The sequence below is a fragment of the Staphylococcus simulans genome (genome assembly GCF_002994445.1).
Lineage (GTDB): Bacteria > Bacillota > Bacilli > Staphylococcales > Staphylococcaceae > Staphylococcus > Staphylococcus simulans_B.
This window is the reverse complement of record NZ_MRZJ01000010.1, coordinates 1-57,671: the sequence shown is the minus strand read 5'-3', so window position 1 is coordinate 57,671 and position 57,671 is coordinate 1. Positions and strand designations below refer to the sequence as shown.

Below are 57,671 nucleotides of genomic sequence, written 5' to 3'. Positions count from 1 at the left end.
AGCACCTGGTGAACGTGTACTTAAAATTGAAGTCTTAAATAAACAAACACAGCAATTCGAACCATTAGATAACGCCCGCACTTACTATGTAACAACAAATGATTTCACAGCGGCCGGCGGCGATGGTTACGATATGTTAGGCGGACCGCGTGAAGAAGGCATCTCATTAGATAAAGTCTTTGCGGACTACCTTGAAACAGCAGATTTATCACAATACGCTACAGATACAGCCAGCCGTATTATCAACGGCCAACCTCCTGTTGCGGATACTGAAACACCTGGCGTTGAAACAGATACACCAGCAGAACAAGACAACAGCCCAGCACCAGGTCAATCTTCTGAACCTGCAGCACAAGGCAATGTACCGGTTGTACCTGAAGATCAACCAGCAGTTGCTCAAACGCAAACACCCGTTGTTAACGGACAAGGTAATCCTGTCAAAGCACCATCCAATGTGATTCCTTTCCCATCAAACAAACCATCAGGTGTGCCTGCAGACCAGCCGGCTGCAGCACAAGCAGCTCAACACACGAACACTGCACATCCTGGCACAGCAGCTGACAAAGTGATGTACCAACCAGCACATAAAGCTGTACATCATAACAATGCTGTGGCGTCAACACACAAAACTGCTCAATCTGATGCAAGTCATCATTTGCCGAACACAGGCACATCACAACTTCCATTCTTACCGATTGGATTAGTACTTTTAGGTTTAGGTACTTATTGTGTAACACGAAAAGCAGATAAAGCAGCGTAAACCCAAATAAAAGCAGCGCAACTTCCTATATTTTCAGGAGGTTGTGCTGCTTTTTCTTTATGCAATATATTATGAAAATGTCGCAATGGTCATCTTTGGTATACCAAAATATGTTTCTAAGCAATCTTGGTAGTTCTCTTTCGTTGTCGTTTGTACAGACTTGTCACCGTTTGAAAGCAGTGTTAAATGATTATGTGTTAATGTATTGCGTCCGGTTTCTGTCGCTTTTGTGATCAGTAAACCTTGAACAAATATAGAATCCGGGCTGTATTGATTGTAGGCAATCCCATCTTCAAATGCCTCTAACGTTTTCGGTTCATTCAACACACGATAGCTGATTTGCCATGCTTGTTGTGCATCAGACCATTTCTCAATGTCATAATAATCTTCATTCAAGCCATGTACTCTGTAACTGCCTGTCACATCTGACAGACCTTCACTCGGGCAATCCATAGGCAAAGCAAATTTCGGCATGTCCCCAAAACCGATATCTGCGACATACGCTTTATCATCAATCGTAACTTTTAAGGACATATGTGAGCCTTCACGCGCCCAGCCGTTCGGACTCATCACGGTTGCGGACATTGCGTCGACTTCAAAGCCTTTATATTCTAAATAATGCTTAAAGAAATAATTCATTTCATAACAAAAGCCGCCGCGCTGTTCATCTACTACTTTTTGCATCATCGCTTCATCTGTCAATGCAAGCGGCCAGCCATTCTGCACGTTGATATTTTCAAACGGCACCTTCAGCATATATTGACGGATATAGTGATTCAACGCCTCTAAATCTGCAGATTTATGGTCATCCGGATCTATTCCTAAATAACGTTCTAATCTTGTGAAGTCCACCACACTATCAGCCTTCTTTCTCAGTTTTTACAACACGCAAAGTGTCGTCTTTAACAAGATACATCACTTACTATTCTAACTTAGCCTATGCACTGATGCGATGAATGCGTTTAAGCACACTTATTATTGTGCTTGAGATTGTTTCACCCATTCTAATACCGCAAATCTTCACATTATTTGTTAGATCAACCTGATGCAAATTGAAAGATGCCCTCCACACTTAGTGAAAGGCATCTTTGTTTTAATGTTGATTATTTTAATTGGTCTAAAGCTTGTTTTAAATCTTCGATTAAATCATCTGTGTCTTCAATACCTACTGATAAACGGATTAAACCATCCGCAATACCTTCTTTTTCACGTACTTCTTTAGGGATAGACGCATGTGTCATTAATGCTGGAACAGAGATTAAACTTTCTACTGCGCCTAAGCTTTCTGCTAATGTGAAGTATTTTGTGTTTCGAATGACTGCTTTCGCGGATTCGATATCCGGCACTACAAATGATACAACACCAGTGTGGCCTGTTGCTTGACGTGCTTGAATATCATGGTTCGGATGATCTTTTAAGCTTGGGTGATAGACTTTTTCTACTTTAGGATGGTTCGCAAGCATTTCAGATACAGCAACTGCACTGCGGCTGACTTGTTCCATACGCAAACCTAATGTTTTAATACCACGAATTAATAAGTAGCTGTCTTGCGGACCTAAAACGCCGCCTGTAGAGTTTTGGATAAAGCCGATACGTTCTGCTAAATCTTCATCGTTTGTCGCAACTAAACCGCCGATGACATCACTATGACCGCCGATATATTTAGAAGCAGAGTGTAAAACAATATCTGCACCTAAAGTAAGCGGATTTTGGAAATAAGGTGACATGAATGTATTGTCTACTACTGAGATTAAGTTGTGTTTTTTCGCGATATCCGCTGATGCTTTAATATCTGTAACACGTAATAATGGGTTTGATGGTGTTTCAATGATTAACATTTTTGTTTCTGGTTTGATAGACGCTTCAATATTTTTTGCATCTGTTGTATCAACGAAATCTGCATCGATACCTAAACGGTTGAATACTTTTGTTAAGACACGGAAAGTACCGCCGTATACATCAGAGTTGACCACAATATGATCGCCTTTGTCTAATAACATCACTACTGCAGAAATTGCGGCTACACCTGAACCGAACGCATACCCGAAACGTCCATGTTCTAAATCAGCAATTGTACTTTCTAAAGCAGTACGTGTAGGGTTGCCGCTTCGTGAATACTCATAACCTTCACGCAAGTCTCCGATATCATCTTGTAAATAAGTACTTGTTTGATAAATCGGTGTTGTTACTGCACCAGTATAGTCATCAGTCGTATGTCCGCCATGGACCATTTGTGTTTTTTTATTCATGATATTAGCTCCTTTTTTAATCGTTTCTGACAACAGTAAAAGACACCTTAAGATAACGTGCTTGATTAACATTATCAGTGCCTCTCACTTGTTGTTTGAACTTCATTTACTTATTGTGTTTTCCCGAATAATTAAAGATGGATTTAGACATGTAGCGATCGCTGCCATCAGGGAAGACGGTCACAATCGTACCTTTGTCTAGGCGTTTTTTGATTTCTAATGCCCCTTGCAGTGCTGCTCCCGATGAGCTTCCTACAAGAAGACCTTCTTGCAATGCCAGCTGTTTTACATTATGAAAAGCATCTTCATCCGCAATTGTTAAGATTGTTTCCACTAATCCTTTATCCAAGAAGATCGGCCATTTTTCAGAACCGATACCTTCTGTGTCATGCAATTGCTTTTTACCGCCATTGAGCACTGACCCGACAGGCTCAACAATGACATTTTTCACATTATGTTCAGCCAGCACTTCTGCAGTACCTGTAAAAGTACCGCCAGAGCCGACGCCGGCCACAAAATAATCAATCTGCGGCACTTCTTTCAAGATTTCTTGCGCAAGTGTATCGCGATATGCGCCTGGATTATCCTCAGATTCAAATTGATTCATATAATATGCACCATGTTCTGCCGCATATGCTTTTGCTTCATTTTGCGCACCAATCATACCGCCGTTTTGCGGTGTTCGAATCACTTCAGCTCCCAATGCTTCCATAATCGAAATTTTCTCCGCCGCAAATCCTTGTGGTGCGTAAATCACACATCGCAAACCATAATGATTCGCCGCAATCGCTAATCCAATACCTGTGTTTCCAGCCGAAGCTTCAACAATCGTATCTCCGCGTTGAATTTGTCCTCGTTCTAATGCTTGTTCCACCAAATACTTTCCTAAACGGTCTTTGACACTGCCGCCAGGATTAAATTGTTCCAGTTTCGCATAGATAGTGACGTTCTCATCACTGAACGATTCCAATTTAACGAGAGGCGTATTGCCGATTAAATCATATGCAATCATTGGTTTCCTCCCCGAGATGCGTGTGACGAAAGGCTTAACGTCTTTCTTAATTACGCAACCCAATTATTCCTATCATACTAGTCTGAATTATAACGCAATACAGTAAAGAATGCAATTGAATACTAAGATTAAAAAATTCCCGCTGTCAGACAGCGGGAATGGTATAAAATCTTAAATTTAGAAAAATTGAATTACGAATACAAGCAATATCACGACAGGTAAGACAAATTTCACTAAATAATACCATGGCGCAAAGAACTTGAAGCGATCATAACCAAAAACAGATTTCAAATCCTCTTTCGTTAATAACTGACCGACAAATAAAGTTGTGGCTAATGCGCCTAAAGGCATTAAAATATTTGAAACTAAGAAATCCATATTATCGAAAATCGTACCTGCTAAGAAATGTACACCGCTCAAACTGCTGAAAGACAATGTTGCCGGAATACTGATAATAAATACAAGTATACTGCCGATCAATGCAACTCTGCCGCGTTTGCGATTATCATTCTTCGTAAAGTTCGATACATTCAATTCTAATAATGAAATTGAAGATGTCAGTGCCGCAAATAAGAATAAAATTAAGAAGATCAGATAGAATCCTGGACCAAAGCTCATCTTTTCAAAGACATGCGGCAATACTTTGAATAGCAGACCCGGACCTTCTTCTGGTTTATAACCGAATGCATTAATCGCAGGGAAAATTGCAAGACCTGCCAATAATGAAACAATAATATTCATAATAACAATTGATAGTGCTGATGTTTTAATCGTCATCTCTTTCGGTGCATAACTGGCATATGTAATCATTCCGGTTGTACCTAAAGATAACGCAAAGAATGATTGTCCCAGCGCAAACAATACACCTTCCATGGACAGCTCTTCCATACGCGGTTCTAAAATGAAACGCACACCTTCCGCTGCACCTTCAAGTGTCAGTGATTTGACTACAATTAAAATCAAGAAGACAAATAACAGCGGCATCATTACTTTAGAAGCTTTCTCTAATCCATGTTCTACCCCTAACATGACAATCAGCATTGTAATTAAAATAAATGCTCCTTGTCCGATAATCGTATAGACTGGATTGCTGATGACTTGATCAAAGTGAATACTGCCTAAACCGCCTTTGCCGAAGCCTAAAATCTGCATAGCTACTTGTGCAATATAGATAACAATCCAACCGCCGACTACGCTGTAAAATCCGAATAAAACAAATACCGCAATATTACCGCTCCAGCCTATCGCATTCGTCCATTTTTTATTGGAGAGCTTGCCGAAGATTGCAGTTGTGTACGTTCTGCCGAGTTTCCCGATTGTAAATTCCATAATCAGCAGCGGCAGACCGATAAAAATTGTAAATATCAAAAACATAATTAAAAACGCACCGCCGCCGTACACACCAGCCATATATGGAAATTTCCACATAGCCCCTAGTCCGATTGCCGAGCCTGCGCTTGCTAAAATAAACCCTGTTGACGTTTTCCATTGAGATTGTTTCGACACGTTCTTCATCCTTTTCTATCTGTTTAGAGTTGCGTTTAACTCATTTACGTTAAAGCGTTAAAGCGTTCATGTGATTAAGTATACTATAACACAATAATAGCAATCCCTCAACCTTAATTTGAAGTGTCAAAACTTGATTTAACCTTGTCATCATATACGTTTCAATGATTTTCAAAAGTTCATTTTTTAATTTCAAGTACAGCACAAAAAAGACTGCTTAGATCTCAAGTTTGAGAAAATATTAATGCTAAGCAGTCATACAAATATATTTATTTTTTAATTTTAGCAGAGATATCAGGCACAAAACAAAAAGAGATTACCCTCTTTTAGGATAACCCCTTGCAGCCCATATTTTATTCATCTATTTGTGATTCATTTAATTCTAATAGTGAATCCAGCATTGAACTTACTTCACCTTCTAATGTTTCGCGGCGGTAACTCAACTCATCGAAGTAGTTGATGAATGTTGTTCTGACGAAGCCGCTTTCGATTACACCGAACATCAATTCTTCAAACGCTGAAAACGAAATGGATACATCGTTCTTTTCATAGAACACTTTAAATAAGGCAATCACTCGCTTATGCAATGCTGCGACATTGACATATAACTGTTCTTTGAATTCATCAGGCGCTTGTGTAAATTGCAAGTACATACGCAAGTAACTAATGTTTGGTTTGAAAACCACGTCTAAAATAAATTGCTTCAAATTCTCTAATGACGTCTGAGAAGCATCTTCTTGCAAATCAAGCATTCTATTAAAATGATTAAATATACGCACAGTACATTCTTCATAGATATTTGCTTTACTTGGGAAGTAGTAGTAAAGACTCGCTTTTTTTATTGAAACGCTTTTCGCGATTTCATCAAGAGTGCAACCATAGTAACCCTTTTTCGCAAACAGCTCAATCGCATTTTTGATAATCTCATTCTTCATTGCGAAATCCCTCCAATCATTTCTCTCTTTCTCATTCTGCGGAAATTTCTTCTTGATGGCAGGCATTTGTATAAAAAGCATTTTGTAGTAACAATTTTCCTCTTACAAGAGGTGACTACCTTGGGGTGTCAACGGGGAACTTATTAGTAAAAATACTCTTGGAGCCATCATAACATATCCAAGCACTCTGATACATTAATAGTCGATTATACTTATATGATTTTACGCTACTTTTCTTAATATGTAAAACGCTTACACGTAAATGTTACGATTTATACAAAAAATTAATAATATTATCAAATATTTCTTCTAATTGTGAACTTCTTGTGATCAAATGACCGGCATGTGCATAACTATGCAGTTGTGCTGACACAGCTTGTGTCAGATTCTGAATAATCTTTTTTGCACTTTCATGATAGGATTGATCATCAGCACCGCCGTACGCAACGAATGTCGGTGATGTCACTTTATTCAATTCATTCATAGTCTGGTTCACAAATGCCTCAAAATGCGCTGCACCTTCACGATAAGCAGGAACATAAGCCATTTGTTCTGCTTGTTCTTCCTCTGTACATCCGATGTAATATTGCAGACGTGTACCATAATGGTTCAATCTGCTTAAGACACCCGATTGAGATTTACGGTAAGGGACAGACATCGCAATCGTACGTGCAACGTCAAACTGCTGTGCTAACTTCAATGCAAAAATACCGCCTAATGATACGCCTGCTACATTGATATTGGTATAACCTTTCGCATGAAGAAAACCATATGCTGCTTCTGCATCTTCCCACCAATCTCTGATATCGTATTGAACAAATTCAGATACAGGCAAGCCATGTCCTCTATAACAAGGTGCGTAACAAGTATAACCTCTTGCATGCAATGCCTCAGCAAGTGCTTTCACATCTTGTATGGTACCTGTAAAAGAGTGCAATAATAGAACCGCTTCAGATCCGCCTTCTAAAAAGAGTGCTTTTGGTGCTTTAACTTTTAACATTCAACTCACTCCATCTCAGTTGTAATCCTATTATAGAATGATTATACGGACTATTTCCACAAAAGGTTAAGCGTAATTTAATATTTAATTTTATTAATTAAAAAAACTAGAAAACATTGGTGTATTTTCTAGTCTTTGATGCAACTTATTTAAGATGTGACATTGCGCGCTCTTCTTGTTTGATACGCACAAAGAGTATATACGCATAAGGCAACAGTAAAATTGCTGCAGGATAAGCGTGTGTTAATAAGATGACCCCTGTCAACTCAGGTATAATATTTAAAAAATAGTTTGGATGCTTGATGTACTTAAATATACCCGTTTTTATTACTTTATGCTCTTTGAGAATATATATTTTCAAAGTCCAAATCGGTCCTAGTGTATGAATTACCCAAAATAATACAATATAACTCCCGATTAATAACAAAGTTCCCGCTTGAGCGATCCTATCAAAGGGAGGGTGATAAATAACTGCATAACTAAAACTCAATAAATAGATTAAAATATGTACCCATGCAAGATACTTAGAATTTCTTGCACCATGTTCTACTGCACCCTGTGCAATTAAAAGCCGCTCGTGTTTCATTGAAATAGATAAAGAATACAACCTTACTAAAAAGAAAAAACCTAATATTGCGACACTCATTGACAACCTCCATACCTCACTATCAATAATCATAAACAAAGCCTGGACTTCGAATGCTGATCAAAATCCAGGCTTCCACTACTTATTTCTTAAAAATTTTTCTGCAACTTTTTTACTTAAGCTTTCATAGACAACATCTGAACAATTCATTAAACAAAAAAGAAAAATAGAAAAATAGAAAAGAGAAAAAAGAAAAAACACAATTTAAAACACCAAAGAAATAACAAAATATTACAAAATATGTGCCATGCTTAATTTCAGACTACTTAAGCACAAGTTAATTTTAATGTCTCTCGCCCTCTATTCCAATTAACGCATCATTAACAAATTCTTAACTTTAGTTAATGCTTACAGTGCATTATTATGTTCGAAAAAGACTAAATTGCTGTATAATCCTTTTAAACCTTAACAGGAGGAAATTACATGCCTAAAAAAGTTCTAATCGTCAATACAAGTGTCGACCATTTCGAAAATTTTGATGTTGCTACTGGTTTGTGGCTAGGCGAACTCGTTCATTTTTATGACGTCATGCACCGTAATCATATCCAAATGGATATCGTCAATACTAAAGGAGGCGCAACACCTATTGATCCAGTCAGTACCTCCAAACTTATGCTGGATAAATTAACCAAGCAATACCAAAACAATCAAGCATTTATGCAATTGTTAGAAACATCACCCTCTATTAAGACAATCAATCCTAAAGATTATGATGCTGTGTATTTCACAGGAGGCCATGGTGTCATGTATGATTTCCCAGGAAATCCTGATATTCAACGTGTGATTTCAAAAATCAGAGAACAAGGCGGTATTGTCTCAGCAGTTTGTCACGGAATCTGTGCTTTCTTAGATTTCAAAGATACAAATGGCGTTTATTATGTATCTGGCAAAAAACTCACAGGCTTTTCTAATTTCGAAGAAAAGTTGGCCCACCGTAAAAAGTTAGTACCATTTATGTTAGAAGATCAATTATTCGCACAAGGTGCTGATTATACTAAAGCTGCATTGCCGTTTCGTCCATATACCGTCACAGATTATCATTTAGTCACTGGTCAGAATCCTCAATCTCCTAAACGTGTCGCAAAAAAAGTACTAGCATTATTAAACGCAAAAGACAAAATAAAATAGTTACACAGAGAAAAAGACCTGGTCGCAACCACTTTGGTTGTGCCAGGTCTCTTGTTATTTTGGGGGTTTTGATTGAATTTGTTTTGGAGGTCCTTCAATCACGTGTCTTTAATGCTATCTATTTTAGAGTGAACATGTTTTTTAGTTATTGCCGTTAACGACTTTATCTGCGTCGTTTAATGATTGTTCTGTAATGCCGTGTGATTGTGTCCAGTGTGTTGTCACATTTGCGCCTGAACGTTTGAATAAATCAATTAAGCGCTCGCTTTCAGATACAGGTACGATAGGATCATGTGTACCCATTGAAAGGTAAATGTCCATGTGACTTAAGTCTTTAACGTCATCAATTTGTGTCGGGTAAAGTCCTGCGAATAATAATGCTTTATCGAATTTAGTGTTGTCGCGCAATAACAAGTTAATCGCAATGTTTGTACCGTTTGAGAATCCGACTAAAATTGCTTTTTCTAAATCAAAGTCATATTCTTCAGCAGCTTCTTTTAAGAAGTCGTATAACTCTGTACCGCGTTCCTCTAAATCTTCCCAGTCATATTGACCTTCGCCGTGGCGTTTGAAGAAACGTGTCATACCGTTTTCATCTACGTTGCCTTTCACACCCAGCATATTATAGTTTTGATTCAAGCGTAATGCGAGCGGGAATAAATCTGATTCATCGCCGCCAGTACCGTGCAAGAGAATAAATGTCGGTTGATCTTCACCGTTACCTTTTTTGAAAATGTGTTTCATACTTAATGCCATCGTATCTGCCTCCTAAAGTTATTAATTATTGATTTTTACGGCCAGGTTGGTTGTGGCGTGTCGTATCAATATGACGCACTTCTGCTTCGATTGCTTCTCTTTTTGGTTCTAAGAATGGAGGTAATGATAGGATTTCTCCTAATGTTTCATATTCTTCATCACCCATGAATCCTGGACCGTCTGTCGCAATTTCAATTAAAATACCAGGATAGAATTTAGAATAAAGTGATTTGAAGTAGTAGCGTTCAACAAATCCAGAGTTGCCGATTTGATATTCATTCAAACGGTCAATCCATTCATCTAATCCTTCTTTGTCTGCGACACGGAATGCTGTATGGTGAATTGTACCGTAACCTTGCATTCCTGGGTTGCCGCCGAGTTTGCGTACAATCACTTGTCCGCCGTTGCCGCCTTTGCCTGTTTCGAATAAGTGGTAGTCGCCTTCTTGTGCAACTTCTTTATAACCGTATACTTCTTCGAATACAGCTTTGAATGGTTCAAAACGGCTGACGTTTAATTCAATTGGACCTAAGCCGACAATCGCATATTCTTCTGGTACAGGTGCGTTTTTCCATGCTACGCCTGGTTCTACACTGTCCGGTGCATCTTTTTCGTCAGAGATCAATGTGTAGAGTTGTCCATCGAAGTCTTCGAATTCAATGATTTTTTTACCGAATCTTTCGCTTGGCGCATCGTGTTTTACATCTAATTCGTCAAAACGTTTGTTCCAGAAATCAATTGCCGCATCTGATGGGACACGAAGTGTGATACGTGCAATTTCATCAGTACCGTGTGTACCTTTTGGAATTCCAGGGAAATCAAAGAATGTCACGTCAGTTCCGGCATTCCCTTCATCATCCGCAAAGAATAAATGGTACGTGTGGATATCATCTTGGTTTACAGTTTTTTTCACTAATCTAAGGCCTAAAACATCAGTAAAGAAGTCATAAATTTTAACAGCGTCACTTGTAATGGCAGTAACATGGTGCATTCCTTTTAAGTTTTTCATTTAACTTCAGCTCCTCTTCTTTGAATAAGTTCCCCTTTTACTATTTATATTTGTATCATAGTAAAGCGGTTCTTCTTCCGATATACTTATTATACTTCATATAATAATACTACTTTTAAAATAATGCAAGTGTTTATGCTCACAACTCTCATTACCGTAAAAAAACGACTCCAAACTTCTTTGTCTGGAGTCATTTTCTATACATTCACTGCGGATTTCTGCACAAATTGCAATTCGTAGATTGCTTCTTCATTAAATTGATTAAAGCTGTCGATTTTTCCGAATAATTCCAAGTGCTGATATGTTCGGCTTAAATTATGCTTAAAGTCGATGTTCACTTTTAAGCTTGCTTCATAGCCGTTTTGTTTAAGCGTTTCCTCTAATTCATGGAAAACACCTTCATTAATCGGCACAAGGTAGAATTCTTTACTCGGCAAAATACTGACATACTTTCTTTGCAAGACTTCTTCTTTTCCCATATGCCTAATAGTAACTACAATTCCTTTTGCGGCACCGCCGCCTAAGTTATATAGTTTTAAAAAGCGGTTGCTGTCTTCTCCTGTTGTTCAGCTACGAAAAAATCAGCCTTTTACCTTTTCGGGCCAAACTTCTTCTGCGATACTTTTAACTAAACGAATCTTTGCCCATTGCTGCGCTTCTGTTAAATTGTTGCCTTCTTCAGTAGACGCAAAACCGCATTGTGTACTTAATGCCAAACGTTCTAATGGAATATATTGTGCTGCTTCTTTTATACGGTTTAACACTTCATCTCTCTCTTCTAATTCACCGTCTTTTGAAGTGATTAATCCTAAGACCACTTGCTTGTCTCCTGAAACGTATTGCAGCGGTTCAAAGCCGCCTGAACGGTCACTATCATATTCAAGCAAGTATGCATCCACATTTTCTTGATCAAATAATGGGGTTGCGACTGTATCGTATGTCCCTGACGCAAACCAAGTCGAACGATAGTTGCCTCGGCAGATATGTGTTTGTACTCTTAAACCTTCAGGTAAAAGTGCAATTGCTCGGTTATTAACGTCTGCGAAAAGCTGTTTTAAGCGTTCTTTTTCTTTCGGATCGCCATTCTTACCGTTGATTTCTGTTTGGTCGCCTACTAAACGGCCCCAAGTTGTATCATCAAATTGAATCGTCTTTAATCCAGCGTCGTGCAGATCTTCGATAACCGTTTGGTACGCTTTCGCAATCGCATTGATCAACGCATGATCATCTTCATAAAATGCACGTGTTTGGTCTAAATTTTCTTTTCTTGTCAGCTCTGAGAATAAACGTGCTGGTGCAGGCACTGTCTGACGTGCTTCAATACCTTCTGGTGTATGTGCTAATAAGAATTTAAAATGTTCCACAAATGGATGGTTTTCACCTGAAATCGGTCCGGATAAACGTGCCGTCTCAATACGAGAAGGGCCTTCAGAGAATGCATAACCGCCTTCGTCTTTAACTTGCTCTACACCATTCAGACCCCAGAAGAAATCCAAATGCCACCAGCTTCTTCTGAACTCTCCATCTGTAATAGATTTCAAACCATTCTCTACTTGTTTCTCAATCAATGTTTTAATTTCTCTATTTTCCACTTCTGTTAATTCATTTTGATTAATGTCACCTTTTTCAAATGCGGCACGTGCCTCTTTTAATGCCTCTGGTCTTAAGAAACTTCCTACAATATCATAACGTAATAATTCAGTCATTCTGACTTCCCCCTTGTATCTGTTTAAAATAAGTCCTCAAATAATAAAAAGCCCCCATAAAGCCTAATTTAATAAGCTTTACAGGGGCGTAGAATCTGATTCTGCGCGGTACCACCCGGTTTCAAGAAGCACAAATAACATACTTCTCCTCTAAAGTACTATCATACTTGCGCAATGGTAACGTATGCGACCACGTGTTAACCTCACAATTCAGCTAACAGATTCAGAGTCCATTTTCGATATTGTCGAATTGCTTTTTCACACCAACCAAAAGCTCTCTGATAATTCTTCAATATTTACTTTACTCATCATAATCAATTAATATTATTTGAATTAATCCTAGTCTATAATTAAAAGAATATTCTGTCAACTATGAAATTCACATTTAATACAAACACGCATCAATTGCGAATAAATTACTCTCATTCCTTATTCTTCTTCAAGCCACTCTTTAATGACTTCCAATGGAACCATCTGTCTGATTGTTGCCTCAATATCATGAATCTGCGCTTTTCTTCCCATACTGCTGGCCATATTCATCGGCTTATAAGCTTCCCATTGCTCAAGTTCTGCCATTTTCCCTCTGATTTGTTCTTTAGTAGATGTTGTCATTTTATTTACCACCTTTTCTGATTTTGGATAAATAAAATAGCCCTCCTTGCAAGAAGAAGCGCTTCACGTACGTCTTCTTATCTTTCAAGTTTCCTTGTTGGATTTAGCACTTCACCTGACGGTTGTTGCTGGAGCTTCACAGGGCCAAGTCCCTCCACTCACTCTTAATAAGAACTATTTTATTCACTACTCATCATACCTTATTCAAATGTTTTTTCAACTTTTTCGATAAATATATTTAGTGTAATTAGAAAATTTTAAGATATATTGAACCTTAACACTCATTATGAAAAGGGGATAACACATAAGAAAATAACTAATGAAATGAATAAATGGAATCAACTTTATAATAAGGGTTAACTTGTACAGTTATAATTTTTTAAAACTACTTACCCTTTAAACACTATAATAATTCAGTCATTCTGACTTCCTCTTGTATCTCTTCAAATAAGTAATCAAATAATAAAAGCCCCTATAAAGCCTAATTCAATAAGCTTTACAAGGGGCATAGAATCTGATCCTGCGTGATACACTTGGTTTCAACATACGTCGCCGTAATAGTAAACAGTATGAATTTTAAACTTCAAATTTTCCTTTCCAATTAAATTCATTGGCAAGCGTTATACCTTGTTGTTTAAATAATGATGCACTTACACCCTTGCCTTGTTTAAGTTGACCTGAAAATGAACCATCATATATTTCACTCAAACCGCAAGACGGACTTTTTGATTTCAATATGACACCTGTACAGCCCTGTTCATTCAAAATTTCTAAGGCAAATTGTGCGCCTGATTTAAATGCCTCAGTCACATCTTCCCCTGTTTTCGTTATCACTTTTGCAGTACCTTGCCATACATCACGTCCATCACCGCCTACAATTTCTGCGGCTTCTCTCGGTGTCAAAAGTCCTCCTAACACCTCAGGACAAATACTAATTGCCTTGCCCTGTTCAACCAATGACTTTAACTCAGTATTAAGTTTGTTCGAACCATCATACCTTACATTATCTCCTATTAAACAAGCACTGATTGCGATCATAGAAAAACTTCCTTTAATTATTTTTGAATATTTACTTTTATTTGTCCTAGAGATTCGTTAGTACTTAGATTTCTTGCTTTAATTAACACTGGACTTTTATCATCCTCTAATTCATAGGGTTCGATTGTCTGTACTGTTGCCCCTTTTTTTATGATATCTGCATTTCTTTGAAGGATATCCTGATAATTTTTGTCCATTACTATGCCGTTATTTAATCTCTTTTGAACATCTTTGGTATCTTGATAAACTTCAAAATCTGCTGACCATTCTGTTAAAGGTCGTACTTCTCTATTAGTAGTATTAGTAACTGAATAATGAATTATAAATAAAGGTTTCTTTTGAAACTCTTCACTACCCATCGGTTTAAATTCTGTTTTCAATACTTTTACTTTGACTCCATTTATTTCTATTTCGTTATTGCTTAATTTATTTATTTTCTTTTTTGTATTTTGACTTGCATTAAGACTTATATTCTTTTCCTCTTCCTTTTTTTCTCCACAAGCTGCGAGTAAAATGACAAAAGCACTAATCAATATTGCTAGTTTTTTCATAGCTGACCTCCAAATTGATATTTCTCATAATTTAATAACAATTATACCTTATTTCCATTTATCTGTATTAATAAAATCCAATCATTCTGCACATATTAAATTCTATACTTACACCAATGCTCCTTTACTATTCATTTTTATTTTCTATGATACACTTCACTTATATGTAATAAAGGGGGAGCTTTATTTATGGGCTATATTTATACTTACAATGACAAAGTGCATCCATCTTGGATTGATCATAATCAACACTTGCATGATGCACAATATTTCTCGATTTTCAGTGATGCAGTGGTAGGTTTCTTTGCGAAGATGGGCTTTTCAATTGATTATCGTCAAAAACACGATACTACTATTTTCAATTTAGAAGCACATGTAACGTTTTTAAAGGAAATGCTTTTAGATGAACCGTTTTCAGTCGAAGTTTATGTCTATGATTATGATGAAAAGCGTGTTCATTTCTTTTTAAAAATGTTCAATGAAGATCATACACCGACTGCGACATATGAAGTAATCATGATGGCAGTAAACAATAAACTGCGCCGCAGTTCAGTGTTCCCTGATTTTGTGTTTAACAATATCCAATCTTATTACGAGGAACAAGGGGAGTTTGAAACACCAAAACAACTCGGCCATGCGATTGGTATTCCAAGAAAATAATAAAACGACAGCCCTGACACATTTAAGCGTCAGGGCCGTTTCATCTGTATAAAGAATACATAACCTATTAATTAAATACCATACCGCCATCAATGATTAAAGCTTGACCTGTCATATAATCACTGTCTGGACCTGCTAGATAAGAAACACATGCCGCAACATCAGATGGTTCTGATAAACGTTTTAACGCAATGTGTTGTACAAATTGTTCCATACCCCATTCGTATGGTTTGCCTGCTTCATCGGCAGTTTTTTGTGCGATATCTTCCATCATTGGTGTTTTAACGATACCTGGGCAATAAGCATTTACTGTAATGCCTTTTTCAGCTAAGTCGCGTGCAGCTGTTTGTGTTACACCGCGTACTGCGAATTTAGTAGAACTGTATAAAGCTAAACCTGGATTGCCGACTTGGCCGGCTTGTGAAGATGCATTAATAATTTTACCGCCATGGCCTAAAGCTTCAAATGCTTCTGTCGCAGCTTGAATACCCCAGAATACACCGCCGACGTTAACATCATAAACTTTTCGATATAAGTCATATTCTATTGTATGAATAGGTGTTTGCGGTCCTAAACCTGCGTTATTTACAATCACATTAAAGTCACCGAAGTGATTTTTAACCGTATTCACCGCATTGAATACTTGGTCACGATCAGAAACATCGACTTTAACTGCAGTGCTTCATAGCCTGCATCTCTTAAACTTTGTGCTACTTGTTCAGCAGTTGTTTCATTATAATCTGCCACTCCGATTTTAAAGCCATCTTCAGCTAATCAGCGACAAATTGCTTCACCAATCCCTTGTCCCCCACCAGTTACTAATGCGACTTGCCCTTTTACTTTTGTCATGCTGTACATCTCCTTGTTGTTCATATTTGCTTACAGTTTTATTATATTTGTTTTTCTGAATATTTAAAAAACTATATCCTGCTATGTGCTTTGAATTTTAAAATCGTCTTACGCATAAAAATATCCATCTGACAGCTGCTTTGCCAGATGGATAAGAATTTAAATAATTTGTTTGTCTTCTAAATATTGAATGATTTGTGCTACCGCATCTTCTACAGAAGTTGTTTCTGTATCAACTACAATTTCCGCATTTTCCGGTGCTTCATACGGTGCATCAATGCCTGTGAAATTCTTGATTTCTCCTGCACGTGCCTTTTTGTACAGTTGTTTCGGGTCGCGTTCTTCGCATGCCGCAACACTTGCTTTAGCGTAGACTTCAATAAATTCGCCATCGTCTAAGATTTCACGTACACGATCGCGGTCTTCACGATAAGGTGAAATGAATGCTGTTAAAGTAATTAAGCCTGCATCTGCTAATAGTTTGCTGACTTCACCGATGCGTCGGATATTTTCTTTTCGGTCTTCAGGACTGAATCCTAAATTATTGTTCAAACCGTGACGGATATTATCACCATCTAAACGATATGAACGCACACCGCGTTCAAACAGTGCTTTTTCAAGTGCAACACTGATTGTTGATTTCCCTGAACCAGAAAGTCCTGTAAACCACAGCACAACACTCTTATGATTGTTTTGTGCTTGGCGTTCTGCCTTCGTTACTTCTGAATCATGCCATGTAATATTTTGCGACTTTGTCATGCTTACGCCTCCTCGTTTTGTTCTCTATGTCTGCGTAATCCGCGAATTAAAACTTCTGCCACCTCTGGACGAGAGAATTCTTCTGGTAATGGTTCGCCGTTACGTAATTTCTCACGTACTTTTGTACCGCTTAAGTGCACATGATATTTCGCATCATGCGGGCAAGTTTTCGCTGTCGCCATATTACCGCATTTTGTGCAATAGAACGCATGCTCAAATTTTAGAATATGAATACCCAACTCATGTTGGTATTTTGAAATTAACTCTTGTGCTTCATATGTGCCGTAGTAATCGCCTACACCTGCATGGTCACGACCTACGATGAAGTGTGTACAACCGTAGTTCAAGCGCACAATCGCATGTAAGATAGCTTCTCTAGGACCTGCATAACGCATCGCTGCTGGATAGATTGCTAAGCGTGCGCGATCTTTAGGGAAGTAGTTTTTCAAGATAACTTGATAGCTTTCCATACGTACATCTGCAGGGATATCATCTGCTTTAGTTTCACCCACTAATGGATTTAATAATAATCCGTCGACTGTTTCTAAAGCTGATTTTTGGATGTATTCGTGTGCACGGTGAACAGGGTTGCGTGTTTGGAAACCTACCACTGTTTTCCATCCTAAATCATGGAACATTTGACGAACTTCGATAGGATCTAATTCGAATTCTTCGAATTCGCTGTGATCTGGTCGGTTCACAAGTTGAATCGGACCTGCTAAGTAAACATTGCCTTTTTCATAGACTTTTTTCACACCTGGATGTGCTTCTTCTGTCGTACCGTATACATTTTGGGCTTCTTTTTCTTTGTCATACGTATACTTTTCTTCTAAAGTCAAAACACCATATAACTTTTCATCTTCGCCGTATAATGCGACTTGATCACCGATTTCGTATTGTTCTGCTTCTGTTTCGCTTACTGGCAATGTAATCGGAATACTCCATAATGTTCCGTCTTCTAAATGTAAGTTATCAACGACATTCTTATAGTCCGCTTCTCCCATAAAACCTGTTAAAGGACTGAATCCGCCGATTGCGATTAATTCTAAGTCCGATAAGCTCCAAGCATTTAAAGTTAATTTTTTAAATGATGCTGCTGCTTCAATTAAAGCATCTCGTTCTGCACCTTCAAGTTGTCGGTTGATCAATTTACCGCCATGCGGTGTACTCGTATATTCTAAAATTTGTGTTGCTGTTGCCAATTGACTCATCTCCTCTTATTGTTTAACTCTTCCTACTTTATTTGGTTCTTTTTTCTGAAAAAAATTGGGTAATCTGCCTTCTTTGCGCAAAATAACAAACAATAAAACTAACCATGCGGCGATAACACCGATTCTTACCACTCCTGAAACTTCACCAGGAACATGGAATGCTTTCATTAAAGTGTTGCTGTTTGTAAAGATAATCAAACCGCCGACGAAAATACCTAACACATTAACTGGGATGACTTTTACTAACCATGCCGCAAAAGGTGCAGCTGCAACGCCGCCGACACTTAATGCCAGTACCAATCCCCAGTTAATAAGATGTAACGGTAAAAAGATTAAGAAACTGATGGATGCAGCAATCGTTACGAAGAACTCACTGATTGAAACACTACCGATGACATGTCTGACGTTAATATCACGACGTGCAAGCAACGCTGATGTATTCACAGGACCCCAGCCGCCTCCGCCGATTGCTGTTAAGAAACCTGCTGTAAACCCAAGCGGGAACATAAATTTATTACTCAACTCTGACCCCTTAGTCAGCTTCTTAACTTGTCTGCGTTTAAAAGCAAATTGCACTAAAATATAAATACCGATTGTAATCAGGAACAAAGCAACGACAGGTTTTACAATACCTGCATGCAAATGGCTGACTACTGCGGCTCCAATGAAAGCCGCCATCGATCCGGGCACCGCTAATTTTAAAATTAAACGTTTGTCTGCGTTTGAAAACGACATGTGAGAGACACCTGATGCTGCTGTTGTCGCAATTTCAGAGAAGTGGATTGTCGCTGATACAATAGCTGGTGCTAAACCGAGCGATAACAAAATCGATGAAGATGTTACGCCGAAGCCCATACCGAGGGAACCATCAACCAATTGTGCAAAAAACCCTACAAGGGCAATAATTAATAGTTTTTTCATTGTCTTTGCTCCTTTCTATCAATAATCAAATACCTTTTTAGGTTTAATCATGATAATTCAAGAGGTTTCCAAATAAAAAGTAAGCTTAACCTCTTGTTGACCTTAATCAATTTTTTACAATTTTCAAATTACTTTTATTTAAAAGCAGAGTTTCGTTATTATTCTTATGTGTTTACAAGGAATTAAAGTTAAGAAATTTCACAAAGTATAATAAGAATACCCCTGCGGATTTTATTGTTGCGCTGCTGCTTTTTCTGTCATCGTTTGGAACCAGCTGATTTTGTCATGCATCTGCACGACTTCGCCTACTACAATCATCGATGGATTTTTAAAGTCTTTTGCGACTTCTGCGATATTCTCAAGTGTTCCGACTGCAGTTTGCTGAACACCGCTCGTACCTTGATATACCAATGCTGTTGGTGTAGCTTTCGGTCTGCCGTGACGGATTAATAATCGACTGATCTCAGGCAATCTGCTGACACCCATATAAATACATAGTGTTTCAGGTCCTAATGCTAAATGCTTCCAGTAATCTTCTTTTAACGTTTTAGCTTTATTGACGCCCGTCACAAATGCAACGGATGAACTGTAATCACGATGTGTTACAGGAATACCTGCATAAGCAGGTGCTGCAATTCCAGATGTAATACCGGGGACGATTTCAAACGGAATATTTTGTTCTGCCAATACTTCCGCTTCTTCCCCGCCTCTACCGAACAAGAAAGGATCTCCGCCTTTTAATCTTGCGACAGTATGTCCTTTGTTCGCGAAACTGACAAGCAATGCATTGATTTCTTCTTGCGGTATGGATAAACCGCTTGGGTCTTTCCCGCAATAAACCAACCTTGTATTCGGCTTCGCATATGCTAATAACGCTTTATTAACGAGGCGATCATATAAAATCACAGTTGCGCTTTCTATCGCTTTAACACCCTTGACTGTGATTAAATCCGGATCACCCGGGCCTGCGCCCACTATATATACTTTCCCCATCCGATCACCTCATTTGTTTATAATGATTGCGATTGAAAGTGTGTACAACAAAACGTACAGCACTTTCTCCCGCAAGTTAAATGTCATTATCTGAAGTCGCGTCCATCTGTCACTTTATCTACAATACCTTTTCGTACGACAAAGTCTCCGAAATGTTCGCCTTCTTCACGTTCTTTGCTGAACTGTTCTAAAATCGGACGAAGACTTTCTAAAATTTCTTCTTCTCCAATATTTTCTTTGTATAATTTATTCAATCTTTCACCGATGAAGCTTCCGCCTAAGTAGAAGTTGTATTTGCCAGGTGCTTTACCGATGAAGGCAATCTCAGCTAATGCTGGACGCGCACATCCATTCGGGCAGCCTGTCATACGAATTGTGATTTCTTCTTCTCTTAAACCGAATTCATCTAAGATATCTTCGATTTTGCTGACAAGTGACGGTAAATAACGTTCAGATTCAGCCATTGCCAAGCAACATGTAGGGAATGCGACACAAGCCATTGAGTTACGGCGTAAACCACTGTAGTTTTTACCGTCTGTTAAGCCGTACTCTTCGATTAATGCATCGATTTCTGGTTTGTCTGCTTTATCGACATTCGCAAATATCAAGTTTTGGTTCGGTGTCATACGGATTTCGCCTTTATGCGCTTGAGCGATTTTTTTGATAGCTGTTTTGAGTTTGAAGTCTTCAGTATCTTTAATACGTCCGTTTTGGATAAATAACGTATAATGATATTTTCCTGAACCTTCAACCCAGCCTAAGCGGTCGCCGTTGCTGTCGAATTCGAAAGGTTTCGCTTCTTCGATTTCCCAGCCTAAACGATTATTAAGCTCTTCGCGAATCCAATCTACACCTTTACGTTCAACAGTGTATTTGAAACGTGCTTGCTGACGATCAGCACGATCGCCGAAGTCGCGTTGAATCGTTAAGATTTTTTCACAAACTTCTGCAGCTTTTTCTTTAGGAATATAACCTAATACTTTACCGACTTGAGGATGCGTTCTTAAATCGTCATGCTTGCTTCCCATTCCGCCTCCGATAGTCACTGTAAAGCCAGTTAATTCATCGTTTTCAACAATACCGATTAAACCAATATCTTGAGAGTAGACATCAATATCATTAGACGGCGGTAATGCAATACCGATTTTGAATTTACGCGGTAAATACGTTTTACCGTACATTGGTTCATGATCTTCTTTTTTAGAATCGATTACTTTCTCGCCATCTAACCAGATTTCATGGTAAGCCGTTGTTTTCGGTAAAAGGTGATTACTGATTTCTGAAGCATACTCATTAATCTCACCATACACATCAGATTGATAAGGATTTGGGTTGCACATGACGTTACGGTTAACGTCACCGCAAGCTGCGATAGAATCTAATACTGCCGCATTAATAGCTTGCATAGATTTTTTAAGATTACGTTTGAAAATACCGTGATATTGCAATGTTTGACGTGTTGTTAGACGGATTTGTTCACCCGCGAAATCATCTGCTAATTTATCTAATTTCAACCATTGTTCTGGTGTTACACGTCCCCCTGGAATACGCACTCGAATCATGAATGCGTAGAGGGGTTCTAATTTTTGTTTGCGTCGTTCTTGGCGCAAGTCACGGTCATCTTGCATATAGCTGCCGTGGAATTTTAATAATTTTGTATCATCATCCGCAATTGCACCTGTAACAGGGTCATTTAAGCCTTCGACAATTGTGCCGCGCAAATAGTTGCTTTCGCCTTTATTGCGTTCTAAATCATCTAAGCCTTTATATAAATCATTGTCATTCTTAGCCATAATTTGCCTCCTCAAAAATTAGTAAACGTCACGTTGATAGCGTTTTTCTTTTTTCAATTCTGCTAAGTACTCTTCCGATTCTTCTTCAGTTAAGCCGCCTTCTTTTTCAAGGACATGGATAATTGCTTGATGTACATCTTTAGCCATATGTTTTTCATCGCCGCAGACATAAATCGCTGCACCATTTCTTAACCACTCGTAGAATTCTGAACTTTTTTCATCAATTAAATGTTGAACATAACGTTTTTCTTCTTGATCTCGTGAAAAGGCTAAATCTACTTTTTCTAACACACCGCTCTTCAACCAATCTTGAATTTCAGTTTGGTAAAGGAAGTCTGTATTAAAGTGCTGATTACCGAAGAATAACCATGTATTGCCTGTTAAATCTAATTCTTCACGTTCTTGAAGTACACCGCGGAACGGCGCAACACCTGTACCTGGACCAATCATGATCACTGGTGTGTTTTCATCAAATGGGAATTTGAAGTTAGGGTTTTTCTTCAAGTACACTTTTAATTTGTCGCCTGGTTCAACACGTTCAGCCAACTGCACGCTGCAGACACCTGAACGGTTGCGGTTATGTGATTCATAACGCACTGCACATACTGTGATATGCACTTCATCTTCATTCGCTTTATTACTGCTGGAAATCGAATAGCTTCTCGCTGGGATTTTTCTTAGGAACTGATGTAATTGATCAGGTTGTAAAGATTCAGTCGGGAAGTCATCTAACAGGTCTAATAAGTCGCGACCATAAATATATTCTTTCACCCATTCGCTGTCCGAAGCTTTATCTAGTAAATCTTCGTTATCAAAGATTTGTGCTGCTGCTTCAATCAGCGGTTTTGTTAATTTTGTAATTTCAAAGTAAGACGTTAAAGCTTCGCCTAAAGGCAATTTGTCGCCTTGTGTATTAATAACAACATCTTTTTCAGCAACCCAATCTTGCATATCGATGAGTTCATCGACTAATTCCGGATCATTTTCCGGCAAGATATTAATAGAATCGCCTGGTGCATATTCATCTCCATAACCTTCTAATGATAATTCAAGGTGATGGATTTCTTTATTAGAACCGCTTCCAGTAAGGTTAATGTTTTCTAATACTTCTGCTTCATAAGGATTTGTTCTTGAATAGATAGGTGCTGATACATCTTGTACCGGTGTTTCTTCGGCATCTTGCACGACTTGTTTCACTTCTTGATCGCCAAGTTCGTTAATAATGTTATCAATCCATTCATTCGCAAGTCCTTCGAAATCAATGTCGCAATCGACACGAGGCAAGATACGTTCAGCGCCTAGTTCTTCTAAGCGTGCGTCGAAGTCTTTACCTGTTTGACAGAAGAATTCGTAAGATTGGTCGCCTAATGCTAAGACTGAGAAGCGTGCACCGTCTAATTTAGGGGCTTTTCGACCATATAAAAACTCATAGAATGAAAGTGCATTATCCGGCGGATCGCCTTCGCCATGTGTTGAAGTCACTATCAATAAATCTTCAACATTTTTCAATTCTTTTGTTTTATATTGGTCCATCTCACTCAATGTTGCATCAAAGTCATTTTCTTTTAATTTACTTTCAAGCAATTCCGCTACCCATTGTGCGTTACCAGATTCAGAACCGAACAGAATAGTAATTTTTCTTGGTTCTACAACTTGCGGCGCTGCAACTGCACCACTTTGCTGAACTGCGCCTGCAACTTGAGGTGCGGGTGCTTCTGCTGTTCCGCCTTGCATGTTCGCTGTTAAATAACCGCTAAGCCAAAGCTTTTGGTCATTTGATAATGTTGATAACGCTTGATTAATAAGTTGTGCCTGTTCATCGTTGAACGGACTATTTGTTGCTGATAAATTCAAGTGTCTTCCCCCCATATTATGGTTGATATCCTTAGTTTTTTAGTAGGAATTATAATCAAAAAAATATATGTTGCGGAATATGATTATTGTTTTAACAACAATAGTTTAATTCCAATGCGTTTACTAAGGATTTGGTTCAAAAAAATTTCAAGTCCTATTATGATTTACGTCCAACATGCAATCCGCATTCGGTTTTCATGTTGTTTTGCCATCTGCCTTCTCTAGAATCTCCGCCTTCAAAAACAGGTGATGTACAAGGTGCACATCCGATACTCGGATAATTTTGATCATGCAGTGTGTTATAAGGTAAATCATTGGATTTAATGTAATCCCAAACATCATCCCAAGTCCAGTGAATTAAAGGACAAACTTTGATAGATTCAAAACGATCATCTTTATTAATAAAGTTCGTATTGCGTCTTGTCGGTGATTGTTCTCTTCTGAGTCCAGATACCCAAGCCGTTTGACCTGTAAGTACTTCTTCAAGCGGTTTGACTTTGCGAATATAACAGCATTGGTTAGGATCTCTTCGCCAAAGGTTGCCGCCGTATTTTTGTGCTTGTTCATCCACTGTTAAGTCAGGTTTTTTCATTATAATGTTTAAATCAGGATATTTTGCTTTCACGCGGTCGATTAAATCATAAGTTTCTTCAAAATGGAGACCTGTATCTAAAAAGACGATACGAGCGTCTGGTTTTACTTGCGAAATTAAGTTAATCAGGACAATGCCCTCTGCCCCGAAACTGCAAGCATATACAATTTCATCTCCGTAAGTATCATATGCCCATTTCAGAACATGATACGCACCTTTTGTTTCATCAGTAACATCCAATGATTCAAAAGGATCTGAGGCGAAGTTTGTATAAGTAATTTTAGAAGCCAATAAAATACTCTCCCCTCATATTATATAGATGTTGTGCCATACAATTCAAATTGATACGATGTTCGAATTGTCAGAAAATAATTATGTATTGAATCATACCGCTTTCTTTTCTCTCTGTCAACAACATCTATAATAATTTACAAAATTAATAATACAGACGAAGAAAATCTTATTTTTATCAATTAAGCCCTCCTTTCTCTTTTCGGATAAAGTGCTTTAAAGCCTGACATGAAGAGGGCTATCGTCTTTAAGCTTCACTTTTCCAATAAAAAAAGGAGTTGGTATAAAAAACCAGCTCCTTAATCAATTGCTTGTACAAAATCACGATTCGCAGTCATATAAATACCATCTGTTGTTTTCAATCGCGGTGTGCCTTTTGAAGAAAAAACAATTTTTTCAATCGATTTTGTTGTACCTTTTTTAATTGCGTCACCCGTCTCATTTTTAAAATTGCGGTCTTCATAACCCTTGCAATTTTTAATTACTTTTACAGCTGACGGGCATGTTATGAAATATTGTTCTGAATCAGTTTCATCTGTTGTTGTTACAAAGTCCTTATTCGCAGTAATAATATTGCCGTCTTCTAAGACTAACCGCGGTGTGCCTTTATGCGAATATTGAATATCTGATACTGACACTAGTTCACCGATTTCTATAGAACGCGCTGCTTCGTTTTTAAATTCTGTATCTTGATAGACTTTGAATTTTTTAATCGCATAAACTCGTTTTGGAATTTCAGTGTAATACTTAGCAGTATCAACAGGTTTTGTTTTTGACTTATCCGCTTTTGTATCTCGAAAGACAAATTCTGTTTTAAAGCTTTGACGATGCATCGGCGGTGCTGTCGCAGCACTCGGCAATGTCATTTGAACCTTACAAGGCTTATAGCCGTCATAAATCAATTGAATATTAAAGTCATAATCTGTATCGAGTGCAGTCGATGGCACGAAAAGCTGATTGCCGTTTATTTCAAATGTTGTTTCTGTTATGACAGACTCGTCTCTTATTTTGACTAATTGCACTGCATTGATTTGTGTCTCTGGTGCTTTGTAAACACTGATCACTTCATAGAAAGTATCATCAATACAATGTGTACCCCCGTATACAGCATACATAGGTTCTGCCAACGGCTTGTATGCTTGCACGCTGTCTGGCAAGTCAAAGTATACTTGTCCGTTATAAACATAATGCGGTGCACGTGCACCTTCGACTAATGCTGAGATAAGTTCATTCACTTGTTCAGATGTTCCTTCTAATAAGCAATAACATACTTTTTCATATTTTTCTTCAGTTAAATAATCTTTAATGTCATAACCCTTTTCTTTTAATACTTCCACAAGTGTTTCGAAAGCTTGATAAAAATGCGGTTGATGCGCACTGTTTAAAAAGCGGCGATTGATGAATAAGCGCGATAAGTAATCTAATTCAACGATTCTGCTGATGACATGTTTGCGCGCAGTCTCAGGGATGTCTAAATCCAGCACTGCTTTTAACACTTTTAAGTTCAGCTCTGTTTTTTCAAAAACATCCGTTTCAGTCACCAGCGATTGATTGGCAGCATATCGATTCACATGATAGACCGTGACATCATTCATCACTGCCTGTTGTGCCAATGCAATGACTTCTGTAAAGAAGAGCTTATCTTCTCCATATTTCATGTGCTCAAACTGAATATTGTTGTCAGTTATTACACTTTTCTTAATGATTTTGCCTGGAGGGCCTACGGCACGAAATATTTTATCTATTTCATAAGGAACTAAGCCTTCTGCCTTTTGATAGGATGCAAAACGCGCAATCTTGCTGATTGAACGATCTTTATGTTTCAGAGCTTGTCCGAATGCGATATCTGCGTCATTCGTAATGACTTGATCCAATAATGTTGGTAAGCCTTTTGCATCCAGCCAATCATCTGCATCTAAAAATGTAACATAGCTGCTTTCGGCCGCATCTATACCCACATTTCTAGGTTGTGCAGGGCTGCCTGTATTTTCTTCTAATGCAATCACACGCATATAATCACGTGAAATTTCATATTGCTGCAGTTGCGACAGGGAATCATCTGTTGATGCATCGTCTATGAAAATTGCCTCTATTTCTGAATGGTTAAGTTCAAGCTCATCAATAGATTGAATACACTGTGCTAAATATAATGTTTTATTATAGACAGGAACGATTATTGATAATTTTTTTGGCAAAACTGTTCCTCCTAGGGTTGTGTCTTTGTATTTGCTATACCTTAACACATTATTGCCTAAAATTCTTTTTTCACACATTTTTATCAAATATATCAATTGATTGTTGCTTACTCTATCGTTTCCAATCTTTAGAAATTATCGCTTTGTTTGCGTTGCTATGTTAAGCTCCATAACTGTACAAGTAAAATAATACTTAATTATCTTCTAGCCTAATTCAAACAAAAAATTCACATCACTTTAAAATAAGAAAAAAGGAGTTTACCTATGCCCCCTTTGCATATACTTTCAGCATCATGTTTAGTAACCAATGACAAAAATGAAATTTTATTAATTAAAAGCCCGAGACGAGGATGGGAAATGCCCGGCGGTCAAGTAGAAAACGGCGAAACCATTACAGACGCTGCAATACGTGAAGTTAAAGAAGAAGCCGGCGTCAACGTTGAAATTACGAAATACTGCGGTGCGTTTCAAAATACCAATCATTCCATTGTGAATCATTTATTCCGCGCTGAGTATGTCAGCGGCAGCCTTACAACCAGCGAAGAAAGCTTGGAAGTCGGTTTCTTTTCGTATGAACAAGTCATGCAGCAAGTCACATGGGGCAATTTCAAAACACGTATCAATCTCTGCTTAGACGACACGCAACATCCGTTTATGGTCTCTTTTGAAGAGAAATAAAAAAACAGCACCATAGCAAACTAATTTTGCTACGATGCTGTTATATTCAACATTATTTTGTTTTTGAATTTTTAAGGATTTCAGATTCATACCCTAAAACTTCACTGTTTCTGATCGGATAATTTCTAAATAAATAAGCCATCACAAATCCGACAATCAAACAGATGACCGCTGCGATTGCAGCGTACTTCAACACTTCAAGTGCCGGGTTGAACCCAAACATAACGAGTATACCTGGTGTCGGAGCTGCCGTACCCGGCGCATTGTTGATAAGCCCTGAGTAAGCAATGACCATTCCGGCCATCCCTCCGCCGATAAAGTTTGTGACATAAATCGGAACCGGATTCGAAGAAACCAAATCCGCTTTTGATAATGGTTCAATCGCAATTGAAATCACTGATTTTAAATTACCGATTTTCAAGCGGTGCAGCAACGTTGTATTCATGAAACTTGACGCAAAAGCTGTTAATGCTGCAACAGCCATTGGTGCGCCTGTCAGACCTAACATAGCTGTCAGTGCCATTGAACTTAATGGCGACGTTCCTACCACCGTCACAATACCGCCAAGGATTAATCCCATAAGTAATGGACTTGTATTCATTGCTGCATCAATAATGCCCCCGATTTTCAGCAATGAACCGTCAACCAATGGTGTAAAGCCTACACCTAATAATCGTGCAATCGGAATACAAACAATTACTACAATAATAAAATCCATGCCATTTGTAATTTTCTTTTGAATAAAGCGAATTACAAATGACATTAAATACGCAGCAAATAGTGCAGGAATCAACCCGATTTCCGCAAAAGATACTGCTAATAATGCTGAGTTTTGCGCATTGATCTTTCTAGATAATGCAACTAAGAATGCAACAATGACCCCACTCAATGTGCCTGCTAACTTCCCAGTTTCTTTCAAGAATTCAACGTTAAGAATGTCCCCCAACACATAACCTTGAAGTGCTTCCACTAAGAAAGTCGCAATTGCCGCTGTTGCTAAAGCCCCCATGACTGCACGCCCATCCGGCGCGTAATACGTAAACAAAGTAAAAAAGACTAAAATGAGCAATAATAAGCCCGTACCGATTAATATATCTATTTTCCACAGCCCCTTTATATACTGTATTCATTCAAGCTTATCCCTTTTATCCTATAAACGCAAATGTTGTTTTCTTTATAGTATGAATTTTCAAACAGTTTTAAATAAATACTTAGTTTTAAGTAAAACCTCTGAAATATTTTAAATATTATAGAGTATATGAATACAAATCATGTATTTTTGATGATGCGATCAGCCAAACTATCACCATTTTGTTTTTGTCATCTCAATCAGAAAGCAGGACTCCCAAAAACTGCTGCTAAGGTAAGTCCTGCGCTATATTGCTTATTATTCTGCTTTAATGAATTTCACACTGTGTGTTTCCCAATCAATTTCATAAGTCGCTGTCATAGCTTCTTTAGCTGTATTCTTTTTGTTATAACCAGACCAGTAAAATGTTTTCCACTTGATTAAATAGTCATCCATATTTCTTTCGTATTTTACTTTAATTCTAGATTTATCTTTATCATCATAATCATGAGAAAAGACGGTTAAAAATTCAGGGTTGAATGAACTTGCGATCAATGACGGCAATTGGTTAGAATCCACAAAATTCTTCCCTGCATTTGCTCGGCTGGTTCTGTTTTTCAAAAACAGCTCATTACCATATGAACTTTGGATATCATTGTATTTTTCTCTGTTATAAGGTCCATATCCATTCACATTAATATTATAGGCTTCTACACCCCAAGCAATATCTTTTGGAGAAGTAGGTTGTTCTAGGAAGGTACGATAAGCATCTTGCTTATATTTTACAGATTCATTAAATGTATACTTCCCGTTCAAATTAGCGTCACCGCCGCCACCCTTCAGATTGAGACCGCCTCCGATATTCAAACCGATTGTCTCTGTCACTTCTCGCGACTCATCACTGTTGCGCGGCGCATAATCAATAATGGCTGTGGAGTCTGTTTTCGGCAACGTTACAGATACTTTATATTCGCCCGGCCAGCGCTTTGTACTCGTATATACCGCATAAGGATCTAATATATGTGCACCACTCGCAATATTACCCGCTGTTTTCAACACTACTGTTTCTTTATCATAGCTTTCATCTTTAATGAAATTAAACTGCAGACTTTGTGTAATATGTTTTTGCGTGTCGCTTGCAGTTGCTGTACGTTTATAAATCATTGAGTCTGATGCTACTTTTTGCTGGCCTTCATCTTTTATCACTGCTTGGATATGCCCATCAGCCTTGGCAGTTTGCGTCTGAGACAATATAGACGCCGTTAACAATGTACTTAATGTTAAAACTTTAAATGCTTTCTTGCCCATCCTATTCACCGTCTTTTTCTAAAGGTGCTTGCCCTATCTTTTCTGATTCTTGATTGATCATTTTCACCTTTTTCTTTTTCCAATCAATTTCATAGGTTACTTTATAAGTATTTCCTGAAATATTTTGATGATACAGGTTCATTTGCGGATACTTATCAAAGTTATCGTTATAATATGCCGCATCAATTTCATCATTCTTACGTGAATATGTCACTGTGATTTGTGTTTTTTTGTTCTCTTTATCGTTCGATAAATAAGTTAAGAAATCTGGATTAAATCCGCTTCTCACTAGCGAAGGCAACGTCGATTTCCCCGCAAAGAATGTCGATGGACGCTTTTCATCACGTTCTTCTCCATCATTATGGAATAAATTCATATCCCCGCGTGCATTCATATGACCGTTATAAAACAAACTGTTCGCAACAACATTCCAACCTACACCTTGATTGCTCGTATTTCCATTTAACAGTGTTCGGTAATTGGTTTGTTTATAGTTGATTGTTTTACTATAGTTTTGACCGCCATTGATATTTCCAGATTGATTGCTGGAAATGGAACCACCGATGTTATAACCGAATGTCTCGGTCACATTGACGCTTTCAATATTGTTCTTCGGCAGATAATCTAATATCTCTGTTTTCGGATTGTCCTTCACATCGACACGTACACCAAATTCTCCGGGATATCTCATCTGGCTGTAGAACAAGAAGCTTTTGCGATACTTCCCATATTCTAATTGGGAAGCAATATTCCCTTTGGTACGGACAACTAAAGCATCTTTGTCGTATTTTGGATCCTCAATAAAGTCAAAATGCACCAGTTGTGTGAAACCACCATCAAAATCACCGCCGACTTGCGTACGTTTAACAATTTTACCGTCTTTACCAATTTCATCTTGTTTAATATCTGCTGCGAGTGCCTCAGTGGGCATGAATGTACCTAAAATTAAAGCTGATGCTGGAATTAATGTCGCAGCTATTTGTTTCCAATTCATGATGCATCACTCCTCTTTTTCTTTTGTTGTGACTTTTCGATTTAATTATATCTAAAATTCTCAACTTAAAAATTAATAATTAATTATAATTTGTTAATTATGGTTAATATTTCTTTCACTGAAATGTCATGTTTTCTAAATCCATACGTCATACAATCTGTATATTGGAAATTAAAGAAAGCAAGTTACGTTACAGATGAGACCTAAAGAGGGGAAATTTAATATTCTTTACACATATACCGCATAAATCTTTACATTCCATCAATATAATAGAGCATAATGCGTCCAAAAATTATAAGTTGAGCCTGTAATGAATAAGGAGAATAATATGTATAATTATGTAAATATTTTTATGGTTGCCTTAAAACTCGGTGTCTTATCCTTTGGGGGTCCGACTGCACATTTAGGCTACTTTTATGATGAATATGTAAAGAAGCGCAAATGGCTGAATGAAAAAGAATACTCTGATTTAGTTGCGTTGTGCCAGTTCTTGCCTGGACCTGCAAGCAGCCAAGTCGGTATAGGTATCGGAACGATCAGAGGCGGTGTCTTAGGAGGTATATTAGCCTTTCTCGGTTTTACAATGCCTTCTGTTATTCTATTAATGCTGTTTTCAGCACTCTTTGTGAATGGCAATGCCCACTTTACATGGATGCAAGGTTTAAAGTTAGTCGCAGTAGCGATTGTTGCGCAAGCAATACTCGGTATGGGCAAAAAATTAACTAATACAAAAACAACGATTATGCTGGCGATGTTTGTATTGGCACTCACATTATTAATCAACAATATTTATATACAAGTTATTGCACTTTTGATAACAGGCATTTACGGTATTGTATTTCTTAAGCCTACTTCTGTCTCAAAACATGACTCAAAAGTCTTTTATTTACCTAAGAGGGTCAGCGTTATTTCTCTTTCTTTATTTGCGGGCTTGCTGGTTGTGCTGCCTGTCTTAAGTGCAGCTACACAAAACATATGGATAAGAATGTTCGATAGTTTCTATCGTTCTGGTTCTCTTGTATTCGGCGGCGGTCATGTAGTATTGCCTTTATTAGAAAAAGAATTTGTACCGCAAGGCCTCATTTCTTCTAATGATTTCATCACAGGTTATGCGGCTTCTCAAGCAGTCCCAGGACCTTTATTTACATTTGCATCCTATATCGGTACATCAATCGGCGGTATCGGCGGCGGACTTCTCGCAACCTTCGCAATATTTTTACCTGCCTTTTTACTTTTATTCGGTGTCTTACCGTTTTGGGATCGTCTTAAATCAAATATTTATGCAGAAGGGTTCTTAAAAGGCATCAGTGCGGGTGTCGTAGGTATCTTAATCGCCGCATTCTATCAGCCGATTTGGACATCTACTGTTAAACAACCTTTAGATTTTACATTGGCAAGTATTCTTTTCGTTCTACTCACCTATTTCAAACTCCCTTCTTGGTCGATTGTTTTAATAGGTATCGCAATTGGATTATTGTTTTATTAACTCCGAATATATGCATTCAATAGCTTTAAATGTGCCTATTTTAGCAAGGGTAACAACATGTTATTTTCATATAGGTTAAATAATCATGATTAAAAAAGCGATGGCATAACCAATACACCTAAAAAGAGCCCGATAACTACTGCGAATAGTTATCGGGCTCGATGTTTATCATCCACCTCATATTTGTCACTTAAAGCTTAACATATACTTCACTTTTGAGGGTCAGCGTTCATTGTCACAGTTAAGTGTCCAAAAAACCCTCTAACCATTGCGGTTAAAGGGTTTTCGTTTTATATATTTATAGACTGGTTACTCCCACTCTATAGTGCTTGGCGGCTTAGAAGTCACATCATAGACAACTCTGTTGACGTGATCGACTTCGTTTACGATACGACTTGAAATCTTTTGCAAGACTTCCCAGTCAATACGCGCAAAGTCGCTTGTCATACCGTCGATAGACGTTACGGCACGAATACCGATTGTGTAATCGTAAGTACGGTAGTCTCCCATTACACCTACTGAGCGCATACCTGGAAGTACTGTAAAGTATTGCCAGATTTCACGTTCTAATCCTTCTTCACGAATCACTTCTCTTAAGATAGCGTCTGATTCGCGGACAATTTCTAGTTTCTCTTCAGTAATTTCACCTAATACACGGATACCAAGTCCTGGACCTGGGAATGGTTGTCTCCAAACTAAGTGTTCAGGGATACCTAATTCGATACCTAAAGCACGTACTTCATCTTTGAATAATGTATTGATAGGTTCAATTAATTCAAATTGCATGTCTTCAGGCAATCCGCCTACGTTGTGGTGAGATTTGATTGTTTGTGCTGTTTTTGTACCTGATTCAATAACGTCAGTGTATAGCGTACCTTGTGCAAGGAAGTCTACACCTTTTAATTTAGAAGCTTCATCGTCGAAAACATAAACGAATTCATTACCGATAATTTTACGTTTTTGTTCAGGATCTGAAACGCCTTTTAATTTATCCATGAAACGGTCTTTGGCATTCACACGAATAATGTTCATGTTGAAGCCTTCGCCGAATTGTTCCATAACCATATCGCCTTCGCCTTTACGAAGCAAACCATGGTCAACAAAGATACATGTAAGCTGGTCGCCGATTGCTTTATGCAATAAGACAGCGACTACTGATGAATCTACACCGCCGCTCATTGCACATAAAACTTTGCGATCGCCTACTTTTTCACGGATTTTTTCAATTTCAACGTCAATGAAGTTTTCCATTGTCCATTCACCTGTACAATCGCACACGCGGCGTACAAAGTTGCGTAAGATGTCGTTGCCGTATTCAGTGTGACGTACTTCTGGGTGGAATTGAACGCCGTAAATACGACGTTCTTTATCTTCGATTGCTGCATAAGGTGTGCTTGGGCTGTCTGCGATTGAAACAAAACCTTCTGGAATTTCGATCACTTTATCTGAGTGACTCATCCATACTGTTTGTTCTTCCGGTAAACCAAAGAAGATTTCATCTGATTTTGCATGAATCGTTGCTTTACCGTATTCTCTTTCGTTCGCACGCTCAACTTTACCGCCTAATAATTTAGTCGTTAATTGCATACCGTAGCAAATACCAAGTACGGGTACACCTAAATTGTAAATTTCAGGATCGATTGTGTAAGAACCTTCTTCATAAACTGAGTTAGGTCCGCCAGATAAGATGATACCTTTAGGATTCATCTTTTTAATCTCTTCAATTGAAATTTCATGGTCGTGCAACTCACTGTACACACCCATTTCACGAATACGACGTGTAATGAGTTGGTTGTATTGGCTGCCAAAATCTAATACAAGAATTAACTCTTGTTCTTTCGCCATTTCCATAAATCAGTTTCTCCTTTTATCTTGAGTAGTTTGGTGATTCTTTAGTGATTTGGATATTGTGCGGGTGGCTTTCTGCTAAACCTGCAGGACCCATACGTGTGAATATTGCTTCTTCACGTAATTCTTTTAAGTTATGAGAACCAGTGTAACCCATACCGCTTCTCACGCCGCCCATCAATTGATAGATGTTGTCTTGTAATAAACCTTTGTAAGCGATACGGCCTTCAATACCTTCCGGCACATATTTTTTAGGTGTTTTATCTTCTTGGAAGTAACGGTCATTTGATCCGCTTTCCATAGCACCTAATGAACCCATACCGCGGTATGTTTTGTATTGTCTGCCTTGGAAGATTTCAGTTTCTCCTGGGCTTTCTTCAGTACCTGCAAGCAAGCTTCCTAACATTACTGCATGTCCGCCGGCTGCTAATGCTTTTACAACATCGCCTGAGTATTTGATTCCGCCGTCAGCAATGATAGCTTTACCGTGTTTGCGTGCTTCAGTTGCACAATCATATACCGCAGTGATTTGAGGTACACCTACACCTGCAACGATACGTGTTGTACAGATAGAACCTGGTCCGATACCTACTTTTACAACATCAGCGCCTGCTTCGAATAATGCTTTTGTAGCTTCTCCTGTCGCAACGTTACCAGCGATAACAGTTACGTCTGGATAGTTTTTCTTAATGTGTTTTACTTGGTCGATAACACCTTTAGAGTGTCCGTGTGCAGTGTCGATAACTAATGCATCTACACCTGCTTCAACTAATTTTTCTGCACGGATATCTGTATCTTTAGAGATACCGATAGCTGCTGCACATAATAAACGGCCTTGCGCATCTTTTGCTGCGTTTGGATATTCATGAACTTTTTCAATATCTTTGATTGTAATAAGCCCTTCTAATTTACCGTTTTCTGTTAATGGTAGTTTTTCGATTTTGTGTTTTTGCAAGATTTTTTCCGCTTCATCTAAAGTAGTGCCGACTGGAGCTGTAATTAAGTCTTCTTTTGTCATGACATCAGAAATTTTAATTGAGAAATCTTCAATAAAACGCAAGTCACGATTTGTGAGAATACCAACGAGGTTACGGTCTTCTTTATTGTCTACGATCGGTACACCAGAGATACGGTATTTACCCATTAAAGCTTCAGCTTCATAAACTTTTTCTTCTGGAGTTAAGTAAAACGGATTAGAGATAACGCCGTTTTCAGAACGTTTAACTTTTTGTACTTCATCAGCTTGATCTTCGATGTTCATATTTTTATGAACCACACCAAGACCGCCTTGTCTTGCCATAGCAATTGCCATTTTTGACTCAGTTACAGTGTCCATACCTGCTGAAATAACTGGAATATTTAACTTGATTCTGTCTGATAATTCAACACTTAAGTCTACTTCCTTAGGTAATACATCAGACTCCGCTGGAACTAAGAGTACATCATCGAACGTCAAAGATTCTTTAGCAAATTTATTTTCCCACATTGAATACAGCCTCCATTATTTGTTTTAATTACATTATTTCACATTTTCTTCGTTTTGTTGATACTTTATACCGTTAAAAAAGAAATTAAGTACAATTGCTGAAATTGCACCCAGTACAATTCCATTTTGAGTTAACCAGGCGAATTGTTCGCCCATTGCTTTAAATGCTTGCGGAACAGCACTGATGCCTGTCCCTAATCCGACAGCTACAGCAATAATCAAAAGATTATTCTGATTTTTGAAATCAATACTTCCTAAAATACTTACGCCGTATGCCATTACCATCCCGAACATTGCGATCATTGCACCGCCGAGCACCGGTAAAGGAATGACGTTGGCTAATGCGCCGAGTTTCGGAATACAACCGCAAATCAAGAGAAGTATAACCATTCCATAGATGACATTATTCTTTTTCACGCCTGATAATGAAACCAAACCGACATTTTGCGAATAAGCAGTGTATGGAAAAGCATTAAAGATAGAACCGATGACAATCGCAAGACCTTCCGCAGTGTAACCTTTGCGGTAATCTGTACGCGTCAATCGTCTTCCGGTTATCTTGCTCAGTGCTGTGTAAACACCTGTGGATTCAATCAAGCTGACAAGGGCTACAATAAAGAAGACTAAAATAGCACCGATATCAAAACTGAATCCAGAGAAGCGAAACGGCTTTGGAAATTCAAACCAATGTGCTGTTCCGACTTGTTTAATATCTACTACACCGAATGCGCTGGCTAATAAAGTCCCTGCAATCAACCCGATTAAAATTGCGATAGACTTTAAGAAGCCGTGTGTAAAGCGTTGTAAAATCAAAATGATGACCAGAGTTGAAAACCCTAAGATGATATTCTTCATATCTCCATAGTTTTTAGAACCTTGGCCTCCTGCAACATAGTTCATCGCAACCGGCATTAAATTAATACCGATAATGGTTACGACGCTTCCTGTTACAACAGGTGGAAAGAACTTAACAACATAGGAGAAGACTGGTGCGATTAAGACCACTAAGATTCCTGAAACAAACAAGGAACCATATAAAACGCCTAACCCTTTTGTCTGCCCTATTAATATCATCGGTGCAACTGCCGTAAAGGTACAGCCTAATACGATCGGCAACCCGGTCCCTGTTACTCGGTTCGCTTCTAAAAACGTTGCGACACCGCACATGAAGATGTCGACTGTTACCAGATATGCAATCTGTTCGGGCGTAAATTTAAGGCTGGTCCCGACGATAATTGGAACTAGTATAGCACCTGCATACATTGCAAGTAAATGTTGTAGACTCAGAATGAAGTTCTTCATGTTTATGCTTCACCCACTAATGTCACTTGATTGCCTGCAAGCGATGCAACTTGGCATAAAGAAGAAACTGTCAAACCTGCTTCTTCTAACTTCTTGCGGCCTTGTTGGAAGCTCTTCTCTACAACAATACCGACACCAACTGTTTGTGCACCTGCTTGTTGAACCAAACGGTCTAAGCCTAGGGAAGCATCTCCGTTAGCTAAGAAGTCATCGATAATCAGTACACGATCATTTTCATCCAAAAACTCTTTAGAAACAATCACACGATTCGTTTTGTTCTTTGTAAATGAATGAATATCTGTTTGATAGAAACCATCTTTCAAAGTACTCGGTTTCGCCTTTTTGGCAAAGAGACAAGGCACACCAAAACGATATGCTGCCATGATTGCAGGAGCAATACCTGATGCTTCAACAGTTAAAATCTTAGTAATCCCTTGATCTTCGAACTGTTTGTAAAATGTTTCGCCAATGTCATACATTAACTTTGCATCGATTTGATGATTCAAGAACCCATCGACTTTCAAAATCTTTTCTCCGATGACCACACCATCTTCTTTAACTTTTTGTTTTAACGCCTCCACGTTAGCAAACCTCCTCAATTTGTGTATAAAAAAAATCCCAAACTGCTAATCGAGTTTCAGGATCTATGAGTGGCACAGGCAATACACATCATCAATATAAAGTTTGCTTTGCTATCAGGAGGTTCATCTTTAACTGCAAGCCCAAAAAACCTATTTGGCCAAAAACAGCTATGACTGCATACTTCTAATAATCCGCATCAGCTCAACCCCTTGAAGCCGAATGCTAAAGCAACCATATTCATTGATAATTTGAGAAGCTGAGAGTGTTCTCTGCGTTTCAAAATACAATCGCTCGCTATATGCAGGGATAAAGTACAGGTCCCATCTCCCAATAGTCCTTACCTGTAAATTATGGTGTCTGCACACATTCAACCGTATTGTTTCGAAAGCACCATTTGTGTTGTATTGTATAAGTGACTCATAGTCATGTCGTTAAGGCGACATGGTAGAAACTTCTAAAGCCTAATTCTCTAGATTATATGAGTTAGGTAAATTATTTAATGATGATATCAGATTTCAAGCGTCTTTTCAATATTCGAAACTCATTTCATCTTATTCTTAAGAAATCCAATAATTTTAATAAAGAAAATGTTATCTTTCTGTTAATAGTTTGAATTTTCTTGCATTTTATTTGATGACCCGCATCACAAATAGTATAATGAACACGGAAACGTTTACAATAAAGAGATAATGGGTATTCTATTTTATATTAATCAGAATTTTCGGAGGGGGAGCTTTAAAATGCCAGAAATTGTTGTACTTTCATCAAAAGATGAACTTTTCGATACTTTAAAACACAAACTTGATGAAGGATTTACAAAAGACGAGATTTCAGTAATCAGCAGAAACAAACTACACATCGACAGCATAGATAGCACAGATATGAAAGTGCAATCTACAAGCGGAACTTTTAGTGACAGAGTAGCCCGCCTCCTCACAGGGGAAGATGGCGAGGAAGCTGTCTTGCAGCATTATGATTTATCAGAAACTGAACGCCAAATTTTAAAACGCGAACTGCTTGATGGTAAAATCGTTGTACTTGCGGGGAAACATAAGTATAGTCGTAAAGAATTCAAAAAAGAATATGAAGAACATAAAGATAAACACGACAAAGAGTATGAAATTTAATATGTGTATCTGATTCTTTAATCGGCAGCAGTTGCTGCCGTTTTTTTATTCTACAAGCAAAGTACAGCGGTATGCTATAATCAAAAGAAACATGGGAGGGGACGACTTATGGAATTTAAATTAGTAAAACAAACATCTGACCCGTTATACGAAGCTGCTTTAAAAATTTATGACAACTACCAATTTGGCAATGTAAATCAAAAACATCATATATTCAAGCAATCTCTTGAAAATAAGCGCACTCAAAACGATTATGTCTTTTTAGTAGGGTTAGATCAGGGTGAACCTGTCAGTTTAGCCACAGCACACTATGAAGCCACTACTAATGCAGCATTCATTATCTACCTTGTTGCTGTCGATGCACCTGATAGAGCACGTTATCTAGCTGAAACATTAGAAAAAGTACAAGATGCATTGGACAATCTTGCCAACCGTGTACATGACCGCGATGTGAACTTCTTCATGATGGAAGCCTTACCTGTACCAGATTCTTCAGAAGAAAAAGATGCAGACTTGCTTGTTTCGCGCCATCGTTTCTTAAACGAACACGGCTTCGAACAACAAAGAGAAATCGATTATGTACGCCCTGCACTTGAAAAAGGCCAGCCGCCGATTGCCTTAAACTTATTCTTGCACACACGCATTCCATTGACTAAAGACATTTATGCGACAAGTGTCAAATCTTGCTACATTTTAAAATATGTCTTCGCAAACCATCTTTCACGCAAAACTGTATATCCTCTCTTAGAACAAATGGATCTCAGAAAATCCTAAGAACGCTTGAAATCATACGGTAATCGGGTTAAACTAACATAGAGGTTAGACTGACGTTTGTGTGACGTAAGACAAACGTCCGACTTAAAAATCATAAAGTGAAAGGATATAGATCAGATGCTAACAAAAGAATTCGCCCAACGCGTCGAATTAAGTGAGAAACAAGTACGTAAAATTGTTCAACACTTAGAAGAACGCGGCTACCACTTAAATAAAACCGAATACCGTGGTCGTGAAGCAACTGACTTCCAAGAAGAAGACATCGAGCTATTCAGAGAAATTGCGGACAAGGTTAAAAAGACAAACAGTTATGAACTTGCTTTCGAAGAATTAGAAAAAGAGAATGACTTCTTGCAAATCGTTGTTAAAGATGAAAACAAAGAACAATTACCAAGTGATCAGAATTTCGCAAAATTATTAAGCGACTTACATAACGACATCACTAAAATGCGAGAAGAACGCCAAATGCTCGGCCAAATGATTTCTCAAGTACACCAACAGCAAAAAGACTTGCAAACGCTGCAGCAGCAAATGACAAATAAACTTGATCAACACGAAAAAACATTGAAAGCCATTGAAACTGCACAAAAAGATCAAGCGAAAGCTGTTGAAGATAATACAGCAGCTGTAAAATCGCATACAGATAAAGTATTAGCACAACCAAAACAAGAAGCGCCTGTAAAAGCAGAAACACCAAAAGCAGAAGCTGAACAGCCAAAAACAGAAAAAACTGCTGCTTCAACAACAGTTGAAACTAAGAAAGAAGAAAAGCCATCTGTATCATCAACTGCTGAAGCTAAATCAGAAGAGAAAACTGCTGGTCAAACATCAGAAACACCGATTTCTGATTATAAAGGTGCAGCCGTTTCAGCTTCATCTGATGACAATAAAACATCAACTGAAAGCACAACTGCTGAAACTAAATCAGACAGTACTTCTGCTGCATCAGTCAACAAATCAGCTGCGACTGAAAACAAAGTATCTGATTCAGAAATGCAAAGCACACCTAGCACAACTACATCTGAACCGGAAACACCGATTGATGCTATGCATAATCAACATGAACCTTCAGTACCGCCGCATAAAAAAGAAGAGAAGAAAGGTTTCTTCGCACGTCTATTTGGAATGTAATTTCGAGAGATGCAACGCTCCAACCCGACCATACGGGTTGGAGTTTTTTTATTATATTCCCTTGCTATAACAGGCTGTGCGAAAAACTGGCATTGACCCTACCTTATATATGAGATATATTTACTATGTATTTAGGGGGACTTTACAAAATTTACATTGTTCCGTGTATTTATGGTTGATACGTGTCTGCTAATATTCTATCTATTATCCAGAACTTCGTATTTATAACAGCCATTTGAATCTTTGTACAATCTTATTCATTCCGGATACAGATAAATTAAAGGAAAGGAAGTTTGATTCAATTGGGTTTCACAGTTCTTAACATCGTCATATTCGTCTTGCTGCTTGCTGGACTTTTCATGATGGCAAAGAAACACGTTGCTTTCTCTAAACGTGTATTTACTGCACTCGGCATCGGTATTGTACTTGGCGCTATTATGCACCTGGTCTATGGTGCTGATTCAAAAATTACAACAACTACTACAGATTGGCTGGGCATTGTAGGAAACGGCTACATTTCCTTGCTTCAAATGATTGTAATGCCGCTGATCTTTATTTCGATTGTCGCAGCATTCACTAAAATTCAACTTGGTGAAAAATTCGCGAAAATCGGTTTTTATATTTTCGTATTCCTTATCGGTACTGTCGCGGTTGCGGCAACAATCGGTATAATTTCAGCTTTAGTCTTCGGTTTAGATGCTTCATCTATCGACTTGGGCAACGCTGAACATTCAAGAGGTACTGAAATTGCACAAAAAGCTAAAGATATGACAGCAAGTACTTTGCCGCAGCAAATTTTAGAACTCTTACCGTCTAATCCGTTCTTGGATTTCACAGGTCAACGTACTACATCTACAATTGCGGTCGTTATCTTTGCGACATTTATTGGTTTTGCTTATTTACGTGTAGCACGCAAACAGCCAGATAATGGTCATATTGTGAAACGCGGAATCGAAGCTGTCTACGCAGTAATTATGTCTGTCGTAACTTTCGTGTTGCGTTTAACACCTTATGGTATTTTAGCTATTATGGCGAACACCATCGCAACCAGCGACTTCGGTGCTTTATGGACATTAGGAAAATTTGTCCTCGCTTCATATGCGGCACTGATTACTATGTTTATCATCCACCTCATTATTGTCGGCGGTTTAGGTCTGAATCCTTGGCGTTACGTACGAAAAGTTGCTGAGGTGCTGATCTTCGCATTCACAGCACGTTCAAGTGCAGGGGCATTGCCGTTGAACGTGCAAACACAAAAATCACGTTTGGGTGTACCTGAAGGTATTGCTAACTTATCCGCTTCCTTCGGTCTATCTATCGGCCAAAACGGATGCGCAGGTATCTATCCTGCAATGCTTGCTGTAATGGTTGCACCTGTAGCAAATGTGGAAATCAACTTCCAATTCATCATTACAGTAATTGCAGTTGTCGTGATTTGTTCATTCGGTGTTGCTGGTGTCGGCGGCGGTGCGACATTCGCAGCCATCTTAGTACTTTCTACATTGAACTTGCCGGTAGCGCTCGCAGGTGTCTTAATTTCAGTAGAGCCGCTTATCGATATGGGCCGTACTGCATTAAACGTTAATGATTCAATGCTTGCAGGTGTCGGCAGTGCTAAGCTCACAGGCAACCTTGACAAAGAACGCTTTAAATCAAATGATTATGGTGATTTAAGTACAGATTATTAATCTTAAAAGTAAAAAAGCAGTACTATAGCATCAATAAAGCAGGCAGGACAAAGTTTAATCGTCCTGCCTGCTTTTATTGATTCACGCACTTATATGTTGGTACATGTTCGCTGTTAATGGTTAATCTTATTTTTGAACAAAACCAGAATCATGCAGCTCGTCTAACATATCTGTACGTTGTTTCATCTCTAAGAAATTCGCAACTTGCTGAGACCAAGTTTCTGTACGTTTGCCGTCTGTACGTTTTGAGTAATAATCGCTAACGACTTGGTCATATTCTTTTAATGCATCTACTTTTGATGATTTATCTTGATTGTATTGATTTTCATGGAACACTGCTTCAAATGGCAAACGCGGTTTAGGAGAACCTTGTTCATTATCTGCAGGTACACCGACTGCCATACCGAATAATGGGAATGTATATTTAGGCAAGTTCAATAATGCTTTCACACGTGCAACGTTATTGCGCAGTGAACCTAAATACACAATACCTAAGTCTAAACTTTCAGCTGCAACTGCCATATTTTGTGCGAGCAAGGCAACATCAATTGTACCTACTAATAAGCCTTCTGCAGACTCGAATGAACTTTGCATATCGCCTTGTACTTGTTCATTGATCAAATCATGGCGATGATAATCCATCACAAAGACAAACAAGTAGCCGTTCTCTTCCACATAGGCTTGACCTGATATTTCTCGCAATGCTTTTTTGATTTCCGGATCAGTCACACCGATAATCGAATATGTTTGCAAATAACTGGATGTTGAAGCGCTTTGTCCCGCTTGTACAAGCTGCTTCACAGTTGCTTCGCTTAAAGGTTCTTGTTTAAATCGTCTGACTGAATGGTGTTTTTTCATTAATTGTTCAATTACATCTGACATAGATTTTACGCCCCTATCTTTCCAAATGATTTTAACACTCCTATTTTACCCTTTTTTCATGAGGCTTAAAAAGTTAATGCTTTGAAACTTAATCCGAATAAAGTTATCCTAATACTATAAATATTCTGACTAAAGGGAGAGATAACTATGACACAACATAAAAAAGAGATTGTTAACACATTATTCAAAGCACAAAAAAACCATGAACCCGTCAACTTCATTTCAGAAGAATATGAAGTCAGCGAACCCGTGGCTTATCAAATCCAAGATGAATTAATCGAAGCACTCAAACAAGCCGACAACAGTGAAGTCGCAGGTTATAAAGTAAGTATGACTAGCGAAGATACGCAAGCTTATGCGAATACAAACGAACCTGCTTACGGTACGATTTTATCGAATAAAGTTGTAAAATCCGGAGACACTGTACAGCTTTCTAAATTGTTTGCCCCTTTAATCGAACCTGAATTGGTATTTGTATTAACTGAAGATATCAGCCCAGATGCTTCTGACGAAACTATTTTAAACAGTGTTAAAGTTGCACCGGGCATCGAAATCCCAGACGCACGTTATAAAGATTGGTTCCCTAACTTTACTTTAGGTGATTTGATCTCTGATAACACAGCTTCAGGCTTAGTCGCATTAGGCGAAGCGAAAGCGCCTGTTTCATACAATGATTTCGAAAATATCACATTAAAATTATCAAAAGATAATGAAGAAATTGCGACAGGTATTTCTTCAGATGTATTAGGCAACCCTATTGAAGCCTTGAAATGGTTAATCAATAAATTGAATACACAAGGCAAACAGCTTTACAAAGGCCAAATTGTGTCATCTGGTACGTTTGTACCGCCTGTACCTGCAAAAGCCGGCACTTATAAAGCTGAATACAGCTACCCTGGTTCAATTGAAGTCACATTTGAATAATCCATGACAACTTCCATTTACTCGTTTGGAAAATTGAAAAGGGGTATATGTGTATTGTAGGTTCTCACAATAATTAATAATGTATGGGTTTCATTGAGAAAATTTGATTCTAATTGATATTGGGCAATAATTATTAATTTCCTGTAAACTTGTTGGCTTTACATGAGTTTTAAAAGCCGTTAGAATGTCCAATATGCTTGTTTTCAAGGCATTTTAACAGTCGTTGTACGTTAGAAACCACTTATATTGACTATTTCTGACGATAATGTGATAATAGTAATCAAGGAGATTAGAATTATTATAAATAAATAATTAGGATAATTTAGATATCCTGGTTATGTATTCTGATCAAACAAACTTTATAATTTCTAGGAGGATGTATTTTATGTCATTAATTAACAAAGAAATTTTACCATTCACAGCAGATGCTTATGATCCTAAAAAAGACGAATTCATCGAAGTTTCAGAAGAAACATTACAAGGTTCATGGAACGTAATCGTATTCTATCCAGCTGACTTCTCATTCGTTTGTCCAACTGAATTAGAAGACGTTCAAAACCAATATGATGAATTACAAAAATTAGGCGTAAATGTTTACTCAGTTTCTACTGATACTCATTTCGTACACAAAGCTTGGCACGATCATTCAGATGCTATCAGCAAATTACAATACACTATGATTGGTGACCCATCACAAACAATCACTCGCAACTTTGACGTATTAGACGAAGAAAAAGGCTTAGCTCAACGCGGTACTTTCATCGTTGACCCAGATGGCGTAGTACAAGCTGCAGAAATTAACGCTGACGGTATCGGCCGTGACGCAAGCACTTTAGTACACAAAATCAAAGCTGCTCAATACGTTCGTAAACATCCAGGCGAAGTTTGCCCTGCTAAATGGGAAGAAGGCGGCGAAACTTTACAACCTGGTCTTGACTTAGTAGGTAAAATTTAAGGAGGCATTCACATAAATGCTGAATAAAGAGTTAAAATCACAATTATCCCAACTTCTTGAGTTAATGGAAGGCGACGTGGTTTTAACAGCGAGTTATGATGACAGCGACAAATCTAAAGAGTTGAAAGAACTACTAGATGAAATTGCTGATATGTCATCGCATATCACTGTTAAAGAGGACACACTTCAACGTACACCAAGTTTTAGTGTGGACCGCCCTGATGCGCACACAGGCGTTGTATTCGCCGGTGTGCCGTTAGGTCATGAATTCAACTCACTCGTACTGGCTTTATTACAAGTCAGCGGACGCCCTCCGAAAGAAGAGCAAAGCGTTATCGATCAAATCAAAGCGCTTGATCGTCCACTTCATTTCGAGACATTTATCAGCTTGAGCTGTCATAAATGTCCAGATGTGGTACAAGCGTTAAACTTAATGAGTATTTTAAATCCGAATATCACTCATACAATGATTGATGGTGCTATATTCAGAGAAGAATCTGAAGATATTATGGCAGTACCTGCTGTATTCTTAAACGGCGAAGAATTCGGCAATGGCCGCTTAAGCATTTCTGACATCTTAGGTATGTTAGGAAGCAAAGCAGATCCAGCTGAATTCAATGATAAAGAGCCTTTCGATGTTTTAGTTATCGGCGGCGGCCCAGCAAGTGGTTCAGCAGCAATTTATGCTGCGCGTAAAGGTTTGCGTACAGGTATTGTAGCTGACCGTATTGGTGGTCAAGTCAATGAAACTGCAGGTATCGAAAACTTTATCACTGTTAAAGAAACAACAGGTCCGGAATTTTCAGCTGCCTTAGAACAACATGTCGAAGCGTATGATATTGATGTTATGGACGGCATGCGTGCTTCTAATATCGAAAAAACAGATGACGGTATCGTTGTAACATTAGACAACGATGCAAAATTAACGAGTAAAACAGTAGTTATTTCTACAGGTGCACGTTTCCGCAACCTTAACATTCCAGGTGAAGATGAATTGCGCAACAAAGGTGTTGCGTACTGCCCTCACTGTGACGGACCTTTATTCAAAGGCAAAGATGTAGCAGTTGTCGGCGGCGGCAACTCTGGTGCGGAAGCAGCGATTGACTTAGCAGGTATCGTCAATCATGTAACACTTGTTGAATATAAAGACTTTTTACGTGCAGACGAAATCTTGCAAGAACGTTTACGCGAATTGCCGAACGTTGAGATTTTGAAAAATGCACAGTCTTCAGAGATTCTTGGCGACAGCCATGTAACAGGACTCAAATATGAAGATAATAAAACTGGCGAAACACATCAAATCGATGTTGAAGGTGTATTCGTTCAAATTGGTTTATTACCAAACACAGAATGGTTGCAAGGTGCAGTCGAAACAAATAAACAAGGTGAAATCTTGATCGACCGCAACCACGCAACAAGCATGCCGGGTGTGTTCGCGGCAGGCGATGTTACTGATGAACATTACAAACAAATCATCATCGCAATGGGTGCAGGTGCCAGCGCAGCACTCAGCGCATTTGATTATATTATCCGAAACTAATCTCTCCCTATCATTTTGATTAGTACGGATACAAATAGACAGGCGAAGGTAAATTTCTGCGACAATATTACCTTTGCTTGTCTTTTTTTATACATATTCATGATACAATTAATGAAGCACACTATTATATAGCTTAATCATCAGCTTGGCGAATCACTCTAACCGCTTAGACACCCTCCTCTTTTGTATCTGCCAAGCCTTCCGTTCCACCATCAAATCAAGAACTGTCAAAGGAAATACGTAATGAAAGCCGGCTGTCTCACCAAACTTCAACGGCGTGCTTTAAAATGCCTCTTTTTTTCAGCAATCTTTAAATTTCCTCAGCTTGTTTTTGAATTTTAAATTCCAGAACTATCATCAAGCATGGCCGAATTCTGTTTACATACCTTCAGTTTATCGTGTTCCATCTATTGTCTGGTCAAACGTTCATTCCAAAGTAGGATGGCAATACTTGGGCGGTCAGCTATAATCATAATTAATAAAAAAGAAAGCTAGGTTTTAACTATGAGGGTCCTATACACTAGACATATCGGTTTAACACTTACCATCTTAATTGCTTTAATGCTGCTCGTTAAGACGGACTTCATACTCTTAATAGACGAACCCATATACAGCTTCGTCAGACTCTTGCATCACATACCTTTTATGGATCGTTTCTTATTTGCCTACTCTGACATATTTCAGCCTTGGTATTTAGTAGGTTTTATGGCGGTCATTCTCATCCTTCTCTTTTTCAAAAATAAGAAGCTGATGCTGACGACGACTGTTTGGGCTGCTGCTACACTGCTGCTGGGTATTGCATTAAAGTACTTTATTCACAGAGAAAGACCCGTAGAATATATTTCCGGGTTTAGCTTTCCAAGCTTGCACACACTTACGATATTTGTCGCTGCAGCAGTCTTCTTAACATTCTGCCGCAAACGCTTTTGGCATTACATTGCTTTTGCCATGGTTGCGCTAATGATGATTTCTCGTATTTATGTACACGCCCATTACTTCTCAGATACAGTCGGTGCAATCATCTTCGGTTCTTTAATGCTGCAAGTCGCGCAGCATTTCATCATTAAATACCAACTGAATGTGCCGTTTACTTCGCGCTTAAAATCACCTTGGCAACGAGATACTTAACGCAAGTCAACAGATTCGCTATAATAAAGATAATCATGCAGATAATTAAAGGAGAAGAATCGTGAATAAATTAAAGCAGCTACTCATCATCGCTTTCACACTCGTACTTGCAGTTGCATTGACTGCTTGCGGTCAAAAAGATGAAAAACAAGAGCATCACGTTAAGTACGCACCAAAAAATGCAACGCCGATTAATAAAATAGAAATCTTTAAATCCTCTGATAAAGGTAAAGATTTAACTGAACAAGAGTTAAAAGAGAGCCTGAAACGTTATTTAAATGCGAATAATGATATTATCGATAACAAGTATGTCTTACAACATAAATTAGATCAGCAGTATGACGGTCGTCAAAAAGTCTCTGATGATTTAGATACAGATTTACGTGATTTAGCAAATCTTACTACCAAAAATCAAATGAACTTCGAAGCCTTCTTAAAAGACAACAAAGTCCCTGCAGATCAAAAAGAAGACATTGAACGCGTCAATAAGTACTTTAAAGCTGTAAACTATAAAGCAGCACGTGCAGATCAGCAATTAGAAGAGTTGAGCTACAGTCCGCAAAAAACAGTCAATGTCGTAGATGTCCCGACGAACTATGCCGGCGACGTCAACTTGAAGCAACAAAAGAAAATTAAAGCTTACTTGAAAAAACATCATTTAGAAACAAAAGCGATTGATAAATAATATACAAATGGAGTGCAGCATCATTAATGATGTCGCACTCCATTTCTTTATGCTGTATTATACAATATGCTGGTTACCCATAGAAATAGATAATCTATTCCAGAAATTGATTTGATTGATTGTGAAGACTAAATCTGTGTATGCTTCTTCTGAATATTCCTTACGTACACGTTCATATAATTCATCTGGTACGCCGCCTTGCGCAATCTGTGTAATTGCTTCAGTCAATTCTAAAGCAAGTTTTGTTTTTTCTGAATAAAGGTTTGTATCTTCCCATGCGCTAAGCAAGAACAACTCTTCCTCGCTGACTCCTACTTTGCGGGCATCGCTTGTATGGATACCTAAACAGTAAGCACAGCCGTTGATTTGAGAAGCACGTACTTTAATCATTTCGCGCAACTTGCGATCAATATCCGCTTTTTTCAGCTGCTTTTCCATTTCTAACAAAATATCGATTTTCTCTTTAGCCACTGTTCCATAGTCAATTCTATTATCCATTCAATCATTACCTCCATTACAATTGATTGCTATATACGGTACTATTATTCCCTGAATTTCGCTTTTTTATTCTTTTTTACTTTAATCCACAAAAGTGCGAATTGTTTGAATACTGAAAATTAGTATTTTACGATTAATATGTACAGAATAAAATATAAAGGGGTTGTTAGAATGGGCAAATTGACATCAGAAGAACGTGTCCAAATTTTAGCGGATATCGTAGGTATTGAATCCGTAAATGATCATGAATTAGATGTTGCAGAGTATCTGCATGATTTATTGAAAAAACATGATATCGACTCAAAAATTATTAAATTAACTGATACACGCGCAAATCTTGTAGCGGAAATCGGCAACGGCAGCCCAGTAATCGGCGTTTCAGGCCATATGGATGTTGTATCTCCAGGTAATCCAGAAGACTGGCAAACACCGCCGTTTAAACTTACTGAAGATGATGAAGGCAATCTACATGGCCGTGGTGTGGCAGATATGAAAGCAGGCTTAGCCGCATTAGTCATCAGCTTAATCGAGCTGCACGACCAAGGCTTGCCTAAAGAAGGTACTATCCGTCTACTCGCAACTGTAGGTGAAGAAATCGAAGGCGACGGTGCGAAAGCTTTCCAAAAAGAAGGTTATATGAAAGATGTAGATGCTTTAATCATCGCAGAACCTTCTCAAGATAAGATTATTTATGCACACAAAGGTTCAATGGACATTCGTGTCACTTCAAAAGGTTCATCTGTGCATAGTTCTATGCCGCATTTAGGCTATAATGCATTGAACCCATTAGTCGACTATGTTCACCGTATTAATGAAGCACAAGCCGCAATTAAGTCTACGAACGAACAACTTGGCGACCCTATCGTCAATGCGACTATCTTCAACAGTGGTTCGCAAGTCAACTCTATTCCTGATTACGCTGTGACAGAGTTTAACATTCGTACTATTCCGGAAGCTGATAATGCAGGCTATCAAGACTTGTTTGAACAAGTCGCAAAAGACGTAAAAATGGCTTATAAAGACAGCGACTTGCATGTGGATACGTATATGTCTCGCCCTTCAGTCTTCACAAACGGCGAAAACAGTGTCATCGACTTAGCACAAGAACTAGGTAAAAAATATTTAGGCAATGATATTCCTAAAGAAGCTTCTCCAGGCGTGACTGACGCAGCTGACTTAGTAGTCGACAAAGGAGAAGACTTCCCGTTCATTATGTTTGGCCCTGGACAAACAAGCCAAGCACACCGCATCGATGAGTATGTAGAAAAAGATGTCTACTTGAAATTCATTGATTTATTCGAAGAATTATTAACACAATCTATCGACAAATTAAAATAAGCCGCATAAAGCGACTTACACCTTAAAGCCGCATCTAATTATAGATGCGGCTTTTTTATATATTATCTGTATCCACTAATACAGGATCACAATTTTTAACTTTTTTGCTGAACAATTCATCTTCATTAATGACACCTAAATAATATAAACAACAGCGAATCCAGATGAGATGTGCAACAATTACAACGACTTCGTCTTTGTTATCGATTACTTCTTTGAAGAATTCATCAATTCTCGCAAGAACGTCTGTATAATTTTCTCCGCCTGGCGCATGTTGTGTAAAGCTGTTTCTGAAATCACTGAATCTTGGATCTTCAAAATAACGTCGATAATTCGGATTCTTTTGAAGCATTTCTTGCGAATAGCCTTCAAACTCGCCTAATGCACGTTCTCTCAATAAAGGAGAAAAAGTATGAGGAATTGAGTGGTCAAAACCATTTTCATACGTTTGGACCGTACGTATTAAATCAGAAATATAAATGTGGTCAATCGTGATATTTTCAAAATACTTTTTTAAAGCTTGCGCAGATTTAACACCCTTTTTAGTCAGCGTAACATCTAATTGTCCGCAAAAATAACGTTTGCCATGTTTGTTATCGTAGTTTGCTGTTGATTCTCCATGCCGTATTAAATAAAGCTTCATGGTGTGTTCACTCCTATTATCCTCAAATGTTATTTGCCATTATGCTTTATTCAATCAAAATTCAGCTCTACTCTATTACAGACAAATAGATTTAACGTAATGATAACATGATTTTATATAATTTTAGTTGCTTAATCTTTATTTGTTATCTAATTTTAACATTTCTATTGCATGGCTTGTTCACAATTGAATATCCCCTTTATTTTTTGCATGAAAAAGGACCAAGCTGCATTTCAACTTGGTCATCTCCTGCTAAATTAAATCGATTTTATTAATTTCCATTAGTTCTTTAAAAAATTCACGTTCTACTTCTAGTAAGTGTACATAATCATCTGACATAATTTCTTTACTTAATTCCACGTTCTTTTCTGAAATAAAGTCGACTAATTTTTCGTTCTCTTCATTGTTTTCATATTCTTCTTTAGCTTGTGCCAACAATGAATCCTCACATACTAAGATAAAAGCACGACCATATGCAATATCGACTTTACCTCGCTGGTAATAAGATTCTAAGAAATTTTTAGCTTCGTCAAAACTATTAGTATGTTCAAAGATACCGAATACTTGATCTGTTACTTTTTCTGAAAGGTCGGATAATCGTTCTTTTTCCGCTTGGTTTCCAGGTTTCACTCTATCTTTCACTAACATTTTCTGTGTTTTGATTTCATCTTCGATTTTTTCTAATTCTTTAATACGCTCTTCTTTGTTCCACGTGTCTTTATTTTTCTTATATGTTCCTAATAATTCGTCTGCTTTATGCAAATCAAAATGCTTTTCATCAGTACCGCTTTGGTCTAACTCATCAAAATAGTTTTGGCTTTTTTCACTCATAGTTATTAACTCCTTTGTCCAATGACATTTTCTTTGATTCAGTCTATCAGAGTGCAATTTACTGAAAGTTTACCCGCGTCCATATCCCTTAAACACCGTATACAATCTTAATGCGCACAGTTATTTTGACAGTTAGGGAACGTAACTGTTATTTTCTCTTTCATATTTTACAGATAAGGACACAAAATGACGACTTAAGAAATTTAGTCCAATTAAATGTAAATCTAATTTAGAATAGAACCAAGATAAAACAAAGGAGGTTACTTATCATGATGATCGCAGATATTATTGGTGGTATTATCAAGTTAATCGTGAATTTAGTAGACACTTTCGCTCCTAAAAAATAATTCAATTAAAAACATTAAAATTGGCTGCATATACGTCCGATGATTCGGACGTATTTTTTTGTATCTTTTGAAATTACCCTTTTTTGCCCTTTTTTCAGTATTTCAGACACAAAAAAGCCCCGTAAGCCTATGCCTACGGGGTTTATCATTAAAACTGATCTTAGTTTTCGTCTTTTACATATGGTAATAATGCCATATGACGAGCACGTTTGATAGCTGTAGTCAACATACGTTGATATTTAGCTGAAGTGCCAGTTACACGACGTGGTAAAATTTTACCGCGTTCTGAGATAAAACGTTTTAATAAGTCAGTATCTTTATAGTCGATGTGTGTAATTCCGTTTGCTGTGAAGTAACAAACTTTTTTACGACGACGTCCGCCTCTTCTTGGTCCACCTGCCATGGTTAACTGCCTCCTTTAATCGATATTTTCAGATTCTACGTTCATTTGACGTATTAGAATGGTAAATCATCATCACTGATATCAATAGGTCCGTTTGCATTTGCAAATGGATTATCTGATTGTCCAGCATTTGATGAATTATTGTTTTGATAAGATGACGTATTTTGTCCTTGTTGTTGACCACCATAGTTTTGACCGTAATTCTGGAATTGGTTGTTACCGCCAGATTGTTGGCCATGACGTTGGTTTTGTGATTTAGGTTCAAGGAATTGAACACTGTCACATACAACTTCAGTAACAAAGATACGGCGTCCTTCTTGGTTTTCATAACTGCGTGATTGTAAGCGACCATCAACGCCTGCAAGACTGCCTTTAAACAAGTAATTGCTTACGTTTTCTGCTTGTTTTCTAAAAACAACACAGTTAATAAAGTCTGCTTCGCGTTCCCCTTGCGCATTCGTAAACGTACGATTAACCGCTAAAGTAAAAGTCGCTACACTTACGCCTGAGGGTGTCGTTCTGTATTCAGGATCCTTTGTTAAACGGCCTACTAATACAACTCTGTTAAGCATTTAAACGCCCCCATTCTGTTTTTACTTATCTTCGTCTTCGCGGATAACAATGTAACGAATGATATCGTCATTGATTTTTGCTAAACGTTGGAATTCATCTGTAGCTTCACTGTTTTCAGTGTTGATACGTACAAGGTTGTAGAAACCTTCTTTGAAATCTTCGATTTCGTAAGCAAGGCGACGTTTGCCCCAATCTTTTTCTTCAATGATTTCAGCACCGTCTTGATTTAAAATACCGTTGAAACGTTCAACTAATGCTTTTCTCGCTTCGTCTTCAATGTTCGGACGAACAACGTACATAATTTCATATGTTCTCATTTTTTATTTGCACCTCCTCGTGGACTATACGGCTTACCCTCAATTGGAGTAAGCAAGGAATAATTTTCATTACTCACAATCAAGAATTATAGCATAGCCATTTACTTTTTACAATCATTTTTATCACGTGAATTTTGTTGACTTACGATTTTCATTTACCCGCTAATTGACTTCACATGCCATACCATCTTTATCTCTATCCATCTTATCTTGATATGCAGGATGACCTTTAGGAACACCGTTTGGGTAATCTACCCTTAATGCAGTGCAGTTTGCATAATATTTTGAGGCAGTTCCGCTTTGAGATTCAGTCGACTCAACCTGCGAAGGAGTTGCTGCAGCTTGGGAGTCTGACGGCACACTATTTTGTGCAGCTTCGCTATCAGGAACCCCATTACTCCAAATATTCAAATGTTCTTGCTGCGCTAGACGCTGGCTTTCTTTTAACTGATCCAGATAAGTAATACTTGGCGGATAAATATAGGCCACTTTAGCTAAACCTCGTCTCACTAATGCATCATTGACCATTACACCATCCGCATAAACATAGGCTAAATATCTTCCGTATTTATCTGTCTTGCCGCCCTTATCAAATTCAACTTCAATCTTTGAAGCATTTTCAAGCATGTTTTTGGTATAGGCTGATGCTTCTTTGCCGTAAGGCTCCACACCTTTTTTAGGATGCTTTGTTTCCGGTGTATCAATCAATAACAATCTGAATACTGATTCTTTCCCTTGATACATCAGTCTTACCGTATCACCATCGACTGCACGTGAATAAGTTGCCTCTTCTTTCACTAATCCATTTGCACTGGGTTGTGCTTTTGATTCTTGTTGCGAGTCTGATGTTTCTTTTTCTTTATCAGATTCTGAAGTTTCTTCTTTCTTAGGTGCAGCTGCTTTAGGTTTTTCTTTCTTTTCCTGCTTAGCAGCATCATTATCTTGTTGTTGATCTGGCTTATTATCTTTTGCGACTTCAGCTGTATGATGTTCTGATTGTTTTTGTTCAGTTTCTGGTTCTGATAAACCAATCATAATCATACTTAAAACAAAAGCACCAAGCGCAATCAATCCTGCTGTTTTTTTAGGCTTTCGCTTTGCCCATAAAACGATAAACATAACTATGTAAATGATGAAAATAATAAAACACAATACTCCCAGTATTTCTAACATCTTGTACACCTCTTCTCTGATGTTTATTACTATCTATAATATACTATTTCTTCAATCATTATAAGATTCTATTTACACTTTATAACAATTCAACATTTTCTTTTTTTCTCCTTAAAAGGCTGCTTTTCTTCGAAAAGCTAAAAAGGTTTTTATAAATAATTATGCATTTTTATTCGTTGTAGTGTATAATAAAACAAAACCATAGCACCTTGCTTATATTTTCGTATGTGGGTATGGAACTAATGTGACACTTACAACTAAATATTACAAAAGTATATTTATTTAAAAACAGTTAAGAAATTGTGAAATTTTGAAAATCGTTGTGTTTTACATTGGTTTTTAAAATGAAAACGCTTATAATTAAGGTGAAAATTATCACTAAAAGAGGAGTTGTAGTAATAATGCAAAACTTAAGAAACAGACATTTCCTAACACTATTAGATTTTTCAAACAAAGAGATGGAGTTCTTATTGAACCTATCTGAAGATTTAAAAAGAGCTAAATACGCTGGAATTGAACAACAAACTTTAAAAGGTAAAAACATTGCATTAATTTTTGAAAAAGACTCAACTCGTACGCGTTGCGCATTTGAAGTTGCAGCAGCAGACCAAGGTGCAAGTACTACTTACTTAGGACCAACTGGTTCTCAAATGGGCAAAAAAGAAACAGCAGCAGATACAGCACGCGTTTTAGGCGGCATGTATGACGGCATCGAATACCGCGGATTCTCTCAACGTACTGTTGAAGTACTTGCAAAAGAATCAGGTGTTCCAGTATGGAACGGTCTTACAGACGAAGATCACCCTACTCAAGTATTAGCTGACTTCTTAACAGCTAAAGAAGTATTGAAAAAACCTTACCATGAAATCAACTTCACTTACGTTGGTGACGGACGCAACAACGTTGCGAACGCATTAATGCAAGGTGCAGCGATCATGGGTATGAAATTCAACTTAGTTTGTCCAAAAGAATTAAACCCAACTGACGAATTATTAAACCGTTGTAAAGATATCGCTAAAGAAAACGGCGGCGAAATCTTAGTAACTGACAACGTTGACGAAGGTGTTAAAGGATCAGACGTTCTTTACACAGACGTTTGGGTATCTATGGGTGAACCTGATGAAGTTTGGGAAGAACGTATTAAATTATTAAAACCATATCAAGTGGACCAAGCAATGATCGAAAAAACTGGCAACCCGCATGTTATCTTTGAACACTGCTTACCATCATTCCATAACACTGACACTAAAGTCGGTAAAGATATCTACGAAAAATTCGGCTTAAAAGAAATGGAAGTAACTGATGAAGTCTTCGAAGGCAAACACTCAGTAGTATTCCAAGAAGCTGAAAACCGTATGCACACTATCAAAGCTGTTATGGTCGCAACTCTAGGAGATATTGGATAATCTAACCTCATATATAAAGAAATGCCATGGCTGGGAATATATTTCCTAAGCCATGGCATTTTTATTTTAGACTGACCGCAGTCTTATTTATCTTCTTTTGCTTTCTTTCTAGCAAATCTTCCGATTAGTGCAGCACCGAATAGTGATGCTATCCAACCGATTGATGAAGAAGATTGCTCTTGTTGTCCAGTTGATGGTATAACTTTATCTTGGTTCTTAGTTTGTTGTTTGTCCTGAACCTTTTGACCTTGAACAGTTTGTTGTTGGTCGATTTTTTCTTTTGTTACATGTGAAACGCTACCTTTTGGAGTTTCTGATACAGTTTCACTTTTTGCGACAGATGAATGACTTTCTGTTTGATCAGAACCCTTATTTTCATCTGTTACAGGTGATGAAGTGCTGCTTGAAGGTGCTGATTTTGTTTCAACCGCTTCAACCATTTCAGATACTTTCGATTGTTCTGCTTCTTGTGCTTGTTGATGATTTGAATCTGGTTGTACTGTTTCATTTTCTGCAACTTCATTTTCATTAACAATATCTTCTTGAACTTTGTTATCAGTTGCAACAGAAGTTTCTTCAGTAACATCAACTGGAGACTCTGATGCAGCCGGTTCTTCTACTGCAGGTTGTTCAGTTGTCGTATTATCCGCTTCTGTTGATGCATCTTCAACACCCGCTTCAGACTCCTCTGAAGGTACTTCGCATACTTCATTCTCAACACTCACTTCTGTATTTGTGCCCGCTGGTTCTGTTGCTGGCGTTGAATCTTGATTACTGTCTACCGGCGTATCTGGTGCTTTTTCACCAGTATTATCCGATGTTTCGCTGTCTGGCGCAGGCGTTGGATCACATGTACTCTCTTCATCGTTGGATGCGCTATTGTCACTCTCTGGTGTCTCGTTCTGATCAACTGGCGCTGTTTCAACAGGTTGTTCTTCTGAGCTCTCACTATCTGTATTCTCTTCAGGTTGTGCTGTCTCTGTTGTGTCCGGTGTCTCAGAAGCAACTTCGTCTGTTTCGTCTTGAGGTACTTCTGTTTCAGAGGGGGTGTTAGGTTGTCCTGCCGGCTCCTCAGTTTTTACTTCTACAGGCACGACTTTACTTTCAGATGCAGCCGATTGATTATCTGCACTGTCTTTAGCAGTTACAGTAATCACTTCATTACCTTTTAAAGTAATATCTTGTGTTAAGGCAACTGTCCATTTGCCTTCAGCATCTGCACGCGTCTCAAAACGTTTTCCATCCGCTAACACTACTGTTACAAGTGCATTAGCTTCAGATGTACCACTCACACTTGAATCTGTTGCTTTAACTTCATTTACTACAGGTGCTTGCGGCGCCATTGTATCTTCAACTACTTGCGTCGTTTCTTGTGATGCATTACCAGCTTTATCCGTTGACACTGCTTTAATTGGCGCTTGATATGCGAATGGTGTATCAAATTCAGCTGTCCAGTTTCCTTGTGCATCTGTCACAACTTCCTTTGTAGTTCCATCTGCTAGTGTTAACTTCACGGTACTTGATGGTTC

Annotated in this window: 54 protein-coding genes, 1 pseudogene, 2 riboswitches and 1 other annotated feature (1 of these 58 running past the window's edge); of the genes and pseudogenes, 16 read left to right on the top strand and 39 right to left on the bottom strand. The window is 38.1% G+C overall.

Features of this window, described 5'->3' with window-relative positions:
* Nucleotides 1-760 carry the 3' portion of a 5'-nucleotidase C-terminal domain-containing protein gene (locus C7N65_RS12860; protein WP_105994497.1) on the top strand. Its footprint begins 1,742 nt before the window's first position, so only the last 760 of its 2,502 coding nucleotides appear in the window; its start codon lies beyond the left edge, outside the window; it ends in the stop codon at nt 758-760.
* A 69-nt stretch (nt 761-829) separates the two neighbouring features.
* Here the strand turns inward: C7N65_RS12860 and C7N65_RS10870 are convergent, their stop codons facing one another.
* From C7N65_RS10870 to C7N65_RS10840, 7 genes are all read right to left on the bottom strand, one after another.
* Complete coding sequence (locus C7N65_RS10870; RefSeq protein WP_105994496.1) at nt 830-1,615, bottom strand: arylamine N-acetyltransferase family protein; 786 nt, start codon at nt 1,613-1,615, stop codon at nt 830-832.
* A 248-nt stretch (nt 1,616-1,863) separates the two neighbouring features.
* The gene (locus C7N65_RS10865; RefSeq protein WP_105994495.1) at nt 1,864-3,009 is read right to left on the bottom strand and encodes a bifunctional cystathionine gamma-lyase/homocysteine desulfhydrase; all 1,146 of its coding nucleotides are present in this window, start codon (nt 3,007-3,009) and stop codon (nt 1,864-1,866) included.
* Between the two features lie 106 nt (nt 3,010-3,115).
* Entirely contained in the window at nt 3,116-4,021 is a 906-nt protein-coding gene (locus C7N65_RS10860) for a PLP-dependent cysteine synthase family protein (RefSeq protein WP_105994494.1), read from the bottom strand.
* Nucleotides 4,022-4,198: 177 nt separating this feature from the next.
* Nucleotides 4,199-5,527: a sodium-dependent transporter gene (locus C7N65_RS10855; protein WP_105994493.1), complete on the bottom strand. Its 1,329-nt coding sequence runs from the start codon at nt 5,525-5,527 to the stop codon at nt 4,199-4,201.
* 353 nt (nt 5,528-5,880) lie between these two features.
* Nucleotides 5,881-6,462: a TetR/AcrR family transcriptional regulator gene (locus tag C7N65_RS10850; RefSeq protein ID WP_105994492.1), complete on the bottom strand. Its 582-nt coding sequence runs from the start codon at nt 6,460-6,462 to the stop codon at nt 5,881-5,883.
* Between the two features lie 265 nt (nt 6,463-6,727).
* A complete protein-coding gene (locus tag C7N65_RS10845) occupies nt 6,728-7,462 on the bottom strand; it encodes an alpha/beta hydrolase (protein ID WP_105994491.1) in 735 nt (244 codons plus the stop codon).
* A 145-nt stretch (nt 7,463-7,607) separates the two neighbouring features.
* Entirely contained in the window at nt 7,608-8,108 is a 501-nt protein-coding gene (locus tag C7N65_RS10840; RefSeq protein WP_105994490.1) for an isoprenylcysteine carboxyl methyltransferase family protein, read from the bottom strand.
* 423 nt (nt 8,109-8,531) lie between these two features.
* Between C7N65_RS10840 and C7N65_RS10835 the strand changes: the two genes are divergently transcribed.
* A complete protein-coding gene (locus C7N65_RS10835; protein ID WP_105994489.1) occupies nt 8,532-9,236 on the top strand; it encodes a type 1 glutamine amidotransferase domain-containing protein in 705 nt (234 codons plus the stop codon).
* A gap of 141 nt (nt 9,237-9,377) precedes the next feature.
* Here the strand turns inward: C7N65_RS10835 and C7N65_RS10830 are convergent, their stop codons facing one another.
* The 7 genes from C7N65_RS10830 to C7N65_RS10800 form a co-directional block, all read right to left on the bottom strand.
* Nucleotides 9,378-9,980: an alpha/beta hydrolase gene (locus C7N65_RS10830; protein WP_162912180.1), complete on the bottom strand. Its 603-nt coding sequence runs from the start codon at nt 9,978-9,980 to the stop codon at nt 9,378-9,380.
* Between the two features lie 37 nt (nt 9,981-10,017).
* A complete protein-coding gene (locus C7N65_RS10825; RefSeq protein ID WP_105994487.1) occupies nt 10,018-11,001 on the bottom strand; it encodes a ring-cleaving dioxygenase in 984 nt (327 codons plus the stop codon).
* A 197-nt stretch (nt 11,002-11,198) separates the two neighbouring features.
* A complete protein-coding gene (locus C7N65_RS10820) occupies nt 11,199-11,480 on the bottom strand; it encodes a hypothetical protein (RefSeq protein ID WP_199790688.1) in 282 nt (93 codons plus the stop codon).
* 102 nt (nt 11,481-11,582) lie between these two features.
* The gene (locus C7N65_RS10815; RefSeq protein WP_105994486.1) at nt 11,583-12,707 is read right to left on the bottom strand and encodes a 5-methyltetrahydropteroyltriglutamate--homocysteine S-methyltransferase; all 1,125 of its coding nucleotides are present in this window, start codon (nt 12,705-12,707) and stop codon (nt 11,583-11,585) included.
* 79 nt (nt 12,708-12,786) lie between these two features.
* Nucleotides 12,787-13,028, bottom strand: a binding site (T-box leader).
* 108 nt (nt 13,029-13,136) lie between these two features.
* Nucleotides 13,137-13,319, bottom strand: coding sequence for a hypothetical protein (locus tag C7N65_RS10810; RefSeq protein WP_105994485.1), 183 nt, complete (start codon nt 13,317-13,319; stop codon nt 13,137-13,139).
* 74 nt (nt 13,320-13,393) lie between these two features.
* Nucleotides 13,394-13,493: riboswitch (SAM riboswitch) on the bottom strand.
* A 402-nt stretch (nt 13,494-13,895) separates the two neighbouring features.
* Nucleotides 13,896-14,357, bottom strand: coding sequence for a DUF523 domain-containing protein (locus C7N65_RS10805; protein WP_105994484.1), 462 nt, complete (start codon nt 14,355-14,357; stop codon nt 13,896-13,898).
* 17 nt (nt 14,358-14,374) lie between these two features.
* Nucleotides 14,375-14,908, bottom strand: coding sequence for a DUF5067 domain-containing protein (locus C7N65_RS10800; RefSeq protein ID WP_105994483.1), 534 nt, complete (start codon nt 14,906-14,908; stop codon nt 14,375-14,377).
* 189 nt (nt 14,909-15,097) lie between these two features.
* On the opposite strand from C7N65_RS10800, the gene C7N65_RS10795 reads away from it, so the two are divergent.
* Nucleotides 15,098-15,568 (top strand): thioesterase family protein, encoded by a 471-nt coding sequence (locus C7N65_RS10795; protein WP_105994482.1) that lies wholly within the window; start codon nt 15,098-15,100, stop codon nt 15,566-15,568.
* 67 nt (nt 15,569-15,635) lie between these two features.
* Here the strand turns inward: C7N65_RS10795 and C7N65_RS10790 are convergent.
* The 9 genes and pseudogenes from C7N65_RS10790 to C7N65_RS10750 form a co-directional block, all read right to left on the bottom strand.
* A pseudogene (locus tag C7N65_RS10790) lies at nt 15,636-16,417 on the bottom strand ((S)-acetoin forming diacetyl reductase).
* Nucleotides 16,418-16,576: 159 nt separating this feature from the next.
* Nucleotides 16,577-17,176 (bottom strand): adenylyl-sulfate kinase, encoded by a 600-nt coding sequence (cysC, locus tag C7N65_RS10785; protein WP_105994481.1) that lies wholly within the window; start codon nt 17,174-17,176, stop codon nt 16,577-16,579.
* A 2-nt stretch (nt 17,177-17,178) separates the two neighbouring features.
* Nucleotides 17,179-18,387, bottom strand: coding sequence for a sulfate adenylyltransferase (gene sat, locus C7N65_RS10780; RefSeq protein ID WP_415918801.1), 1,209 nt, complete (start codon nt 18,385-18,387; stop codon nt 17,179-17,181).
* Between the two features lie 6 nt (nt 18,388-18,393).
* The gene (locus C7N65_RS10775; RefSeq protein WP_105994479.1) at nt 18,394-19,308 is read right to left on the bottom strand and encodes a sulfite exporter TauE/SafE family protein; all 915 of its coding nucleotides are present in this window, start codon (nt 19,306-19,308) and stop codon (nt 18,394-18,396) included.
* A 231-nt stretch (nt 19,309-19,539) separates the two neighbouring features.
* Nucleotides 19,540-20,301: a uroporphyrinogen-III C-methyltransferase gene (cobA, locus tag C7N65_RS10770; protein ID WP_105994478.1), complete on the bottom strand. Its 762-nt coding sequence runs from the start codon at nt 20,299-20,301 to the stop codon at nt 19,540-19,542.
* A gap of 86 nt (nt 20,302-20,387) precedes the next feature.
* Entirely contained in the window at nt 20,388-22,094 is a 1,707-nt protein-coding gene (locus tag C7N65_RS10765) for an NADPH-dependent assimilatory sulfite reductase hemoprotein subunit (RefSeq protein ID WP_105994477.1), read from the bottom strand.
* A gap of 18 nt (nt 22,095-22,112) precedes the next feature.
* A complete protein-coding gene (locus tag C7N65_RS10760) occupies nt 22,113-23,948 on the bottom strand; it encodes an assimilatory sulfite reductase (NADPH) flavoprotein subunit (RefSeq protein WP_199790687.1) in 1,836 nt (611 codons plus the stop codon).
* 157 nt (nt 23,949-24,105) lie between these two features.
* Nucleotides 24,106-24,831: a phosphoadenylyl-sulfate reductase gene (locus C7N65_RS10755; protein WP_105994475.1), complete on the bottom strand. Its 726-nt coding sequence runs from the start codon at nt 24,829-24,831 to the stop codon at nt 24,106-24,108.
* A 299-nt stretch (nt 24,832-25,130) separates the two neighbouring features.
* Nucleotides 25,131-27,026, bottom strand: a complete 1,896-nt coding sequence (locus C7N65_RS10750) for a DUF5776 domain-containing protein (RefSeq protein ID WP_105994474.1) — start codon at nt 27,024-27,026, stop codon at nt 25,131-25,133.
* A 264-nt stretch (nt 27,027-27,290) separates the two neighbouring features.
* Between C7N65_RS10750 and C7N65_RS10745 the strand changes: the two genes are divergently transcribed.
* Nucleotides 27,291-27,704, top strand: coding sequence for an NUDIX hydrolase (locus C7N65_RS10745; protein WP_105994473.1), 414 nt, complete (start codon nt 27,291-27,293; stop codon nt 27,702-27,704).
* A gap of 52 nt (nt 27,705-27,756) precedes the next feature.
* On the opposite strand, the gene C7N65_RS10740 is transcribed toward C7N65_RS10745, so the two are convergent.
* The 3 genes from C7N65_RS10740 to C7N65_RS10730 form a co-directional block, all read right to left on the bottom strand.
* Complete coding sequence (locus tag C7N65_RS10740; protein ID WP_105994472.1) at nt 27,757-28,803, bottom strand: PTS sugar transporter subunit IIC; 1,047 nt, start codon at nt 28,801-28,803, stop codon at nt 27,757-27,759.
* A 288-nt stretch (nt 28,804-29,091) separates the two neighbouring features.
* Nucleotides 29,092-30,081, bottom strand: coding sequence for a beta-channel forming cytolysin (locus C7N65_RS10735; protein ID WP_105994471.1), 990 nt, complete (start codon nt 30,079-30,081; stop codon nt 29,092-29,094).
* A gap of 1 nt (nt 30,082) precedes the next feature.
* Nucleotides 30,083-31,075, bottom strand: coding sequence for a leukocidin family pore-forming toxin (locus C7N65_RS10730; protein WP_105994470.1), 993 nt, complete (start codon nt 31,073-31,075; stop codon nt 30,083-30,085).
* 328 nt (nt 31,076-31,403) lie between these two features.
* Between C7N65_RS10730 and chrA the strand changes: the two genes are divergently transcribed.
* Nucleotides 31,404-32,561 (top strand): chromate efflux transporter, encoded by a 1,158-nt coding sequence (gene chrA / locus C7N65_RS10725; protein ID WP_105994469.1) that lies wholly within the window; start codon nt 31,404-31,406, stop codon nt 32,559-32,561.
* 309 nt (nt 32,562-32,870) lie between these two features.
* Here chrA and guaA read toward each other — a convergent pair whose 3' ends face one another.
* The 4 genes from guaA to xpt are packed head-to-tail and all read right to left on the bottom strand — an operon-like array spanning nt 32,871 to nt 37,778.
* Nucleotides 32,871-34,412: a glutamine-hydrolyzing GMP synthase gene (gene guaA / locus C7N65_RS10720; RefSeq protein ID WP_105994468.1), complete on the bottom strand. Its 1,542-nt coding sequence runs from the start codon at nt 34,410-34,412 to the stop codon at nt 32,871-32,873.
* Nucleotides 34,413-34,428: 16 nt separating this feature from the next.
* Nucleotides 34,429-35,895, bottom strand: coding sequence for an IMP dehydrogenase (gene guaB / locus C7N65_RS10715; RefSeq protein ID WP_105994467.1), 1,467 nt, complete (start codon nt 35,893-35,895; stop codon nt 34,429-34,431).
* Nucleotides 35,896-35,928: 33 nt separating this feature from the next.
* Complete coding sequence (gene pbuX / locus C7N65_RS10710) at nt 35,929-37,197, bottom strand: xanthine permease PbuX (protein ID WP_105994466.1); 1,269 nt, start codon at nt 37,195-37,197, stop codon at nt 35,929-35,931.
* 2 nt (nt 37,198-37,199) lie between these two features.
* The gene (gene xpt, locus C7N65_RS10705) at nt 37,200-37,778 is read right to left on the bottom strand and encodes a xanthine phosphoribosyltransferase (RefSeq protein WP_105994465.1); all 579 of its coding nucleotides are present in this window, start codon (nt 37,776-37,778) and stop codon (nt 37,200-37,202) included.
* Between the two features lie 401 nt (nt 37,779-38,179).
* Nucleotides 38,180-38,281, bottom strand: a riboswitch (purine riboswitch).
* A 238-nt stretch (nt 38,282-38,519) separates the two neighbouring features.
* Between xpt and C7N65_RS10700 the strand changes: the two genes are divergently transcribed.
* The 4 genes from C7N65_RS10700 to C7N65_RS10685 all read left to right on the top strand — a co-directional run bounded on the left by C7N65_RS10700 (nt 38,520) and on the right by C7N65_RS10685 (nt 42,499).
* Complete coding sequence (locus C7N65_RS10700; RefSeq protein ID WP_105994464.1) at nt 38,520-38,906, top strand: general stress protein; 387 nt, start codon at nt 38,520-38,522, stop codon at nt 38,904-38,906.
* Nucleotides 38,907-39,014: 108 nt separating this feature from the next.
* Entirely contained in the window at nt 39,015-39,680 is a 666-nt protein-coding gene (locus C7N65_RS10695; RefSeq protein ID WP_105994463.1) for a hypothetical protein, read from the top strand.
* 117 nt (nt 39,681-39,797) lie between these two features.
* Complete coding sequence (locus C7N65_RS10690) at nt 39,798-40,811, top strand: hypothetical protein (protein ID WP_105994462.1); 1,014 nt, start codon at nt 39,798-39,800, stop codon at nt 40,809-40,811.
* Between the two features lie 359 nt (nt 40,812-41,170).
* Nucleotides 41,171-42,499 (top strand): L-cystine transporter, encoded by a 1,329-nt coding sequence (locus C7N65_RS10685; RefSeq protein WP_232167683.1) that lies wholly within the window; start codon nt 41,171-41,173, stop codon nt 42,497-42,499.
* A 126-nt stretch (nt 42,500-42,625) separates the two neighbouring features.
* On the opposite strand, the gene nfsA is transcribed toward C7N65_RS10685, so the two are convergent.
* Nucleotides 42,626-43,381: an oxygen-insensitive NADPH nitroreductase gene (nfsA, locus tag C7N65_RS10680; RefSeq protein WP_105994461.1), complete on the bottom strand. Its 756-nt coding sequence runs from the start codon at nt 43,379-43,381 to the stop codon at nt 42,626-42,628.
* 147 nt (nt 43,382-43,528) lie between these two features.
* Between nfsA and C7N65_RS10675 the strand changes: the two genes are divergently transcribed.
* The 5 genes from C7N65_RS10675 (at nt 43,529) to C7N65_RS10655 (ending at nt 48,613) form a co-directional block, all read left to right on the top strand.
* Entirely contained in the window at nt 43,529-44,305 is a 777-nt protein-coding gene (locus C7N65_RS10675) for a 2-keto-4-pentenoate hydratase (RefSeq protein WP_105994460.1), read from the top strand.
* A 385-nt stretch (nt 44,306-44,690) separates the two neighbouring features.
* Nucleotides 44,691-45,260, top strand: a complete 570-nt coding sequence (ahpC, locus tag C7N65_RS10670) for an alkyl hydroperoxide reductase subunit C (protein WP_105994459.1) — start codon at nt 44,691-44,693, stop codon at nt 45,258-45,260.
* Nucleotides 45,261-45,276: 16 nt separating this feature from the next.
* Nucleotides 45,277-46,800 carry an alkyl hydroperoxide reductase subunit F gene (gene ahpF / locus C7N65_RS10665; RefSeq protein ID WP_105994458.1) on the top strand — a complete coding sequence of 508 codons (1,524 nt, stop codon included), beginning with the start codon at nt 45,277-45,279 and terminating at the stop codon, nt 46,798-46,800.
* Between the two features lie 504 nt (nt 46,801-47,304).
* Nucleotides 47,305-47,928, top strand: a complete 624-nt coding sequence (locus C7N65_RS10660) for a phosphatase PAP2 family protein (protein WP_105994457.1) — start codon at nt 47,305-47,307, stop codon at nt 47,926-47,928.
* A gap of 61 nt (nt 47,929-47,989) precedes the next feature.
* The gene (locus C7N65_RS10655) at nt 47,990-48,613 is read left to right on the top strand and encodes an NDxxF motif lipoprotein (protein ID WP_105994456.1); all 624 of its coding nucleotides are present in this window, start codon (nt 47,990-47,992) and stop codon (nt 48,611-48,613) included.
* 57 nt (nt 48,614-48,670) lie between these two features.
* Here the strand turns inward: C7N65_RS10655 and C7N65_RS10650 are convergent, their stop codons facing one another.
* A complete protein-coding gene (locus tag C7N65_RS10650; protein WP_105994455.1) occupies nt 48,671-49,111 on the bottom strand; it encodes a carboxymuconolactone decarboxylase family protein in 441 nt (146 codons plus the stop codon).
* 171 nt (nt 49,112-49,282) lie between these two features.
* Here C7N65_RS10650 and C7N65_RS10645 point away from each other — a divergent pair, with 171 nt between their 5' ends.
* Entirely contained in the window at nt 49,283-50,449 is a 1,167-nt protein-coding gene (locus C7N65_RS10645) for an ArgE/DapE family deacylase (RefSeq protein WP_105994454.1), read from the top strand.
* Between the two features lie 55 nt (nt 50,450-50,504).
* On the opposite strand, the gene C7N65_RS10640 is transcribed toward C7N65_RS10645, so the two are convergent.
* From C7N65_RS10640 to C7N65_RS10615, 6 genes are all read right to left on the bottom strand, one after another.
* Nucleotides 50,505-51,092, bottom strand: coding sequence for a histidine phosphatase family protein (locus C7N65_RS10640; protein WP_105994453.1), 588 nt, complete (start codon nt 51,090-51,092; stop codon nt 50,505-50,507).
* Between the two features lie 252 nt (nt 51,093-51,344).
* Nucleotides 51,345-51,923: a hypothetical protein gene (locus C7N65_RS10635; protein WP_105994452.1), complete on the bottom strand. Its 579-nt coding sequence runs from the start codon at nt 51,921-51,923 to the stop codon at nt 51,345-51,347.
* A gap of 507 nt (nt 51,924-52,430) precedes the next feature.
* Nucleotides 52,431-52,673 (bottom strand): 30S ribosomal protein S18, encoded by a 243-nt coding sequence (gene rpsR, locus C7N65_RS10630; RefSeq protein ID WP_002480324.1) that lies wholly within the window; start codon nt 52,671-52,673, stop codon nt 52,431-52,433.
* Between the two features lie 53 nt (nt 52,674-52,726).
* Nucleotides 52,727-53,245, bottom strand: a complete 519-nt coding sequence (gene ssb, locus C7N65_RS10625) for a single-stranded DNA-binding protein (RefSeq protein WP_105994451.1) — start codon at nt 53,243-53,245, stop codon at nt 52,727-52,729.
* Nucleotides 53,246-53,266: 21 nt separating this feature from the next.
* Nucleotides 53,267-53,563 carry a 30S ribosomal protein S6 gene (gene rpsF / locus C7N65_RS10620; RefSeq protein ID WP_105994450.1) on the bottom strand — a complete coding sequence of 99 codons (297 nt, stop codon included), beginning with the start codon at nt 53,561-53,563 and terminating at the stop codon, nt 53,267-53,269.
* A gap of 162 nt (nt 53,564-53,725) precedes the next feature.
* Nucleotides 53,726-54,736, bottom strand: coding sequence for a thermonuclease family protein (locus C7N65_RS10615; RefSeq protein WP_105994449.1), 1,011 nt, complete (start codon nt 54,734-54,736; stop codon nt 53,726-53,728).
* 401 nt (nt 54,737-55,137) lie between these two features.
* Between C7N65_RS10615 and argF the strand changes: the two genes are divergently transcribed.
* The gene (argF, locus tag C7N65_RS10610; RefSeq protein WP_105994448.1) at nt 55,138-56,142 is read left to right on the top strand and encodes an ornithine carbamoyltransferase; all 1,005 of its coding nucleotides are present in this window, start codon (nt 55,138-55,140) and stop codon (nt 56,140-56,142) included.
* Nucleotides 56,143-56,225: 83 nt separating this feature from the next.
* Here the strand turns inward: argF and C7N65_RS10605 are convergent.
* The coding region (locus tag C7N65_RS10605; RefSeq protein ID WP_158698124.1) for an Ig-like domain-containing protein at nt 56,226-57,671 on the bottom strand (1,446 nt) is incomplete at its 5' end.

What these genes read in the sequence shown, in the direction of transcription:
- C7N65_RS10865 (WP_105994495.1), bottom strand. Translation starts at nt 3,009, where the DNA reads ATGAATAAAAAAACACAAATGGTCCATGGCGGACATACGACTGATGAC.
- C7N65_RS10860 (WP_105994494.1), bottom strand. Translation starts at nt 4,021, where the DNA reads ATGATTGCATATGATTTAATCGGCAATACGCCTCTCGTTAAATTGGAA.
- C7N65_RS10850 (WP_105994492.1), bottom strand. Translation starts at nt 6,462, where the DNA reads ATGAAGAATGAGATTATCAAAAATGCGATTGAGCTGTTTGCGAAAAAG.
- C7N65_RS10845 (WP_105994491.1), bottom strand. Translation starts at nt 7,462, where the DNA reads ATGTTAAAAGTTAAAGCACCAAAAGCACTCTTTTTAGAAGGCGGATCT.
- C7N65_RS10840 (WP_105994490.1), bottom strand. Translation starts at nt 8,108, where the DNA reads ATGAGTGTCGCAATATTAGGTTTTTTCTTTTTAGTAAGGTTGTATTCT.
- C7N65_RS10835 (WP_105994489.1), top strand. Translation starts at nt 8,532, where the DNA reads ATGCCTAAAAAAGTTCTAATCGTCAATACAAGTGTCGACCATTTCGAA.
- C7N65_RS10830 (WP_162912180.1), bottom strand. Translation starts at nt 9,980, where the DNA reads ATGAAACACATTTTCAAAAAAGGTAACGGTGAAGATCAACCGACATTT.
- C7N65_RS10825 (WP_105994487.1), bottom strand. Translation starts at nt 11,001, where the DNA reads ATGAAAAACTTAAAAGGAATGCACCATGTTACTGCCATTACAAGTGAC.
- C7N65_RS10820 (WP_199790688.1), bottom strand. Translation starts at nt 11,480, where the DNA reads ATGGGAAAAGAAGAAGTCTTGCAAAGAAAGTATGTCAGTATTTTGCCG.
- C7N65_RS10815 (WP_105994486.1), bottom strand. Translation starts at nt 12,707, where the DNA reads ATGACTGAATTATTACGTTATGATATTGTAGGAAGTTTCTTAAGACCA.
- C7N65_RS10810 (WP_105994485.1), bottom strand. Translation starts at nt 13,319, where the DNA reads ATGACAACATCTACTAAAGAACAAATCAGAGGGAAAATGGCAGAACTT.
- C7N65_RS10805 (WP_105994484.1), bottom strand. Translation starts at nt 14,357, where the DNA reads ATGATCGCAATCAGTGCTTGTTTAATAGGAGATAATGTAAGGTATGAT.
- C7N65_RS10800 (WP_105994483.1), bottom strand. Translation starts at nt 14,908, where the DNA reads ATGAAAAAACTAGCAATATTGATTAGTGCTTTTGTCATTTTACTCGCA.
- C7N65_RS10795 (WP_105994482.1), top strand. Translation starts at nt 15,098, where the DNA reads ATGGGCTATATTTATACTTACAATGACAAAGTGCATCCATCTTGGATT.
- cysC (WP_105994481.1), bottom strand. Translation starts at nt 17,176, where the DNA reads ATGACAAAGTCGCAAAATATTACATGGCATGATTCAGAAGTAACGAAG.
- sat (WP_415918801.1), bottom strand. Translation starts at nt 18,387, where the DNA reads ATGAGTCAATTGGCAACAGCAACACAAATTTTAGAATATACGAGTACA.
- C7N65_RS10775 (WP_105994479.1), bottom strand. Translation starts at nt 19,308, where the DNA reads ATGAAAAAACTATTAATTATTGCCCTTGTAGGGTTTTTTGCACAATTG.
- cobA (WP_105994478.1), bottom strand. Translation starts at nt 20,301, where the DNA reads ATGGGGAAAGTATATATAGTGGGCGCAGGCCCGGGTGATCCGGATTTA.
- C7N65_RS10765 (WP_105994477.1), bottom strand. Translation starts at nt 22,094, where the DNA reads ATGGCTAAGAATGACAATGATTTATATAAAGGCTTAGATGATTTAGAA.
- C7N65_RS10745 (WP_105994473.1), top strand. Translation starts at nt 27,291, where the DNA reads ATGCCCCCTTTGCATATACTTTCAGCATCATGTTTAGTAACCAATGAC.
- C7N65_RS10735 (WP_105994471.1), bottom strand. Translation starts at nt 30,081, where the DNA reads ATGGGCAAGAAAGCATTTAAAGTTTTAACATTAAGTACATTGTTAACG.
- C7N65_RS10730 (WP_105994470.1), bottom strand. Translation starts at nt 31,075, where the DNA reads ATGAATTGGAAACAAATAGCTGCGACATTAATTCCAGCATCAGCTTTA.
- chrA (WP_105994469.1), top strand. Translation starts at nt 31,404, where the DNA reads ATGTATAATTATGTAAATATTTTTATGGTTGCCTTAAAACTCGGTGTC.
- guaA (WP_105994468.1), bottom strand. Translation starts at nt 34,412, where the DNA reads ATGGAAATGGCGAAAGAACAAGAGTTAATTCTTGTATTAGATTTTGGC.
- guaB (WP_105994467.1), bottom strand. Translation starts at nt 35,895, where the DNA reads ATGTGGGAAAATAAATTTGCTAAAGAATCTTTGACGTTCGATGATGTA.
- pbuX (WP_105994466.1), bottom strand. Translation starts at nt 37,197, where the DNA reads ATGAAGAACTTCATTCTGAGTCTACAACATTTACTTGCAATGTATGCA.
- C7N65_RS10700 (WP_105994464.1), top strand. Translation starts at nt 38,520, where the DNA reads ATGCCAGAAATTGTTGTACTTTCATCAAAAGATGAACTTTTCGATACT.
- C7N65_RS10695 (WP_105994463.1), top strand. Translation starts at nt 39,015, where the DNA reads ATGGAATTTAAATTAGTAAAACAAACATCTGACCCGTTATACGAAGCT.
- C7N65_RS10690 (WP_105994462.1), top strand. Translation starts at nt 39,798, where the DNA reads ATGCTAACAAAAGAATTCGCCCAACGCGTCGAATTAAGTGAGAAACAA.
- C7N65_RS10685 (WP_232167683.1), top strand. Translation starts at nt 41,171, where the DNA reads ATGATGGCAAAGAAACACGTTGCTTTCTCTAAACGTGTATTTACTGCA.
- nfsA (WP_105994461.1), bottom strand. Translation starts at nt 43,381, where the DNA reads ATGTCAGATGTAATTGAACAATTAATGAAAAAACACCATTCAGTCAGA.
- C7N65_RS10675 (WP_105994460.1), top strand. Translation starts at nt 43,529, where the DNA reads ATGACACAACATAAAAAAGAGATTGTTAACACATTATTCAAAGCACAA.
- ahpC (WP_105994459.1), top strand. Translation starts at nt 44,691, where the DNA reads ATGTCATTAATTAACAAAGAAATTTTACCATTCACAGCAGATGCTTAT.
- ahpF (WP_105994458.1), top strand. Translation starts at nt 45,277, where the DNA reads ATGCTGAATAAAGAGTTAAAATCACAATTATCCCAACTTCTTGAGTTA.
- C7N65_RS10660 (WP_105994457.1), top strand. Translation starts at nt 47,305, where the DNA reads ATGAGGGTCCTATACACTAGACATATCGGTTTAACACTTACCATCTTA.
- C7N65_RS10650 (WP_105994455.1), bottom strand. Translation starts at nt 49,111, where the DNA reads ATGGATAATAGAATTGACTATGGAACAGTGGCTAAAGAGAAAATCGAT.
- C7N65_RS10645 (WP_105994454.1), top strand. Translation starts at nt 49,283, where the DNA reads ATGGGCAAATTGACATCAGAAGAACGTGTCCAAATTTTAGCGGATATC.
- C7N65_RS10640 (WP_105994453.1), bottom strand. Translation starts at nt 51,092, where the DNA reads ATGAAGCTTTATTTAATACGGCATGGAGAATCAACAGCAAACTACGAT.
- C7N65_RS10635 (WP_105994452.1), bottom strand. Translation starts at nt 51,923, where the DNA reads ATGAGTGAAAAAAGCCAAAACTATTTTGATGAGTTAGACCAAAGCGGT.
- rpsR (WP_002480324.1), bottom strand. Translation starts at nt 52,673, where the DNA reads ATGGCAGGTGGACCAAGAAGAGGCGGACGTCGTCGTAAAAAAGTTTGT.
- ssb (WP_105994451.1), bottom strand. Translation starts at nt 53,245, where the DNA reads ATGCTTAACAGAGTTGTATTAGTAGGCCGTTTAACAAAGGATCCTGAA.
- rpsF (WP_105994450.1), bottom strand. Translation starts at nt 53,563, where the DNA reads ATGAGAACATATGAAATTATGTACGTTGTTCGTCCGAACATTGAAGAC.
- C7N65_RS10615 (WP_105994449.1), bottom strand. Translation starts at nt 54,736, where the DNA reads ATGTTAGAAATACTGGGAGTATTGTGTTTTATTATTTTCATCATTTAC.
- argF (WP_105994448.1), top strand. Translation starts at nt 55,138, where the DNA reads ATGCAAAACTTAAGAAACAGACATTTCCTAACACTATTAGATTTTTCA.